We start from the raw sequence: 57,671 nt of genomic DNA, 5'->3' as shown, positions 1-57,671 counted from the left end.
GTAGCACCCAAAATCCACATAGTCCCAAGAGGACAGTGATTATAACAGCCGCATTTGTTATCCCCTTGATCACTTTTTGGTCAGATTGTCCTTCTTCTTCCTGATCATCAACTTGTATAGTTTTCTTTTTGAGAATATCGGGAACTAAAATCCAAAGAAATAGTGATAGTAAAGATCCGATATAAATAATAGGCATTGCGTTCTGGTATAAAATCGTAAAAGAATCTTTTACTTCGAAATAATCAAAATAATCGAATTTAAATCTATTCAGGTATTCCCAAATATAAAATAGCCCGAGCAGGGTCGCAATAAAGGTTAGGCTGACAATTTCCAATAATGGTTTGCTAATGCTCGGTTTGTAAGTACTATTCAAGTCACTGTCAACCTTACGAATTTTCTCTCTTAAATTCTCTGAAATCATAGTATAGTTTAAATTTTTAGTTGTTTGTAAGACAAATATCAGATTTGGGAGCGCAATCTATCGACGCAGTTTCATTAACTGTATAAAACTAATGCTCCGAATTATTTAACTTAAGCTATACGAGTCACTTTACATATTTGCTTCCTTTTAAGGATCAATTTTGAGATAAATCTTTAACAGTATAAATATTAGCAGTAGCAAAAATATCTGTAGCTCCAATTAGTTTTTTAGCGGCATCGACATCTGCATTAAAATATATTACCACAAGATCCTTTCTCGCTCGTGAACAAGAAACATAAAAAAGTCTTCTGGTTCTAGCTATCACATTATCTTTTCCATCTTCAATATTTTTTTCATCTGTATCTGAAAGAGGAATAATACCAAAATATTTATCATATGAAAAAAGATTATGAGAACTTTCATCATCATCTAAAATTGTAATGACTTTTTCGAATTCAGCTCCTTTAATACCTTGCTGTGTCGCAAATGGAGATTCATCATCACAGTATTTTTTATAACCTAAGAATTCGTTTGCTTTGCATGCAAAGTATCTTTGCATTGCATCTATCTCAATAGCTAAAGAATCATCATCACCATCATTTTGTTCAATAAACTCGCTTGCTATTGTTCCGCTTAAGTGGGCAACTATTCTTTCATCCAAAACGATCAGATTATTATCTTGAATAATTTTAAATACATCTAGTACAGTAGAGTTTGATGAAATATCCATCATCTCTATTAATTTGTCAGTGGCTATTTTTAGATCAACCAAAGCCTTTCGTAGTTCGGTCCCTTTTAAAGTCCCATTTGATAATTTTGGACATTGATTACGAAGAATATTTAAAATATCGAAATTTGATCCCTTATTATAAAATTCTACGACTGGAAGAACAAAATTCATAAATGGCTTGAGTGGCCAAGCACTACCATCAAGAAGTCCATCTTTAAATGCAGAAGGCGCAGTGTCATTCATTGAAGCATAAAGATTAGGGAATCCTAATCTAATAGCAGCCATTCTATGGACAATAACTAAAATTTTAATATTATCAGACAGCCATGATACATCTTTTTGACTTTCAGCCATCCATTGTTGAACTTTGTTCACATTTTCAGTTCGGAATTCATCGATTGGTAATATAAATATTTGTGAACTTCCTTCTACAGGTTCACCTTCCTCAATACGTCCTCCTATTTGCTCTAATCCATCTGCTGGTTTTCTAATTGCATTTATAGTTTTTAATATTTGTTGTGAGCATCTAAAATTCTCTGGTTTAGTAATCGTCTCCCATTTTTCCTCAACAGGAATTTCTCCGACACCAGTCGGGAAAATTTTCTGCATGGGATCCCCAAAAAAACCCAAACAAAATGTTTCACTATGTAATGAATCAATTTTTTTAAATGAGGTAACTATATGTGGAAAAGTATCCTGACTTTCATCAACGAATATATATGGATATTTTTGACTAACAATTGTACCAAGCATTTTAAAATCCTCAATCATTGAAATGGCCAATTTAATAATATCATCATGTCCAAGAATACCTTTACTATAATTACTACCTGTACCATAACCAAAATAAGGTATACTTTCGATTGTTAATGCTTGAAAATTTAATTTTTCTAATTGTCTATAAAGCTTATCTTTGGATATTCTTGTACGTGGATTATCTATTTTTGATTTTATATCAAACTGTTTTTCACCGATACGCTGGATCACCCACTTCTTAATATCTTTTTGGAAAGGTTTGATTATAGTCCAAAGAAAGCTATGAATAGTAGAAACATGCACAAGAGGATTACTTTCAACATCATTCCAAATTTCTTGTGCAGCTATCTCAGTATAAGTAATACAAGCTACTTGTTGCCCTCTTCTTCTCAAAACATCCCCCTTTGTTGTGATTATATGATTTAATGCTTTAACAAGTGATGTTGTCTTACCTGAACCTGCACCAGCAATCATATTAAAACTTACTCGAGGAAATTTGTCTAAACAGGTTTTTAATTTAACATCAGCTTCAGTATCGGGAGAATTTAATCTTTTAGTCATTGGATTGTTTTTTAGATTCATACTCGGCGCTAGTCATATCACTATGAATATTTTCCTCCAGTATTTCTTTAGGTACAATTGGAATATCTACCTTTACTTGACGGTCTAACCATTTTAGCCCTTCTTCTATATATTTAGGCACAATCCACTCCTCTGAACTTGAAGATAAAACCCCTAACGCAAAGCTTGTTTTGTTAAATGAATTAGATTTTACACGCTTATGTATTTTTTCAGTTAGTTCAGTTATGCTTTTAGGTTTAGTTCTAAGTTTTAGTCCCACATGTTTTCCCTCTGATGACTGACACCATTCTGTGTTTTCTAAACCAAAAGCTTCCTCCAAGGTCCTACCTACTACCATATGTTTTTCCTCACCCCAAATTATTTCTACCATTCTTTGAAATGTAATATATACTGTCGACAAACTAGCTTCTGTTGGGTTCTGAATTAGATTTTCACTATTACAAGCTAAAAGATCAGAAATTAATACTTTCTTAGGCAGCCATTTAACAAGTGTTTGGTTAGAAGTAATTGCATTTTCAAAGTCAGGTAGACATGCTTTTCCTATAAGATATTTTTTTATTATTTCTCCAGATTCAGCAGAATCAGAAATTTCCAATTCAACATCTTCATCGTCTTCATCTTCATCACCCATATTGGCACTACCATCTACTGTTTTTTGTTTTACACTATCAAGATCAGTAATAACTAACGCTGGTATACCTAAAAATTCGATCAAGCTTTTAAACTTATAAGCATAAGCCCCACCGACTTCTAAAATACTCAAATAGGCTTTGGTTAAATTATCCGCAGATTTTTCAATCATCGCAGGTAATAATATTCTTTCGACATTTCCTTCAACCAGAATTGCAGCATCTGCAAAAAAAAGATCACAATGTGTCATTTTCATGTATCTTTCAAAAAAATATTTTTCTGGCTCATCCTTATAAAATGTAGAAAGATTTAAAGCAACAGAATGTTGGTCAGTACCTGCAATCCCCTCTCTTCTAAAATATCTTACAGGTTTAAAACCTCTTTCATACAAAATATGAGGTGAATGTGTTGTTACTGCTAACTGCATTCCATAATAATAAGCATCTTCATCTGTAATCTTCAAAATATTTAATATTTGCCTTATAAAGACTTGTTGTAGTTGTGCATGCAAATGGGCTTCAGGTTCTTCAATTATAATCAGTTGTAATAAGGCTCTATCTTCTTTTTCATCTATCCATTGGGCCTGTAAATCTAATAGTTCTACAACCATGTATATTAAGTTTTTAAAACCTAAGCCATTATAGTTATCCGGCAGCGTAAGTCCGTTTGAAGTCCCATCCATAGAATAATGAACCTTTGTATCTTGGCTCATTATAGTAGTTGGATTCAATGCTGATTTAATAACTAGATGAGGATTGGAAACACCAGGGTATCCCAATTCTCCAAGCCTTTCTAACATGTCATTAAAAACACTTTTTAAGTGTTCATTTAATTGGGTTTCAGAGTCAAATAAAGCACTTAATGCATCATGGTCATCTTCTCTTTTTTCAAGATTTCTTTTATAAAAACGACTCAAGCACTTAGAAAGGTCTTCAGATCGAGCGTTTGAGGCTTGATCTGAAAGATACCTTTGAGCATGTAAAGTATCTACTCTAAGTAGTGATTTTACTAATGGTTTACTCTTATCATTTTGTAATAAAAGCGGTGTATAGTTTTCTTTCTGATTAAATTGTTCGTCAAACTTTGATTGATCTAGGGAATAATATCTAAATTCATACTCCTGACTTAAGTGCTTACTTAAAAAATCAATCAGATTTTTAGGCCAAGGCTTGTATTTTTTATCTTTTTCTTTTGGCACATACTTAGCAACCTTAGCTTTAGATTCCATAAATCTAACTAATGTTTCCCTACTACTTTTAGGCTGAAATACAATTCTAAGTCCAATTATTGAACCTTCCCAAGTTAAGTCTGGCAAAAGATATAAAACTCTGTGCAAATCAGTTTCTCTGATGTTAAACCATAAATCTAAACTTATTTGTGGAAGCTCAATATCATCAATAATACTCTGATTAGGATCATCACCAATGTCATTAATAATTGACCAACAACTTGAATTGAAATCATAAATAGTGAATTTATCCTTTTGATTGTTTACAAACATATCTAAGGCATGAGTAGCTGAGGTTTTACCACTGTTATTAGCTCCAACAAGAATAGAAATATCAGACTCAACATCCACAAGAATATTTTTAAAACGGCGGAAGTTTTGAATCCTAAAACAGTTAATTTTCATGGTTAGTTTTGAGATTTTATTAATCATAATATTAAGAAAAATTCATACGCAATCAAAACTCAGAAAATCATTTTTTAATTATTAAAATTAAGAGAGCTCAAACCATTTTGAAAATAATAAAAGAGGATTACACAATTTGTTTATTCCGGCTTAATTTCAAAATATTTTAAAAAGTCTATTTGAAGTTTTCATTATATAGAACCTTTATTGAACTGTATTATTTCTCAAATCTGTCAGTAAGAAAATTTAAGATATAAACAGACATCTTACGAAGCCTTTGCTTAAATATCTAATTTGACTCGTAGACTTTGTTACTTTACAAAATATGATAATAATCGCATAACCTAACAGAATTCAAATAAAAATACAGCGTATTTAAACGATTTATTTTCAATGCATTAATATTAAAACATTTTCTATATCAGCAAAAAAAGAGTTTGGATAGCGTCCTGTCAAGTTCACAAAAACTGAAAATAGCACCAATAATACTGGTGCTATTTTTATTTAAAACCTCATCAAACCGTCACATTTTAATTAATTATCTATATGAAAAAAATTATTTCACTTTTAACCTTATTACCTTCTGCCCTGTTATTTTCTCAACAACTTACAGGAGTAGGGTTTCAAAAGGGAGAAAATGAAGCTTGGGCTATTAATGTTAATCTGTCTACAAAACAAAATGTTGTAGTTTCTTATCCTGTATTAGGATGCTCCGGTAAATGGACTCTGATAAAAGAGGAAGGAAAAAAAATCTTATTTAAAGAAGTAATTGAAGAGGGTCTTGATAAATGTACACCCACAGGCTTTGTTACTTTAGTGAAAGACGAAATATCTCCATCCGCTTACAGATTTTACATTTTTGAAAAAAAGGAAGACAAAACTCCTTATGCTATTGGAGTTCTTGAAGAACAATAAAAACAGGCTTATCTGAACAGATAAATTATCACAATAAAAAAAGAGCATTGATTATAAAAATCAATGCTCTTTTTTTAACCATTCTGCTAAATCATCCAAAGCAATTATCGTTGAACTCTCTATAACAATTTTTGAAAAAGATGTGAGTATGCCTCAGAGAAAGCCATACCCACAACAATACCTGATCAGACTGCCAGGAAATAATAATTTAAATAATGTTTCTATTCTACATCCCTTATTAAGAAAGTGAATTTCTACCGTCTTTATTTTTTAATGATTTTTATGGTCTCAATACCTTTTTCTGTTTTTACCCTAATCCAATAAGAGGCTGGAATAAGAGATGACAAATTAATTTCTGCTTCCCCACTGCTTATTTCCTGTTTTATAAGAGTTTGTCCTAGAAAGTTAATCACTTCAACATTTACAATAGGTTGTTCGGATCTCAGGAACACCTTGTTTGTAGCAGGATTAGGAAAGAATTTAAATTTCGTTTTTTCTACTGACGATACATTTAAAGAACCAGAACATGTAGTCCCGGTATTTATAATACTATTGCCAACCCAGTTAGAAGAGTTGCCGTTTAAAGCAAAACCAATAAGAGTTCCATTGTAATTATTTCCACTGCTGTCTTGCAAGGTTGTTATGGAAGCATTATTCGCATTAGCAACGCCCTGATTGAATTTATAATACGCCATTAATCCTATTCCCGGACCCGACAGCTCACAATTCATATGGCTTGTTATTTCACCGGGAGATAAAGCTCTATTCCAGATTCTTACTTCATCCATAGTTCCTGTAAAGCTATTGGCAGCATTATTAAAAGCGCCTAATCTAACCATATTTCCTCCTTCAACTGGGTCAATATCATTATTGGTATCAACTAATTCTCCATTTTTATACAATTTCATTGTACTAGTAGCAGCATCATAAGTTACTGCAACGTGATACCAAGTATTAATAGACAATGGCACGGAGTCTTCCACACTAAACCAACCACCATTATGCCCAGCAGAAAGTTTACCGGAACTATTGGGGATCCAGAAAGCGTGCAGCCCATCCGAATCACCACCAGAGATAATGTTGTTCTGGGTGCTTAAACTTTTCACATAAATCCAAGCTTCTTTGGTATAACTTGTAGGTAAAATGCTTCCACAGTTTACATAATCGTTTGCGCCATCAAAATCCAACGCTGATCCTTGCTGAGAAAATCCAAATTGGAAAATCATTAAAAAATAGGCAACCCAAATTTTTTGAAAATTTAGTTTGAAAGGCATTAAAAGTATTTTTCTTTTCATGATAAGAATTTTTATTAATTACTTCACAAAATTGTATTATTCTTCCGGAGATTCATATAAGGGTAAACCCCTGAATTGAAGATTGTATAATTTTCAATATTAGAAATTGATACATTTGTAAAAAAATATAGGTATGCCTACGATTAAGAAAATCATATTCTTATTCATTACTTTTTTCACATTATCATGCAGAGAAAAAAAGGAAAATTTTTATTTTGAAAAAGTAACTCCGCCAAAAGAAGAGCCTACAAAAGTCTGGTTAAGAAAAAATGAAAACTATAACGCAGATAAAGAACGTTACCTGAAAGTTTTTTTAGACTACTATCAAAGTAAAATGGCAAAAGGTGATTATTCAGACGCTTCCAAAATTCTGGATTTAGTGACTACAAAATTTATTTATTTTTATGATTTTGACCCTCGTCTTACCAACGTTGTAAAAGAATTTGATGAAAGGTATAGAAGAGAATTACCACTGATAAAAACAATTTACATTGATAGTTATTATGGCAATTTAGAATTTGACAGAGACCATCTCAACAAGGCTAAGGATTACTTTTTAAAAATTACAGCCTTAGAACCGGATGATTATAAAAGCTGTTACAAAATAGCCCGTGCTTATTATGATTTATCATATACTTATTTTGTTTTAGGGGATTTAAAAAATAGCATAGAAGCGAATGAAAAATCAAGAAACTACTCCATAAGAATCAGAGATCGGGAAAGTATAGCTTCTGTAGAGTCGAATTATGTCAATATCTACAAAGCAAATGGTTCTTTCCAAAAGGCGGTCGCAAGTGCGGATGAAGCGATAAAGATCTCTAAGGAAATCGGGAACACCTATGATTATTTTATGGGCAAATACAACAAATGTTCTGTGTATGGTTTCTTTAATCAGCATCAGTTGAAAAATAAATACATCCACGAAACTTATAAAGAATATTTAGCCAGTCAATATGATAATGATGTACTTCTGCTTGGTATTTCAGATTACGAAATAGAAGCTTTAATTGAAGAAAATAGATTAAACGAGGCCCAAATAGTTTTAGACAGAATAAAGCCTGTTGCAGAAAAAAATACCTCTCAAAATTGGCAAAAGGATTACCAGGCAACATTAGCTTTATATCAAATCGCCAGAGATGTAAAAACGTGTAACACAAAATATATAGAAAATTCACTACCCAATTTGCTTGAACATAAAAACTACGAAAGAGCTAACCTATTTTATAATGTTTTATTAGAAAAAGCAATTCAAAGCAGAGATCCAGACAAGGTTGTTTTTTATAATAATGAAGTGTACCGTACAAAGGACAGCTTATCGAGCGCAAAAAGTAAGCTGATCAATTTAGAACTCGCAGCAAAATATGAAACGAAAGAAAAAGAGCAGGAAATTAAACTCCAACAAGAAACTATTATCAATAAAAATGCTGTTATTGTGGCTTTAATACTCGTTTTTATTGCCTTGTTATTAGCCATTATTATTTATTATTTAAAGCAAAAACAAAAGAAATTGTCTTTAGAAAAAGAAAGATCATTGCAATTTACCAAAAACCTTCTGGATAAAACCGAGGAAGAACGCAAAAGAATCGCCTCTGATCTCCATGACAGTGTGAGCCATGAACTATTGTCGCTTAAGCATTCGTTTGAGGTAAGCCAGCTTCAATTAAACGACAAGGTGGATAGCATTATTAATGACATCAGAGCCATCAGCAGAAATTTACATCCCGTTCTTTTTGAAAAAATAGGACTCGAAGCCAGTTTAGAACAATTCATAGAACGTATCCAAAATACCCATCGTTTTATGATCTCATCCGAAATCCATTACCAGGATGGTCTCACGACTGAAAAAGAATTACAAATCTATAGAATTGTGCAGGAAGCTGTTTCAAATATTATAAAATACGCGGATGCTATCGCCGCAAAAGTAATTTTAACAGAAAACAAAGACAGCGTTATTTTAGAAATTATGGATAATGGAAAAGGGTTTAATGTAAAGGAAACGCTGGAAAAAAAGGATGCTTTTGGTTTACACAATATCATAGAAAGAAGCAAAGCAATTGGTGGACAAGCCACTATCACATCCACTGAGAAAGGCACAAAAATAGTGGTACAAATAAAAAAATAATACAATGAAAATTCTAGTTGCAGACGATCATCCTTTAACCCTGAATGGAACCGTTTCTTACCTTACCAATTTGGGATATAACGTAGTGAGTGCCTGCTCTAATGGAACGGCTGCACTTAATTACATTCAGATTTATTTGCCGGATGTAGCGGTTTTAGATTTAAATATGCCCGGTCTGGACGGATTGGAAGTGGCCAAAAAAGTAATGGAAAATAAATGGCATACCAAAGTGATCATCCTTACGATGCACAATGAAACTGGAGTTCTGAACAAAGCAAAAGAATTTGAAGTAGATGGCTATATTTTAAAAGAAAAAGCTTGCCCCGATTTAGAAAAATGTATGAAAGAAATTGCTTTAGGAAAGAAATATTATTCCGGAGCTTTACTTCAAAATTACACCATAGAACACACGGATGACCTTGGCAAACTCAACCTATTAACACTTTCTGAAAGAAAAATAATAGAATTAATAGCGGGTCAAAAAACCAGTAAGCAAATTGCAGAACTACTTTTCCTGTCTGAAAAAACAGTAGAAGGACACCGTACCAGAATTATAGAAAAACTGGGCATTCCAAAAGAAAAAAATGCATTACTGATTTGGGCTATACAGAATTATAAAAAATGAAAGATCTCTGGTTATTCAGATGGGTGAACTAAATTATGAAATGTATGATAAAGCGAATATGGCAAGGGTAAGAAAACTTTAATACATCATGAAAAAAATAAACTGCTTCAAAATAAAAAACCGTCTCATACCAATAGTGAAACGGTTTTTTTATTACCTATAAGATCGGGAATTCGTTTATCTTCTGCCTCTTCCACCACCACTTCTGTGCATTCCTCCCATTCCCATTTCTCTTCCTCCTCTGTCAAATCCCTGTCCGCCCGGAAAGTTCATGCTGTGGATCATTGGGCCGGAATTATGATGAAATTGTCCCATATTATTCCTCATATTCATTTCATGATCCATTTGTTCTTTGCTTGCGGAAACCCGGTTATCACGCATACCATCCATTTCATCTTTATTCGGATGATACATTACGCCTTTTCCTCCATTAAAGCTCATACGATTGTTATTGACAATATTCACTTTATTGATGTAGGTGTTGTGAATATTATTATTCACTCTCCATACTGAAGTGTTGTACATAAAATGGCCATGATCCCATCTTCCGCCATAGAAACCGCTTCCAAAATATCCGAAACCATAGTTGATTCCTCCATAATACCCTACTCTAGGTCCCCAATATCCAGGATGCCATCCGTAGAAGCTATCGTAGAATCCCCAGTATCCAGGTGTCCACAATAGGCCAACAGAAGGAGGCAAAATCCAGACTCCTGGAACCCAGTAATATCCACTCACATCCCAGGCCCAATATCCCGGGGTCCACAAATAACCATCTCCCGGACACGGAGGCTGTACATAATCCGGTAATGCAGGTGGTGCAAGCTGAGTTTTTACAGTAACAGTCGTTTGATCATCAATATACCCAGTATTCTGTGCAAAAAAAGAAGTTGTTGCAAAGAGAACAATAATGGAAAGCATTATCAATTTTTTCAGAGCCAGGTACAATTTTGCAGCAAGCAATTGAGTACCTTCTGAGATCATATCATCCTTCATTAGAAATACGTCTTCATGATAGGAAATTGTGTTTGTTTTCATAAAAAAGAGATTTAAGGTTTGATTTAAATTATTATATCATACCTCATAGAGGTTATAGTTATCAAAAAATTACAATTGAAAAACTATAATGTATGGGGATTACTCTTAATTATTTTTGGGGATAAAGATATTAATGTTAATAAAATAAAACCATTATTTATTTTCTATTGAATAATATCCTTTTTCCAATCATTTATATCCAAACTACAGACCAATCTCACGAATTAAGCATCAATAAAATTAAAATTATATTAAATATTGAAAACTAAATGAATACAATATTATTGAGAGGACAAAAAACAAATGGTGTAAGCTCAAAAATTTTTATATAATTTCAGTCTTTAAAAATAAAACGGTTATCAAAACGGTCTACTTTAATTAGATTTAGAAACGTAACATTTTTGGTCATACTATTTTTTTTGAGGTAAATTGATCCAGTGAAAACCGTCTTTGGCAATGAGTGCATCTGCATTTTCAGGGCCCCATGAGTTGGCAGGGTAATTCGGGAAACTTGTCATTTTACTATTTTCCCAATGATCAAGAATCGGCATGACAACTTTCCACGCTTCCTCCACTTGATCAGCCCGCATAAATAAGGTCTGATCTCCCGAAATAACATCTAACAATAGTGTTTCATAAGCCTCCGGCGACTCGGTCTTTGTTTTTTCCGAATAATCAAATACCATGTCCACCGTATTCAGCATCATTTCAAGACCCGGCGTTTTGCTTTCAAGCTGAAATTTAATCGACATATCTGGTTGGATACTAATAATGAGCCTGTTCTGTTTTGGAATAGCGTGTTCTTCATTATTGAACATATTATGTGGCACTTCCCGAAATTGCACCACGATATAGGAAGCTGTTTTAGAGAGTCTTTTACCGGTTCGCAAATAAAAAGGAACACCCTGCCAGCGCCAGTTATCGATATTGAATTTCATAGCGGCATAGGTTTCAGTATTTGAATCTGCCTGCACATCAGTTTCTTCAGGATAACCGGGAACCTCTTTCCCCTCAACCCAGCCTGATCCATATTGCCCTCTGACAGCTATGGTATCAATTTTACCCGGAATAATTTTCCGGATAGCCTTCAAAACATCCACCTTCCGGTCACGCACAAGGTCGGCATCGAAGTTGATAGGCGGTTCCATGGCAACAATACATAACAATTGCAGCAAATGGTTTTGGATCATATCCCTCAAGATGCCTGCACGGTCAAAATAACTTCCTCTATTTTCTACACCAATCTGTTCGGTCACCGAGATCTGAACATGTTCGATATGTGTACGGTTCCATAATGGTTCCATAATGGTATTGGCAAAGCGAAAAGCCATCACATTCTGAACTACTTCTTTTCCCAAATAATGATCTATCCTGTAGATTTGCTTTTCATCAAAAATGGTCAGTAAGTTTGCGTTTAAAGCCCTTGCAGATTCCAGATCTCTGCCAAATGGTTTCTCAATGATGATGCGAGCGGTTTTCTGGTCATTCTCCAGTTTGCTTTTGGAAATATTCTCTGCAATGGTACAGAACAAATCCGGTGAAACAGCACAATAATACAGTATTGAAGGATTCTGTTTCCACTCTTCCTTCAGCTTACTTACTTTCAAATAAAATTTATTGTAAGAAGCTACATCATTGATATCAGCTGCCTGATACGAAATATTTGAAGAAAACTCTGCCCACTTCTCTTTTTTAGCCTTCCCTGTTCTGGAAAACTGATTGATCCCTTCCAACAGGGAATCCCGATATTCCTGATCACTCAATTCTGTTCTTGAAGTTCCTATAATAGCGAATTTTTCAGGCAATCTGTTTTCAAGAAAGAGATTATACAATGCAGGAATGATTTTCCGCTGAGTCAAATCTCCGTTTCCTCCGAAAATAATTAAGACTGTAGGGTCTACTTTTGTATCTGAAGTTTTTGACATTTTTTATTTACTTTTTTTAAACTTAAATTAAAACAACAGGTTAGTTTTTAAAATTTTTCATCACCCATTTCATATGAAAAACAGCCCGTCATTCATTGATTGCTTTAGAATACTAAGCTTTTAAAACACTTATCATGATGGACGATCTTCCAGATTCCGAATTTTCCCCAGGCGTCGCAGATGTCTTTCAGCTCCGATGAATTTTGCATTAAGAAAAGCTAAAACCAATTCTTCGGCCATTGCATAACCTGTGACCCGTCCGCCGAGACAGATTAAATTCATATCATCATCTTCAACACCCTGATGTGCCGAGAAATAATCTGTGATCAATGCGGCCCGAATACCGGGAATTTTATTGGCAACAACACAGGCTCCCACCCCACTGCCACAAATTGCAATACCGCGGAAAACTTCTTTCGAAGCCACGGCTTTTGCAAGTGGAATTACAAAATCCGGAAAATCATCTGCACTATTAAGCTCCATTGCGCCATAATCTACCGGTTCGAATTGATTTTCAGCCAAAAAAGATTTTATTTTTTCCTTAAGTTCAAAACCACCGTGATCTGCACAGATTCCAATTTTTATGAATACCGACATTCCAATTTATTATTTAATTCTAAAATATTTTTGTCATCGTAAAGAATACATACTAAGGTCGTAAAAAATTTATATGTTTTTCGAAAATAAAACAACCGCTCTTTGTACTATATTTTCAATGCTAAATCCGTATTCTTTCATGATTTCTTCTCCCGGTGCAGATTCTCCAAATTTGTCGATTCCGATTATATCACCATCGTCAGTTGTATATTTCATCCATCCCATTGATGAACCCGCTTCGACAGCCAATCGCTTACGGATTTTTTTGGGTAAAACCTTTTCTTTATAGGCATCAGCCTGCTGATCAAATAAATTCCAGGAAGGCATGCTTACCACACGGGCGTCAATCTTATTTTTCTTCAGTTCTTCCTGAGCTTTCAAAATTAAATGAACTTCAGATCCACTGGCAATTAAGATCATATCAGGTTCTCCTTCCGAATCTGAAAGAATATAAGCCCCTTTCTCCAGGTTTTTGGCATCCGTATATTTTTTTTGATCGATAACCGGAATTTCCTGCCTGGTCAGTGCAATAGCAACAGGTCCTTCTTTGTGTTCAATCGCAACCCGCCATGCATGTACGGTTTCGTTTGCATCCGCCGGACGAATAACGGTCATATTCGGAACAGTCCGCAATCCGATCAGTTGTTCTACCGGCTGATGCGTTGTCCCATCTTCTCCGAGACCAATACTATCGTGGGTAAAGACCATGATCTGGCGTATTTTCATAATCGCTGCAAGCCGAAGTGGCGGACGCATATAATCTGAAAATATTAAAAATGTTGCGCCGTATGGAATTAAATAATTGCTTAAAGCCATTCCGTTAAGCACAGCTCCCATGGCATGCTCGCGGATTCCAAAATGGAAATTACGACCGTCCCGGTTGGCTGTGGAAAATGATGAATAAGCTTCCAGAACTGTATTTGTAGAAGGCGACAAATCTGCTGAACCGCCTATTAATTGAGGTAAATATTCTGCGATCGCATTTAGTGTTTTACCAGAAGCCTTACGGGTTGCCATATCTTCCCCTTGTTCAAATACCGGCAGCTTTTCTTCCCAGCCCTGAGGTAATTTTCCGGAAGAGATAGACTCGTATTCTTCAGCAAGATCAGGATACTTTTTCTTGTAACGTTCAAACAAGGTATTCCATTCATCCTCATTCTCTGAGGATTTCCTGCCTGCTTCACGATAAAAATCCAATACATCATGAGGCACGATGAAACTTTTTTCAGGATCAAATCCGAAATTTTCTTTTACTAAACGAACTTCTTCTTTTCCCAGAGGTGAGCCATGTGCTGACGCCGAATCATGTTTATTGGGACTTCCATAACCGATATGGCTACGAACTTTTATTAAAGAAGGGCGTCCTGTTTCTTTTTGTGCATTCCTGATGGCAATGGATAATGCTTCAAGGTCATTAATATCCGGTACATTTTGTACATGCCATCCGTACGCTTCAAATCTCCTGGAAACATCTTCATCAAAGGCCAGATCAGTATTCCCTTCAATCGTAATATGGTTGCTGTCGTAGAAATAAATCATATTTCCTAAACCAAGATGTCCGGCAAGCGATGCTGCTTCTGCAGAAACACCTTCCATTATATCACCGTCACTGCATATGGCATAAATTTTATAATCAAAAATATTAAAATCCGGTTGATTGTAACGTTTTGCCATATATTGCTGAGCGATCGCCATTCCTACTCCGTTCGCAAATCCCTGCCCCAATGGGCCGGTCGTCACTTCAATTCCCGGAGTGAGCCCATATTCGGGATGACCCGCAGTAATACTGTGCAGCTGTCTGAAATTTTCTATGTCACTTAATGTAACGTTATACCCTGTCAAATATAAATAGCAGTATTGCAGCATGCAGGCATGACCACAAGAAAGAACAAACCTATCCCGATTGGCCCATCCTGGATTTTGTGGACTGTAATGCATAACTTCAGACCATAACAAATGTCCCAGTGGTGCTAAAGCCATTGGCGTTCCCGGATGTCCTGAATTTGCTTTCTGTACTGCGTCTGCTGAGAGAACCCTTACTGTATCAATACTTTTTTGAGTTAAGTTTTTATTTTCCATTGTTACATTTTTAATTAATAATTTTTGTAAATGGGTAAAAGAAAAAGATCGAAAAACATTTTGAATTTTTTGTTTTCAGTTTCTGAATTCAATGTTCCTTCTTTTTACATCAAAACTGTGACCATTTAAAAATAAAAGATTCTATTCTTCAAAAAATCTAAACAAGACGGTAACAGGAAAAGCCTGAGGACAATTTATGGAATGGTACAATTAACAAATGAAAGGATCAGAACCGGTATGATTTATTTCTGAATCGGGAAATTCAGTGATCTACGCGAGCGATTATCCAGTAAAGTTATTGTAATCTTTGATACAGTATTAAAATTTTAAACAAAAAAAAATCCCGGATTAACCGGGATTTTAAATTCTTCTATTTACATTTATTTGACCTCTACAGGAACTGAGATTTTATCCCAATCCATTGTGAATCCATTATTGTTTATTTTATACACTAAAGTTTCCTGTGTGGCTGGTAAAGCTTTTGTTTTTACATCAACACGTAAAGCATCTTTTGCTTCTTCATATTTATAAGCACCCCATTGTTTTGGCTCTTTGTTAAAGATGGCAGTCCAGGTTCCGCTTTCTTTAGGAATTAAGAAAAAGCTATATTTACCTTTAGCCAGTTTTTTACCCTGAACAGTAATATCTTTATCCGTTTCGAAAGTTGTGGCTTCATTGGCACCTGCGCGCCACACTTTATTATACGCTTCTAAACCACCCCAGATGGTACGTCCTTTTACAGAAGGACTGCTATAAGCTATTGTAATAGTTGCATCTTTAATTTTTCCGGTTGCCGTAGCCGGAGGGCTAGCTGGTTTTTTAGCCTCCTGAGCAAATGCATTCACTGAAATTGTCATGGCAGCCATAACTACGACCACTGATTTAATCATTGTTTTCATACTATTCTTATTTATTTGTTTTTATTATTGTTTGTTTACGAATTTACTTCTTTCGGCTTATAAAACAATAGCCCGATTGCAGAAAATATTATGACTGCCGCTGCCCCAATTACATTAAGCCAAAGAAACGAAACGATATCAAACTGATAAACGGCAATCACCGTAATTTCTGATAATATCGCCGCTATAAATACATTGGAACCGGTAATCTTTTTGTAGTAAAATGCGACCAGAAAAATCCCTAATATCGGGCCGTAGAAAAGAGAACCTAATACGTTAACCGCTTCAATAAGGGAACCCATCTGCGTTGCAAACATGGCAACACCGATTGAGAAAATACCCCAGGCCAAAGTGTGCAGTCGACTATACTTCAATTCGGTGGCATCATCAGGAATTTCTTTTTTAAATATCAGATGAACATCTTTTAATGAGCAGGCAGCAAGAGAATTCAGTGCTGCCGAAATGGAACCCCAGCTGGCCAGAAAAATGACAGCAAACAGTAACCCGATCATCCCTACAGGCAAGGTATTTTTTACGAAATACAGGAAAATGTAATTGGTATCCGTTTTCTCCGCATTATAGTTTGAATGATTAATTGCTTCCTCTACCCTTCCGTGAAGTGCTTTTACTTCGGTTTGTGTGTTTTTAAAATCCTGAATTGTTTTATTGAGTTCGGGCGAATGAGTCTCTTTCAACTTTAGAATTTCTTTTGATTCTGCATTGAATTTAAGTTGTAAATCCTGATGCTCTTTTTCAAAAACGGCAGCCTGTTCAGGTTTTGTTTCCTTTAAATATTGATAAGAGCGTTCGTTAAAATAAATTGGAGCCGGTTTCAGGGAAAAGAAAGCGAAAAGCAAAGCACCGATCAGGAGAATTGCAAACTGCATCGGAATTTTAACCAATCCATTCAACAACAAACCCATTTTTGCATTGGTATTATCTTTTGCTGTAATATACCTCCCTACCTGACTCTGGTCAGTACCAAAATAAGAAAGTGCCAGAAAAAAACCACCAATCAGCCCGCTCCAGATATTGTATTTATCTTTCCAATCGAATTCTGTGGTGATAACATTGAGCTTTCCTGATTTCCCTGCCAGATAAAGCGCATCGTTAAAACCAATTCCATTTGGCATATTCTGAATAAGCAGATACCCTGCAAAAGCCATGGTTCCCAGAATAATGAGAAACTGTAATTTTTGGGTATGAGCAATTGCTTTTGCTCCACCAACATAGGTATAAATCAGCAGAATACCTCCTGTTAAAACATTGGTTAAGTAAATATTCCAGTTTAAAACGCTTGACAAGATGATACTCGGAGCGTAAATACTGATTCCTGTTGATAAACCTCTCGAAAAAAGAAAAAGCAATGAGGTAAGTACCCTTGTTTTTTTATCAAAACGGTTTTCTAAATATTCATAAGCAGTGTAAACATTTAAACGCTGAAAAATCGGGATAAAAGTGATACAGATCACAATCATCGCCAAAGGCAAACCAAAATAATACTGCACGAAACGCATCCCGTCTGTATACGCCTGGCCCGGTGCTGAAAGAAAGGTAATGGCACTTGCCTGGGTAGCCATAATCCCTAAAAGCACAATATACCAAGGCATTTTATTATCTGCTTTCAGGTAAGATTCGTTGCTTTTTTGGCCACGACCGATCAATACGCCGTAAACCACCACTACAACAAGTGTAAAAATAAGAACTGTCCAATCTATAGTACTCATGCCCAGAATTTAGTAAACCAATAATAAAATGCGATCTGCAATACTAATGCAACAGCTAATAGTATGTACCAGATATTCCAATTTTTAAGTTGCTTGTTCATCAGTTTTTCTGTGCAGATAAAAAGTTTAAAAATAAACGTGCCGCACCCACATTTCCTGCAGGCAGCTGTCTGAAAAATGCCAACGGGGTATAAATAAAATTACCCTTCCCATATTTAGCATATAAAGTTGATCCTTTCAAAGGTTCTTCATCTGTATCGTGCATTTCAAAAAGCGGTTCATATGCTGCATCCCATTGGGCAGGGAAATAGGCACCACGCTCCTGCACCCAGCCTTTAAAATCATCTGTAGTAATTTTGTTCGGAAAGTTCAGTAACTTATGATTGGGATTTAACAACGTAACCGCAGCATTTTCTTCGGTAACCCTCTTATTGGCAATGCTGAAATTGTACATTCCCAATTGGTCAACGGATGTATCCTGGTTGGTATTGTACTGCATCACCAAATTACCTCCCGCTTTTGCATAAGACCATAAAAAAGGCATCCAGCGACCCAGCTTTTTCTCTGTGTTATTGGCACGGACACCCAATACAATGGCATCATATTGCGATAGCTTGTTTTGACTACCATTTCCGCCAGATCCATCTATGTTGCCATAAAAATCTTCGTCTTTCAGGACCTCTACCTGAATCCCTGCAATGCGTAGGAATTCGGGAATGAAATCGCCCGCACCTTCTATATACCCTACTTTCTTAACCTTTGCCTTAATATCGCCCTTCATTACAGTGGCTGTTGCAGGCTCAAAATATTGCAAGGAAGGTAAATGCGGGTACTGAATTACTATTTGTTTTTTATGATAGGTAACTCCATCTGCAACAAAATTGGCATCCAATTGCAGACGAGATGAGTGTATTGCGGCAAGCTTAGCTTTTGGAATAACGTAATCGATGGTAGTATTTTTCCCATTGATCGAATTAACATCAGCACTGCCTAATTGTTCTCCGTTATACATCAGGTTTAGAACCCCCTTACTATACGGTTTATTAGAATTAGCCTTAAGATTTAAACTCAAATGTACATCTTCATTGTCTTTGGCCACATACAATGGCTGTGTAAATTTCAGTTCTATTGCAGGAACAATGCGCAAGGCTTCAACGACATCTCCACGCACCGGGTCTAATTTCTTGAAAGATAAAGGAAGTTTAACCTGAAAATTTTCAGAACCGATTTTTAAACCAACCCAAACATTCAATGGTGATTCTGCTTCAGGCAAACCGACTAAAGTCTCATTCGGAACAGAGAAAGTTGCTGCGTTCGTAGGAGGTTTTGCTAACCAGTAAGGTTCCGTGAGTGCTGCATCAGCAGGAATCTGAATGTCATGCTGAATGGTAATTAAAGAATCTTTTGAAAGTTTTTTATTGAAGCTTTCTGACTGACCTAGCCACTTTACATGGTCTAAAACAACAGGATTTGTAGCTCTTGATATCAGATTTAACCTGAAATTGTAATGGTCTCCGGCAACAGCTTCAGCCTGATTGGTCACTACCTCGCCCATAAATCCGGCACAGCTTAAAATGATTTGGTCAAGAGATTGAAGTTTATCCCTTTTCAGATCTGTATCTTTTAACGCCATCACCTTTTTTCGCAAGGCAAGCAAAGCAGGTAAACTAAGGTCCGGATTATTGAAATTGAAAGCGGAAATAATTGTATCTAGTGTCTGGTCAATGTCAGCATTTCCTTGTGAAGTCCAGGTTTTAGAGATTCCGTCAAAAAGTGTTGTTTTTGCAGGTTCACCCATAACATGGGCAAAATATTCAGTTCTGATACCGGCTACAGACTGTGTTCCTGCCCCCTGGCTTTTATGTAAACTTCTGCTCAATCCTGCCAATTCACCATAGCCCATTCCCAGTTGCGCATCATATTGTCCAACGGTAACTTTCAGTTGGTTTTCAGCTGTTGTATTAACCCCACCAAATCGGAAAGTATTCCACAATACGCGTTTAGGCTGCCATACATTGACATATTTTAATTGATCTGGAAAAGCATTTTTATCCCCTGCCAGCTTAAAAGCCTTTTCTGCCACTACAGCCGAAGCCGCATGTTGTCCGTGGCCTGCCGCAGCAGTAGGAGGAAAACGACAAATAATAACATCAGGACGGAATTTACGGATGACCCAAACCACATCCGCTGTAATGCTGTCTGCATCCCATTGTTTAAAAGTATCGGTGGTATTTTTAGAGAACCCGAAATCAATCGCACGGGTAAAAAACTGTTGGGCACCGTCTAACTTTCTCGCTTCCAAAAGCTCATGCGTTCTGATTAAACCCAATGCAGCCCCTTGCTCTGTCCCTAATAAATTCTGACCACCATCGCCTCTCGTTAAAGACAAATAGCCCGTTTCTACATTTTGGTCGTTGATTAACCAGGAAAGTAATCCTGTGTTTTCATCGTCGGGATGCGCTGCAAGGTATAAAACTTTAGGCAGCTTTTTAAGCGTTTTGAGATCGCGGTAAATTTCAGATGATTTGGAGGGCCGAACCTGTTGGGCCGAACAAAAACCCGTATAAAAGCTAAGGATAAATACAGTGATTACTTTTTTGAACATTTAGATTTGCTTTGCAGGGCAAATATAAGTAAATCATCTTTCTTTCAATAGTAAAAGAATCAGACTCTGAATTTCACAAAATAAAACAAACTTTATTGCTAATTATCTATAAAGCTGTTTAAACTTTTTTATTAAACCCCAAAGGAGACACAAAAGCTTTTTAAACACTTAAGCGATTTAAGTTATATACTTTGTATATAAGAATCTTAAAAAATCAAAGATTTCTATTATTATCACAGATTGAGCAGATTTTTCACCCATAAGAATTCTGAGATCTTTTGGAAATTATCGAATCAAACCTTATAGGTTTTAAAACTTATGCATATTAAAAACCTATAAGGTTTAGTCCCTTTATAAAATAAAATCTGCGAGAGAAAATGTTCACAAACATCTGTGAAATTTGTGGAATCTGCGGGAAACTCTTTTAATCACAAACTCAGAGTTCGATGAAATTAAAAAGAACCAAAATATTGATAATCACGTATGAATTAAAGTTTCAAAGAAAATTAAAGCCACTTATTTTTTTCTCATTATATCTCGTGTAAGGTAGAGATAATTAAACATGCAAAATGTGGCTACCGCCCCAAAAGTATGCCATAAAAAGTGGGTTCCGAAACTCAACCATTCCCATTTATCAATGATCCGGAAAGTGAGTGCAAGAGCAAACGACAATAAAGCAAAACCTACCCATTTACCGGCTTTCCATTGGGTATAGATTAAATATCGTAATACCGAAAAAAGCACAAATGAAGCCATGATTGCATAATTTACGTTGATAAAAAGAGAAGTCTTGTCTACCAAAATCCAATTTCTCAAACCCAACATCAATACCAGATATACAAGAACCATTACAACAGCATAGTACCATTTGAGGCTCTGAGCTAAAAAATAAAACCCGGCAGAAAAGCACAATACCATAATAGGTAACCAATCCATCATGATAAATACCGGCCATTGCCTGAATGTATGATAGACAGTTCCTCCTATGGCACCTATGTATAATAAAACCAGGCAGTACGTTAAAAAAGGATATTCTTTAAAATGTCCTTTCATTTTAAGGGTCCAAAAAATGGCTAAGGCTAAAAAGAATGCAGCTGTTATTGCATTTAGCGGCTCAGGGAAAAACTGAGCCATATCTGTTTCTTTATATAACATACCTCCGTCCAGAGGGAATTGATGTATTGGCATTGTCCTTTTTATATTTGTTTATCAGCATGCTGTAGACCACAAATTGCAGACACAGGCCATTTTTATATAGATCGTCTAAATATAGAGAAAATTATGGCATTCTATACCTGAATCTGCCCGATTATATTTTATAAAATTGTTAATTCCAGCAACTTCAGTTATTTCTGTTGTTTGAAAATGATATTCAGCGTTTCAATACTTTTAGATGAGTGAAAATGCATAGATGTTCAGTTTTTAGATTAACGAAAACTTAATACAAACGGTATTGACTCCATTTTAACTGGTTCAAAAGGGTGGTTGGGGTTTTATTTTAATACATTTTTAAGCTCCACCACCTCAAAATTATCATTGTTTTCTAAAAAATGTTTTAAGATAGGAATGTGTCCCTGTCCAAAAATTAAAACAACATAGTTGTCGGAAGGTTCAATTTGATCAAGAATATTTGAATAAATGGCAAGATTTCTTAAATACCAATCTGATACATATTGTGCTCCTGCAAAATTTTTACCTGCTCCAACCTTTGCTATATAATTCAGATAGATTGATAAGTTCCTTTTTAATTCTTCAGGTCTGTTGATGTATTTTAAAACATCAGTTATGGTACCATTTTTCAGTTTATTATCAAAATCACTGATCATTGTTTTTGCATGGACCTGTAAGTCATTCAGTAAATAAAGTTGATTGTTTTCTTTTGCAGTTGCAGCCATTAAACTATCGTGTGTCATTCCATAAAATTTGTCTATACACTTGACATGATTTAATTTTAATTTTTTAGCTAACCTGAAACCAATTTGTTCTCTTTCTGAAACTGTCATTTTATAACGATCTGCTACATATAAACTGTACAAACTGTCGGTTGAGCGTTGTTTGTCAATTGGTCTTTCAATCATTACTTTAGTAGCTTTTGTCTGAGACAGAACATTCGTTAAGTTTTCTAATTCACTCTGTCGCTTTGCACTTAAAAAATCGTCTACCTTTAATTCAAACTGATCGGTATGCGGGGTTTCAAAATGAATCGTTCCGATTAATAAAATCTTCGTTTTCTGAGTCTGTCCGGATACTATAATCCCCAAAGCTAAAGCAAAAAATAGCGTTATCTTTTTCATGTTTTTTATTTTGTTTTCACAGTTAAATAGTTTCTGCGGTATAATAGCCGCCAACATCTTGCCGCTGCATGATGTTACGGGCTAAAGATGCGAGTTTTTTCCATGAGCCACAAATTTTTTAAATCCAGTTTACAAATAATTAAAAAGCACTGCTTTAAAAAAGTAGTGCTTTCTTAGTATCAATACCTGATTCCGATTTTTTTAAAGTTTACAGTTTTCTTTTATTGAGGTCCGTTTAATTCAATTTACTTATTAAATTTGTTTAACTAATGATTAATTTGCATCAATGGATCTACAACAGCTCAAATATTTTCTGGCATTGGCAAAAGAACTTCATTTCTGGAATACGTCTGCGAAAATGAATATTACACAATCTGCTTTGAGCCGGAACATTCAGTCTTTAGAGAGTGAACTGGGTGTTCAGCTGTTTTATCGTGATAAGCGAAATGTGAAACTTACCCCGGCAGGAAAATTTTTGCAGGAAAAATGGAGCGAAGAGCTTAGTCAAATGGAATCTTTTCATCAGTTGGCCCGGCAAATTCATTTAGGTGAATATGGAACGATAAGAATTGCGCATCCCGATTCTATCTCCTCTTCGGTTTTACCCGATTTTATAAAAAAGGTTTCGGCTGCTTTTCCAACCCTTCATCTGGAATTGTTTCAGCTGACTAATGAAATTCAGGAAGATTATCTTAAAAATTATAAGATAGATCTGGCATTTTCCCGTGATATCAATACGTATTCTGGAATTAATGAAAAGAAATTAAACCAGGAAAACCTGTCTTTAGTGGTTCCTGAAAATCATCATTTTACAACTTTATCTGATATTTCTGCAGAAACATTGAAAGATCAGAAATTTCTTTTAACCACAGGAGATGATGGCAGCAGTTACAATGTGCTGGTTCAGGAAGTTCTCGATTTTTACAACATCAATCTTGATTCTTATATTCGATGTGAGTTTGGATCTACCATTATTTCACTGATTAAAAACGGATTAGGCATTTCGATTCTGCCGCATTCTTATCATCTTCACCAAAATACCGGAATCCGTTTTATTCCCCTTCCCTTTGTTACGGATTTGTATATCCAATGGCGGAAAGACGACCCTAACCCGATTCTTAAAAATATTCTGGAATTAGTTTAAAACCATTTCTATATGCGGAATTCCGTCTTCATCGTAAGGACTTCCTACTTCTTTAAAGCCTAGAGCATTGTAAAATTTCAGCAGGTACAATTGTGCGCTGATCCGGATTTTTGATTCTTTAAGAATATCCTGACACCCTTTGATAGAATTTTCCATCAGCTGTTTTCCCAATCCCAATCCTCTATAATCTGAACCAATTACCACCCGGCCAATTGAAGCGTCTTCGTAGGTCAAACCAGGCGGAACAATTCTGGTATATCCTGCCAGATTTCCATCCACTAAACACATCAGGTGATGGCATTTTAAATCTTTATCATCTATATCCTGATACACACAATTTTGTTCTATAATAAATATTTCGCTTCTTAATTTTAATATGTTGTAGAGTTCGATAGTGGATAATTCTTCGAATGATTTTATAAAAAATTCAGTTTTCATTTTGTTGCTTTTTAAATCCAGTTTCATCATAATATCGGTCTGTTCTTCATTTCCGAGTCTGAAAATATGTTTATCAAACGCTTTAAATCCGTGTTTGCTGTAAAAATTAATAGCCCTCAAATTGTTTTCCCAAACGCCCAGCCAAACGTAATACGCATTTTTTTCTGTGGCAATGGCAATCGCTTTGTCATAAAGAGCCTGTCCTACTTTCTTTCCGTGAAAATCTTTAGAAACATATATCCTTTCAATTTCAAGCGCATGATCCCCTTTCATTTCAGTTTGTGACAAACCTGTGTTGAGCTTTAAATATCCTATGACTTTCTGATCCACCCTGGCAAAGTAGAATTCGGAGTTTCTGTCGTTGAGCTCGGCATGAAGCTTTTCTGCCGCAAAACTTGTTTCAAGATATTGCGTCATGCTTTCTGCTGTATTATCCTCGGAGAATGTTTCGGAGAAAGTTTTTTTACTGATCTCCTGTAATTCTGCTATATCGTTTTCTGTAATTTTTGTTATCGTCATTTCCATTTTCTATACTGTCCATTCGTAATTCAACCAATCTTTATTTTCTTTTGCTCCAAGGCGTTCATAGAATTTTTGCCCGGATTTGTTCCAAGGGGCAACGGTCCATTTTATTTGAGAGCAATTGTTTTTTACAGCCTCCATTTTCAAAGCATTCATCAGCTGTTCCCCAATTTTCTGACCGCGATACTTTTCTTCTACATAAAGCTCTTTCATATATATGGCAGGTTTGTTTTGCGCCGTGTAAGGAAGAAAATAATACACCAGCATTCCTGCCATCTGATCTTCATTCTCTGCAACCAAACAATAAAAGTCCGGCGGAGTTTTTTGAAAACCGGATTCTTTCACAATTTCAGGGGTAATTTCAAAGCTGTCCATATAATTTTCGAAAACCGCCAATTGCTCCATCAAAACCCAAAGTTTTTCACTGTCTGATGCTACTGCTTTTCTGATAATAATATTTGTATTCAAACCAATCCGTTTATTGCAGCAAAATTAGCGTGTAGAATAATGCAGAAAAATGCTATTTTTTAATTATTTGATCTGATTTTTGCATTAAAAGAAAGAACGTAAAACTCAATCGTCAATATCAGATTTACTTATCACCATTTATATTTAACGATAACACAACCTATGGAAATAAAGAATGAGTACTAATATCTATACATTTAAAAACCATCTTATTTTAGAGAAATAGAATTTGATATCAATAATTTTCATCAAACATAAAAATATTGAAATTAAAAACATTACAAGTCCATTCAAAATCCCTATATTTTAATAGAATATTACGAATTAATTAATTTTATTTAATTATAAAGGTGTTTTTTTATTTTATCATTAAAAAAAAAGCTATATTTAACCTACCTAAATAACACCTTAATATGAAAACAAAATTTACACAATTCAGTGCCATTCTTATTGCTGGATTCTCATTCGCCCAAGTAGGTATCAATACCGCTTTACCAAAAACAACCATGGATGTATCTGCTAAAAGAGACGGTTCAGGAGTGATTACGGATAACACACAAATATTCGGATTGCAGGCTCCGAGGCTTACAAGAGCTGAGCTTACCGCCAATACGGGTACCTACAGCAGCGATCAGAGAGGAGCATTAATTTATATTACGGATGTTACTGGTGGAGATAATGCCGGACAACGTATCAATGTTACTGCTATGGGTTATTATTATTTTGACGGAGCGGTATGGCAAAGACTTACACAGGCAACCAATACCATCTCTCCGGCGATTTCCGCATTACAATGTACTACCGCTTACTTAAATCCTTCTACGTATGCTCCCGGTACTCCTTTCAATGGAAACCTGAGAGTTACCTATAACCAGGGAAACGGAGGCTCATATAATTCAGGAGCTCCTTTTACAGTAAACGGATTAACTTTCCAGCTAAGACCCGGAACTTTAGAGTTTGGTGATGGCGAATTGGTATTTTCAGTGAGTGGAACGCCTACCACTGCTAATGATATGACTATTCCTATGACCAGCACTACCGTTCCTTTCTTAACAGCAGCACAAAACTGTAATGCTACTGTGGGAAATACGAGCCGTGCAGACATTTCATCTGTCGCTGTGATGGGATATTCTACCCTAACAACCGACGCCAATGGGAAACAGGCTTATACTTTCCCTCTTACTACCCCGGATGGTAAGTATTCGATCAGGGTAATATTTGATACCACAAGTGGTACCACCCTTGCCAATCCTAATGTACAATTGTACAATAATACAGGGACTACCGTTAATCTGTATTGGAATTATAATACGGAATATGGTGGTTATATTGGTTCAGCGGTAACAACAACCAATATTACTTCAGGAGTATGGGGCGGTATGGCAGATTCATCAGCCACTTGGTATCCTCAAGGCACAGGAGCAATGGGTAACGCTTACTGGGGGAATATAGGAATTATAGATGGGTCCAGTGGCGGACCTGAGCATAGAAGATATACCTGGATAGACAGTAATCCTTCTTCAAAAACAGCTTATACCGCAACCATTATGGCAGGAGCTCCCACTTCAGGCAATTCCCAACCCAATCTTACTAAAATATTCATCAAGATAGAACAAGTAAAAGCACCATAATATAATGCCCCTGAAAAAGGGGCATTTTTATTTATATATAAAGTGTATGGTACATTCATGGATCTCGCTCTCCGAAGTCTCCTGACTTTGGAGCAAGTTTAAAAGAAATAACCTGGTGACTTTATAAGCTCAAATTCAGGAAACTTTGCTCAGCTGGAGATCATACTTGGAATTATTTTTTGATTAAAAGATTAAACGCAAAGTATATGAGTAATTTCGCCTTATTGTAAGGAGGTAAAGTGGTGCGACTTTGTCGCTGATGAAGTTGTATGTTTATCAGCACACTTCGACGAATCAACAAAGTTGATTCTGTTCTTTGCTCCCTTACCATCAACAGTTTCAAAAATAAAAACGTTGCGTCAGAAAAAATACCATCAGCCATTATTATAATTATAGATCATACTTGGAATTATTTTTTGATTAAAAGATTAAACGCAAAGTATATGAGTAATTCCGCCTTATTGTAAGGAGGCAAAGTGGTGCGACTTTGTCGCTGATGAAACGGTATGTATATCAGCACACTTCGACGAATCAACAAAGTTGATCCTATCCTTTGCTCCCTTACCATCAACAGTTTCAAAAATAAAAACTTTGCGTCAGAAAAAATACCATCAGCACATTATTATAATTATAGATCATACTTGGAATTATTTTTTGATGAAAAGATTAAACGCAAAGTATATGAGTAATTTCGCCTTATTGTAAGGAGGCAAAGTGGTGCGACTTTGTCGCTGATGAAGTTGTATGGCTATCCGCACACTTCGACGAATCAACAAAGTTGATTCTGTTCTTTGCTCCCTTACCATCAACAGTTTCAAAAATGAAAACTTTGCGTCAGAAAAAATACCATCAGCACATTATTATAATTATAGATCATACTTGGAATTATTTTTTGATGAAAAGATTAAACGCAAAGTATATGAGTAATTCCGCCTTATTGTAAGGAGGCAAAGTGGTGCAACTTTGTCGCTGATGAAGTTGTATGTTTATCCGCACACTTCGACGAATCAACAAAGTTGATTCTGTTCTTTGCTCCCTTACCATCAACAGTTTCAAAAATGAAAACTTTGCGTCAGAAAAAACACCATCAGCACATTATTATAATTATAGATCATACTTGGAATTATTTTTTGATGAAAAGATTAAACGCAAAGTATATGAGTAATTTCGCCTTATTGTAAGGAGGCAAAGTGGTGCAACTTTGTCGCTGATGAAGCGGTATGGTTATCCGCACACTTCGACGAATCAACAAAGTTGATGCTATCCTTTGCTCCCTTACCATCAACAGTTTCAAAAATGAAAACTTTGCGTCAGAAAAAATACCATCAGCATATTATTATAATTATAGATCATACTTGGAATTATTTTTTGATTAAAAGATTAAACGCAAAGTATATGAGTAATTTCGCCTTATTGTAAGGAGACAAAGTGGTGCGACTTTGTCGCTGATGAAGCGGTATGGTTATCCGCACACTTCGACGAATCAACAAAGTTGATGCTATCCTTTGCTCCCTTACCATCAACAGTTTCAAAAATGAAAACTTTGCGTCAGAAAAAATACCATCAGCACATTATTATAATTATAGATCATACTTGGAATTATTTTTTGATGAAAAGATTAAACGCAAAGTCTATGGATAATTCCGCCTTATTGTAAGGAGGCAAAGTGGTGCAACTTTGTCGCTGATGAAGTTGTATGATTATCCGCACACTTCGACGAATCAACAAAGTTGATTCTGTTCTTTGCTTCCTTACCATCAACAGTTTCAAAAATAAAAACTTTGCGTCAGAAAAAACACCATCAGCACATTATTATAATTATAGATCATACTTGGAATTATTTTTTGATGAAAAGATTAAGCGCAAAGTATATGAGTAATTCCGCCTTATTGTAAGGAGGCAAAGTGATGCGACTTTGTCGCTGATGAAGCGGTATGTATATCAGCACACTTCGACGAATCAACAAAGTTGATTCTGTTCTTTGCTCCCTGAAAATATGCATAATAAAACTAAATCTTTGCGTCTAAAAAACATCATCAATACATTAACAATCTGAATCAATAATTTACACACAACCCTCTTATCCTGAATGAGTGTCAGCCATTCTCTTTTCTCTTTTTCTTTGAACAATAAGGTGTGCAGCATCCAGCATTTTAACGGTATGAATGTAGGGCATCACGATATTCCTTTCCGGTAGATTTTCATAGACACCCATGGAGAAATAGACGATTCCGGACATAAAATAATCAAATTCTTTGAGGGTGTATGCTCTGAATGCTTTTTTGAAAACCAGCAGCGGATTCCGGTATTCCTTCTCCGAAAGCAAGCCAAGAAGCCACGGGGAAATCTTTTCTGGTTGAGTATCTACAATCCATTTTCTTTCCTTTAGCATCATGAGATATCCTGCCCGGATCAACGACCTCATCGACTGATGAAACCGGAAGATCACCGCCGGATCTTCATGGATCCAGCTATTTCTCTTTACCGCATAATTTACTAAGTTGCTGAGCATTTCTTTGGAATCATCCAGCTCATTGAAGTGGAAGAAAGTTTCTATCAGCTGTAGCCCGGAGTGCTTGTTATCTGCCCGAAAGTGGGTATCGAAATGTGTTTTTATCTTTTTCATGAAGTTGTATTTTTTTATAAATGTAATAAAAGAAATTCAATTACGGTCGATCGACCGTAATTTTTTATTATTTAATTATTTCATTTGTTTTATGACAGATATAAACGAGAAAATTTGTTCATACATTACAAAAAAATGGTTGATACCTTGGCTTCAAGAAGGCAAGTCACAAAATTCTTTTGCCAAAAATCATGGTGTAGAAGAAAGTACAATTAGAAAAATTAAAAGTGAAGAAACTTACAGAATACCAGTTGAAACACTTTTTAAAATATGTGAAGCAAGAAAAATTAGTTTATCTGATTTCTTTAAACTTATAAATGAATAATCCTGACGAGAGTTGGGATTTTTTTGTGACAAAATTTTCGAAATCTTTAAGAAATTCCATAAAAATACTGATTCAAGATTTTAAAATGGTGTTTATTTTTGGTATTTACGGGAAGCCGTAAAACTTTATTTCAATATATTCTATATATTTGATAATAAGTGATAATTTTTATATTATATGGCAAAAAAAAGATATACTATTGAGGAACTTGACTTTAAAGATGATTCACCTGAAGAACAAGTTAGAACCAGAAAAATATTTGAAGACTTAAAAAATAGAGCAGAAAAAGGAGAGAACTTACTAGAGAGGGAAAAAGAATTTTTATGTTTATCAATAAAATTATCATATAACCCTGATGACGGTGAGCCTGAAAATTTTAAATTTTGTAATGATTTTATCTTCCATGAGCTTTATTTAACATATTTCCACAATGATTTGGCAGGCCCTTTTTTTAAAGCCAAAAGAGGAAAAATTGTAAAAGTTGAAATGGACGAACAGCTTAAAGATATGAAAAAGTTACAAAATATATCTGATAATTGGCTTAAAGAAATTCAAATTACGAATCATAAAGATCAAATTTTACAAGAACTTTCAACAGAAACAAGACAAGATTTGAAAACTCTTGAAATAAAAATACCTAATTGGGTAAGAAAAATTAAGGCTAATCAAGATCGTTATAGATTACAGAAAGATAAAATCATCCTTCAATCAAAATTTATTTATCATTTGGCTAAGTCAGTAATGGAAAATTATAATCCAGAAGACTTTGAAATAAATTTTTCTGGTTCAATAATCGAATTTACTTCTTATTCTTTAATTCACATTACAAGTAGGCATTATGCAGAACCAATAAAAGGCAATAAAGCAAAAACGTATCATTATAAAAACTTTTTACCTAAAGAATTACACTTAGATCTAAAAAATATATTGACTAAAATAGATAATGAACATTTAATTGATATAAATAAAACAGACAATATTATTTTTGAATATGAGGGTATTACATATCAATTATGGGTTCAAAAAAGATATAAACAAATAAAAGGAAAAGGAAATGTTCAAATAAATAGAATTCAATCATTTTACCCAATTTATGATACAGCACAATTAACCAAAATTAAAAATGATTTACAAAGAATAAAGATTGAACATAATCTTTATTTATGGTATAAACCAAATTAATTTTTTTTACAAGAAAACCTAGACAATTGCGCAAATACATTGCATATATAATAATTATTTTTGATAAAAATTAAATATCATGAATGAAAATATATTTGAAGAATTAAGGAATAAAGCTTGGGGTTTTTATGATAATAATGATTACAAAAAAGTTGAAAAAATCTGCAATGAAATAATTGAAAAATTTCCTAATAAATTTACTGGATATTATATTCTAGGCATAATAAGACATACTGGGAAGCAATATAAAGAAGCCGTGAATTGCTTTGAAAACGTTTTAGAAAAAGACACAGAAAAAAAGGTGCTTGGTTTAGTCTATTATTGGCTTGGGGAAATATATGGAACTGAATATGATTGGGACTGGGATACTAAGACAAAAAAAAATAATCAAATTTATGATTATGAAAAATCAATTTATAATTATGAGAGATCTTTTGAATATGAAAATTATCCTCGAGAAACTGTTCAAAAATTGATTTATCTCTCTAGAAAAGATTATTATAGGAAATGTCATATTCTTAAAAAATCTATAGAGAAATTTGAAAATGATGCGGAGTTTCTTATTGAATATTCTAAAAGTTTAATTCAAATAAATAAAAGAAAAGAAGCATATATTTTTTTGCAGAAAAACTGTGAAGTTTACAAGTATCCTATTCTTCATTACCAACTCTCAAAAATGTACTATGAAGATTCTGAATTCAATAACTCTCTTACAAATTGTGAAATTGCATTAAAAAATTACGAAGGAGATGCAAATTATGTTTTAATTGGTTTAAATTATAGTTTGGGTAAAATATATTATAAGAAAAAAGATTGGTTATCTGCTTATAATTATTTAAAAAAATCTTTTGATATAATTATTGATAATAATCTTAACACCGAATATACCAATCACAACTTCTGGGTATGTGCATTTGGTATTATTGCAAGTTTAGGATATTTAAAAAGAAATTCAGAAATAATAAATTTCATTAATTCTCTTACATTTTTACCTGAAAATTTAAACTATCTTGAGTTTGAGTTTATATTCACTTTAGATAATACTTATACTGACACCGAAGTAGAATTGTATGAAAGAAAAAATATATCTCTTCTAACACAATTAAAAACCAAGAGTAAAAATTTAGACTTTAAAACTAAAGTTTCTTGGTTGCAGTACATCTTGCAACTCCATAATCAAGATTCTGATAGCCAGCATAATTTATTACGAGAAATTTTATCTAATGATAATTATACATTTGATATTTTATACGAAAAACTAGGAGAAACCTATATTGAGCAAATTATATTCAATGATGAAAACCTTCAATTACTTTTATATGATTTAGAAGAATACCAAAAATTTAAAACAAGTTTTGATCCTTCTTATTTATCATCTATTATTGATACATTGTTTACTAACAAAAGATACTCACAAATAATTAGTTTGAAAGATAATTTCAATTATCACCAATTAAATGAAGCGGATAAATGGTTTGAAATTGCATATTCTTATAATGAAATTAATAAAATACAAGAAGCTCAGGAAATATATGAATATCTTTATAAGAGTAAAAAAACAGGAGCTATATTAAATAACTTAGCTAACATTTATAGTAATAAGACAGATATTTTGTATGTTGAAAAAGCTGTCCAAATGTATGAAGAAGCAATAAAAATAGCTGGGAATAAAGAGTTATATGAACGAAATTTAAAAAACACTAAAAAAGTTTTTGAAAAACTTTCAAAAGAAAAGAGCAATGAAGATTACACCAATAATTCATTCAAAAAGTCGTTGTTATTAATTAAAAATGAAGATTATTTCAGTTTAGACTCATTAAATAATTTTCTAAATAACATAAAAAAAGAAGAAGATTTTAGAGATGGAAAAATTCCTATACAAAATGAATATTTTCCATCTCTAATAAAAACTAACATTGTAAATGCTTTAAAGCTAAAAGAAATTTGGATTTCCAAAAATTATATTTTACCTACTAATAATTTTGATAATTATAATATTCCTATTTATAGAATAAATCCTTATATACAAGAAGAATTAATCAAACAAAGACAATTGATTTATGAAAAAGATATTCCAATAAAATGGATTGATGGCTTTGCCAAATTAAACATGTCAAGGTTAGATGAAATTGAGTATTTTATTTTAAAAGATAAAATATCTAAATTCAATAAAAAATATAAGGAATTAGTTTTTAGAGATTTTGATGAACTAGTTTTAAACTATCTAGTAGGAAATATAAAATCTACAGTTGTATTATCTGGATCTTTTGTTGAGTTAATATTAACCTTTTATTTAGAAAGAAAAAAAATAAGAAATGTTACGTATTCTCAAAGTGGAAGAACAATCAATAGAAATATTTATGATTGTACTCTCCATGATTTAATTTCTTTTATTGAGGAAAACAATTATTTTGGGAAAGATTTCTTTCATTTGACAAACTTATCAAGAGTTTATAGAAACTTTATTCATCCTGGACGAGAACTAAAAGATGAACTTAATAAAGGAAAATCTGATATATGTTTTTTCAGTACTCTAGAAGTTTTAAAAAAAGTTTAAATAACTAACTAATCTACTATACCAATAAAAACTCTTGTTGTCTAAGTTTACAATAAATACATAACCATAATTTAATGATAGATATTAATAATTTAAACAATGATATTAAACACACCAGTGAACATTTGCAATTAATGAATAAAATATTAACTTCATATGATATTGTACATGGAATATTACATAAAAACAAAATTGAATTAGCTAAAGATTTTGAAATAGAATTTGCTAACTTTCAGTATATACTAGTATTATCTCAATTTGAACTTTCTTTAGTATTTAAATCAATTTATTCTCTGAATGATCTTGAAAAGATTCATAATATTAAAAGAGGTCTATTAATTCTTTATGAAACCAAAATTGCACTAGATAAGCTAAATCTAACTTTAAAAAGAATAAGTCTAGATTTTCCCCAACTTGAAGATGAGTTTAAACTAATAAGAGATCTTATAAGAAATTCAAAAAAAACAATTTTGTCACATGATAGAATTGAAGATATCAGAAATAATGTTTCAGCTCATATTAATCCAAACTTTTTAGAATATTATAAATATTTTGAAAAAGTTGATCTTTCTGAAGACCTTAATTTATTAACGAATATGAAAAAAACATTTTATACTATAGAAAATTTCATTAGTAAGGTTAGGTCTTTAAAACGCTAGACATAAATCTAAATATTTTATGTTCCCCTGCTCTCCGAAGTCTACTAACTTTGGAGTAAGTTTAAAGGTAATAATCTTATTTACTAGCTCAAAGTCGAGAAAGTTTACGCAACATAAATTAAAACAAAAAAATCCCAGCTTTCGTTGAGATTTTTAAGTAAAGAATATCTAATTCTATATTCTTATAAGCTTTACATTATTTTTTTATCAGCTCTACCCTACGGTTTTGTGCCCTCCTTATTCAGAACTGTTATCTGCTATCTGATTTTTGCTGCTAAAGCCTTTTGACTTGAAGTACGTTTAAAGGAAATAATCTTATTGACTACCCCAAACTTGTAATATTTTGCGCAACATAGAACTCCTGTCAACCCGCTCTTCGAAGTATACTGACTTCGGAGCAAGTATAGCGGGAGTCATCTTATTTACCAGCTCAAAGTCAGGAGACTTTGCGCAGCCGAGATCAAAAAATGTAATGAATCCAATAAGTTTATCGATGAAATAAGCAACCTTATTTTTTCCGGTTCCATATAGCTTTGCATGATTGTTTGAAACAACATAAATCGCTAGATACAGAACTATGAAAAAAACACTAAGGCCGGTTAAAATTGCACTGTCATTTTTATTATTTACTGTCGCCAATAACCTGTACGGCCAGGTAGGAGTAAACACAACCACGCCACAGGCTACGCTAGATGTAACAGGTTATGCAGAAGATGCTGCCAAAACAGATGGCATTATTGCACCACGAGTAACCGGTAACCAATTGAAAGCAAAAGACAACCTCTACAACAGCACACAGGATGGAGCTATTGTATATGTTACAGAGCCGTTGGCAGTGAATGAAACAACAAACCGGACCATCAATGTCAGGGCTAAAGGCTATTATGAATTTAATGCCAGCCTGGGAACAAACGGACAGTGGGTTTCTATGTTTCAGAGAGATCCGGCTATAGTTGCGGGTGGTAATATTTTGAACCGGACCATGATCCCCGAAACTGTTCTTAGTACCAGCGGTACCACTCAGGCCACCTTGTTTTCCCAGCAATTTACGCTGAGCAGGAAATCTATCGTTGAAGTTTATTTTTCTGTTCCGGTCACCAATCTTTTAAGAGCAAACGGGCAGACCCTTGTGGATGGTGCTTCTAAATTATTTGGACTGAATGTTTACCTGTCCAAAACAGATTCACCTACGTTCAGTAACCAAAATATAGTACGTGACACTGAAACTTTTACCAATTCAGGAAATAATTATGTTGTAGGAATATTTCAACTGAACGGCAGCCGGAAATTTGTTTTGGATGCCGGCACCTATACCATGAATTTCAGTGGTTTTGTATACGCGAATCCTTCTGACCCGGTAGGAGTACGCGCTACTTTCGGAACCAACAGTACAGCCAATTCAGATTTAAGATCAGTCATAGATATTGTAGCCTCCCCGGTTGATCAGTAAAGCTCTTCGCACAAAGATTCTAAAAACACTAAATATCAATCCTTTCAGATCAATGTAGGCTTCTTATATTCACAGCGTTCTCCAAAGTATCTCAACTTTGAGGCAAGTGTAAAGAAAATAATCTTATTTACAGCTTAAAATTTCCTCATTTTTCACATCTGAAATTAAAACAAAAAAATCCCAGCTTTCGTTGGGATTTTTAAGTAAAGAATATCTAATGCTATATTCTTATAAGCTTGACATTATTTTCTCACCAGCTCTACTCTACGGTTCTGCACCTTTCCTTGTTCAGAACTGTTATCTGCTATCGGGTTTTTGCTGCTGAAGTCTTTTGACCTGAAGTACGTTTAAAGGAAATAATCTTATTGGCTACCCCAAACCTGTAATATTTTGCGCAGCATAGAACTCCTGTCAATCTGTAATCTATAATATAACAAATACTCAACTTAATCGTTTTTTTGACTATAATTGTATCATTAAAAAATGATTATCCCTGTGAAAACTGCAATACCGTTTCGCTTTAGTTTATTGACCATCCTTACTACATCTGCTTTTACCATAATCCCGGCACAATCAACTGCTGTTCTTCCGATAAAGAAAATAGATAACGATACGCTTTTAGTGGCTTATAAGAAATCTATTGATGATGTTTCACATGGGTTGTATCTGGAGGCTTCATTCGGTATGCTCAAAAGATTGAATGTGGAAAGTGTGGATCAGCTTGATGATCCCGATGTGGTAGATCAATGGGCACAGGTGATGTCTACAATGACAGGAATACCCACATTCAACAAGGCTAAAAGTTCGGACTTCCATGTACCCAAAGAACAGATTGCGAACCTGCGTTTATCTAGAGGAGCTAATGCCATCGATGAAATAGTAAAGCGTGCGCGTCATACCCGTATCGTTATTCTGAATGAGAATCACCTGGATCCTCGTGGACGTGCTTTCGGACTTGAAGTGGCCCAAGCTTTACAACCGCTTGGCTATACCATTCTTGCTATGGAAGCTTTGAGACCGTATGCAGATGATCAGGAAGAACGCCGCAAAATGGATCAGCTGTCGGCAGATGGAGTTGTGAGAGGAGCAGGTGATTTCTATAGTGGTTATTATTTTGATGATCCCATTTTCGCTGATTTCGTAAGACAATCGCTAGCAATGGGTTATCACCCGGTATCTTACGAGACAGCCGGTCGGGGATATACAGCTCAGGAGCGTGAAGAGAAACAGACAGACAATCTTATTCGTCGTGCTGTGCAGGCTTTTCCGGAAGCCAAAATTCTTATGTATGTCGGCGAGCGCCACGCCGCTGAAGGGCCTATTCTCAACGAAGAAAAACCTTATCTGAAAATGGCCGCTATTCTTAAAGCTAAAACCGGCATAGACCCTCTCACGATTGATCAAGCCGGACTATCCCCTATCCCAATGAACAGACCTGACGTTGACCTATACAAAATTGCCTCATTAAAAGCTCCGAAAACATCAGTCGTTTTATTGAATCAGGGTAAACCTTTAACTACAGGTCTTTTATCCGGTGCTGTAGATTTACAGGTAGTTCATCCGCCAGTTAAACTTATCAATGGACGCCCAGAATGGCTATTAAAGATGAACAGACATTCCATGTCCGTTCCTAAGAACCTCCTGCCAGCATCAGGTATAAGACTCATTCAGGCTTTCGTTGCAGATTCACCGGCAGATGCCCGTCCCATCGATCAGGTATTAATCATGCCCGGTAAAAAACCACCCGTTTTAATGCTGCCTGACCTCAAGGTTCGTTATGCCACTCAGGATTTTCCGAATCAGATAAAAATTTCGGATCAATAGGTGTCAATCTGTATCTAGCTCTTCGGCTTCCACCATTTTTGTTAATCGTAGTCAACCAGCATTTGTAACTCTCCTTATCATTCATTTAAATAAGGTCTGCAGGCTTCGCTTTTAACAATAAACTTTTGCATTCGGTGGTTTGGAAAAGCTCCAGCCCTTCCTGCCACCATTTCGTCATCTCCTCTTTATCAAATATAAATGAATGGGTGGTAAGTATCCTGTTGATAAAAAAGAAATTGATATGTACATTGGTGGTTGCCGCTTCCAACTGTGAAATAATAAGATCGTCACTGGCAATCTGATTCAGCATAAAATCTGTGGTACGAGCAAAAACATCCAATACATTCTGGAGAGGTGGATTATTGTATGACGTTTTTTCCAGCCGCAATACAATGGTATCTATGGATGATGCTCCTTTTTCCAGGGCGTGCTGTAAAGGGATAAGGTTTCCAAAGCCTCCGTCAGCATACTCATTTCCGTTTTTCTGGCATAAGCTCATCAAAGGAACCATATTGGATGAAGCCCAGATCCAGTCGCAGAAATCCTCATAACGGTGTTCATTAGAAGACTTATACTCTATTTGCTGCGTTGTAAGGTTGGCTACTGTGACTACAATTTCTTTTTTCAATTCTTTTATTTTTTCAAAATCCTGCTTTGTAAAGCTACTGCGGATAAGATTTCTGAGGTTGGTACTGTCTCCTAATGTCTTTTGTTTTTTTATAAACTGCCTGATAATCCCCAGATGGTTGATCCCTACTTTTACTTTACCGTTCTTCTTCGTTATTTTAAACGGACAAACCGTAAAAATATCGGACTGCTCGATGGTGGTATACAACTTTTTAATTCTTTGGATATCTCCAAGAGCCAGAAAAGGAATCAGAAGACTTCCGGTTGAAGTTCCTACAAAGAGTTCATAGTCGTTTTTATTATGTTCTATAAGATGTTCAGCTACCCCGCCTGCAAAAGCCCCTTTGCTCCCTCCTCCTGAAATGACCAATGCTTTCATAATTGATTTAAAATTAACGCAGTACTAATGTAATAATAAATCAAATATGTTATTCATAATACATTCAACCCACTACAAGATTGAACACAGCAAAGCATACATTCACCTGACTGTTCCATGTATGGAAATTAAATCGTCCGCTCTCCGAAGTCTCCTGACTTCGGAGCAAGTATAAAGTATAAAGTATAAAGGGATCTATTTAACAGCTCAAAGTCAGGAGACTTTGCGCAGCGGACTTCTAGTGCGGGGTTCTAGTATTGAGGCATAAGTAGAGATAATTAACATAAAAATAAATACTTAAAAGTTTTCAATGAAATAAAAATAGTTGACTTTTTCAACAATAATAGTTGTCAAAATCAACTATTTCTATATATTTGTACTATGAATTCTCAGCAAATAGGCGATATAAGATTTTTCAACAGATTCTATACCAACATCATAGGACTTTTGAATGGTCACATACTGAACAGTAAATACTCTCTTCCTGAAGTACGAATTTTATTCGAACTGCATCATCATCCAAACCAACCTGCTTCTGACATAGCAGCTTATCTGGGTATTGATAAAGGATACCTCAGTAAAATTTTGAAAAACTTCGAGAAGCAGGGTCTCATCCGAAGAATAGTCTCCGGAAAAGATAAAAGAAGTACAAATCTTGAACTTACAGAGGAAGGCAAGGCCGAGTTTCAGCTTTTAAACGAAGCTTCATCTCAACAGATAAGGGAGATTTTTGGACATTGCACTCCGGACGAACTTAATAAAGTCATCAAGAAAATGAATGAAATACAAAATATACTAAATAAAAGAATTTTATGATGGAAGAGCCCCTAATTACAGCAAATGGAATATCAATCAGAACCACTATCAATCCTGGGGACTTAGGATATATCATGTATCGTCACGGTAAATTGTATGGCAAAGAATACAACTATGGAGTATCTTTCGAAACCTATGTAGGCTATGGATTATATGAATTTTATAAAAACTACGACCCATTATTAGACAGGGTCTGGATTTGTGAAAAAAATGATAAGATCGTAGGTTTTCTACTATTAATGCACCGGGAAAATCAGACTGCTCAACTTAGATACTTCTATCTTGATGAAGAAACCAGAGGTTTAGGATTGGGCAATCAGCTTATGTTGGCTTTGGTAGAGTTCGCCAAAGAAAAGAAATATAAATCTGTATATCTATGGACAACAGATGATTTACTGGCAGCCCATCATCTTTATAAAAAATACGGTTTTAGACTGACAGAGGAGAAACCTTCTACCGAGTTTGGTAAATCTTTAAAAGAACAACGCTACGATTTGATGTTGATCTGATCACATTGAAGCAAAAATAAAAGCAAGAACACGGAAAAATTTAAAAACAAAGAAAAATGATAAAAGTATTTATTGCCGGGGCTACCGGCTGGGCAGGATCTGCATTAAGTAAAGGGGTATGCAAAAATCAAGGAATGAAATTGGTTGGAGCCCTTTCCAGAAAACACAATGGAGAAAATCTTTCAGAAGTCCTTGGAATTGAAGGTGGTGACATCCCCATATTTGATGATATCGAGACCGCCCTTGACAAGACTGAGTTTGATGTTCTGGTGGATTATACCAAACCTGAAGTAGGTAAGAAGAATATCACTGCAGCCTTAAAGAGAGGAAAAAAAGTAGTGATTGGCACTTCCGGATTAACGAATGATGATTTAAAGGAAATTGAAGACGTGGCTAACGATAACGACACCTCCGTACTTGCTGTCGGGAATTTTGCCATATCGGTCGTACTTCTTCAGAAGTTTTCGGAAATGGCTGCGAAATACATGCCTAATTATGAAATTATAGATTATGCCCATGAAGACAAAATAGACAGCCCCAGCGGCACGGCAAGAGAACTCGCCTATAGGCTTTCTCAGATTAAAAAGCCCAATGTACATATTTCACAAGATGAACTCGTTGGCGACAAAGCCACCCGCGGTGCAACGTTGGACGACGTTCAGGTACATTCTGTACGATTGCCGGGTTTTGTCATTTCCGTGGAGGCTATCTTTGGACTAAAAGATGAAAAGCTTACCATACGTCATGATTCCGGTTCCGGAGCAGAACCTTATGTAAAAGGAGCATTGCTCGCTATCGAAAAAGTAGGTTCTTTTAAAGGACTCAAACGTGGGCTGGATACGGTAATGGATTTTTAAATCCTATGGTCTATTTATATTGGAAAATAGAAATAAATAATCCTTACTCCAAAGTCAGGAGACTTTGCGCAAAAAAAATCAAAATAAAAAAATCCCAGCTTTCGTTGGGATTTTTTAAGCAAAAGAATATCTAATGCTGTATTCTTATGGGTTTTACATTATTTTTTGACCAGCTCTACTCTACGGTTTTGCGCCTTGCCTTGTTCAGAACTATTATCTGCAATTGGATTTTTACTGCCGAAGCCCTCTGCTGAAAGTCTTGATTTATCAATACCTGAAGTGGTGATCGCATTCAATACTGCGGTAGCACGGTCTTTTGAGAGTTGGAGATTGTGCGCATCATTTCCGCTGTTATCGGTATATCCGTTGATAGCCAGTTTTAGATTACTGTCGTTTTTCAGGACTTTTGTGATTTCATCTACGGCTGTTTTGCCATCAGGTTGTAAGCTTGCTTTGTCGGTATCAAAATTAATATGCAATACAGCTTTGCCTTTTGTATCTAATTCTTTTTTAATTTCATCAGATTTTAGGATCGAAATGGTTTGTTCAAACGGCGCTTTCTGTAGAATTTGTATTCCTCCGGTTGAAGTATTTCCATACAGCTGAATATAAATATCATCGCCACTGCTCCTTCTGATGACATACACTTTTACAGGTTCATTCCAATAATCTATAGAGCCTTCTTCGCCAAAGTATTTGGCGTCTTCTTTTATTCTGTCAAGCTGCTGCTGAGAAACTTTACCGTCAAATATTTTTACACCACCCACTTTTGTAATCGCATCATCATAGCTTTTCAAAAAATAAGGCAATGACCATTCTTCTGTATTACTTTTCTCGTTGACAACATACGTTTTCCATACCTTTCCTTCTATAGGTGTCATTACACCTTTAAGTGGGAAAAACAACATATCATAGCTTCTTTGTACCGGTTTGTTTTGGGATTCCAGTCCTTTGGGAAAACTGAAAAAAGGAAGATCACCTACTTCAGCCGTAGAAACCGGTATGGAGTTGATATCAAAATTATTTGTTCCTCCCGAAGATTTTTCTGCTGCCTTAGAATTTTCTATGGCGACAGTATCCTTCGCATTATCTGTTTTTTGCTCAGTTTTTTTGTTACAGGCAGCAAGTAAAGCGCCTATGGACAGAATAATCAGGGTCTTCTTCATATTAATAAATTTTAGGTTTATGGTGTATTATTTCTTTTAAATAGTGAGGGATAAAGCAACTTGAATCCTTCTGCATCAAAATCGTTCGGTATATTTTATACTGTACTGCTTTTTGGCCGCACTAACTTACAAATAAAATGCGAATGAGGAAGTACCTAGATTTAAGGATTTTAGTGATTAAAAAGATAATGTGTGGATGATGTTTTCTAACGCAAAGATTTTATTTTTGAAGCCGCTTTATTTTAAGTGGGCAAAGATAGAATCAACTTTGTTGATTCGCCGAAGCGGATGGATAGGTATACTGCTTTATCAGTGACAAAGTCGCATCGCTTTACTTAAAATAAGGTGGAAGCATTCATAAACTTTGCGTTTAATCAAAAATAATTCTAAGCAGAATTTATGATCATGTGCGGATGATATTTTTTCTGACGCAAAGATTTTATTTTTGAAACTGCTGATTGTAAGTGAGCAAAGATAAAATCAACAAGGTTGATTTCTCGAAGCGGATGGATAGGTATACTGCTTTATCAGTGACAAAGTCGCATCGCTTTACTCACTTAAAATAAGGTGGAAGCATTCATAAACTTTGCGTTTAATCAAAAATAATTCTAAGCAGAATTTATGATCATGTGCGGATGATATTTTTTCTGACGCAAAGATTTTATTTTTGAAACTGCTGATTGTAAGTGAGCAAAGATAAAATCAACAAGGTTGATTTCTCGAAGCGGATGGATAAGCATATCGCTTCATCAGCGACGAAGTCGCATTACTTTGCTCACTTAAAATAAGGAGGAAGCATTCATGAACTTTGCGTTTAATCAAAAAATAATTCTAAGCAGAATTTATGATAATGTGCAGATGATATTTTCTGACGCAAAGCTTTTATTTTTGAAACTACTGATTGTAAGTGAGCAAAGATAAAATCAACAAGGTTGATTTCTCGAAGCGGATGGATAAGCATATCGCTTCATCAGCGATGAAGTCGCATCACTTTGCTCACTTAAAATAAGGAGGAAGCATTCATGAACTTTGCGTTTAATCAAAAAATAATTCTAAGCAGAATTTATGATAATGTGCAGATGATATTTTTTGACGCAAAGCTTTTATTTTTGAAACCGCTGATTGTAAGGGAGCAAAGGTAGAATCAACTTTGTTGATTTCTCAAAGCGAATGGATAAGCGTATCGCTTCATCAGCGGCGAAATCGCATCGCTTTGCCCACTTAAAATAGGCTATCCATCAACTTCGCTCTCCGAAGCCTCCTGACTTTGGAGCAAGTATAAAGGGTATCCTTTTATGTACACGCTCAAAGTCGGGAGACTTTGCGCAGCAGAGACTTTGCGCAGCGGAGCAGCAGAGGAATGTTAAATCTATCTGATGATCGTGTTACTATACTGCTCCTGTAAAGAGATAAGATTTAATTCTAAGTCATAAACAGCGTTAAAAGCAAAAATTTCACCTTTAGCCACATAGTCGTAGATGTATAAATCCGTTAAAGGAGTTGGAATATCTGCCAGATCTTTAGCATCTATCCATTGCAGTTCTCCTTCGTTACAGTAGGGTGGTTCAACAAATTCTATATCAGATATATAAACATAGCTTATCCAATTGTATTTAACAGGGGAAGTTTCCGTTAAAATTCCACAAAACTTTTTCGAAGTAATATGAATGCCTGTTTCTTCCATTACTTCACGTACCACTGCATCATCGGGGTTTTCAAAGGGATCAATTTTGCCTCCAACGGGAACATACATATCTTTATTGGGCTCCTTCAGTCGTTTCAGCAATAAAAATTTATCGTTGTTCCTTAATATACATAATGTCGCTACCCTCTTCAATCCAATCACATCTTGATTCATATTATTTTCTTTTCAGACAAAAATAATAAATCCAAAAAGAGTTTTCAATCCTATTTATCAACTTAATGATTAAAAAAATATCCTGATGAATACACCACAAAGCTAAAAGCATCAGATCTCTGAATGGAAAGCACCCATTAAATTTTCAAGCATAAAGCTTCTGTTGGATGATTATATTAGGCCTGTTTACTATTTATTATTGCAACAAAGTTTCATTTTATGAAATTTAATCCTTATTTTTGACGCTTCTTATGCAAAAAACATTGAAAACCTTTTTTGTCTTTTCTCTGTTACTGATCTTTCTATCGAACGTCAGTGGAATAAGCATATGTCTTGAGCATGCGAAACATGCCACCGCCAAAACCCTTCATAAAAAAGATTCTAAAAAGGAAAAAGTACCTACTGTTTCTCAAAATGACGATTGCCAATGTGCACTCCATTTGCAGATGAATACAAGTATCCTTCCGGAAAATCAAAATCAGGATTTCACTTTTAACATCACCAATAATAACGAGATGCCTCAACCGAAGGCCAAAACCTATCGTTGTTTACTGGATTATTTCTCTTCAAGAGCTCCTCCCCGTCTTTCATAATTTTAGTTTTTGATACTAAACTCTTTTACCTGCAGGTCTAATGATCTTTAGCAGCAGTCTTTTGGGATATTTTATTTTAAAGCTTAAGTAAGATATTCTTTATTCACTTGGTATTTAAGCATACCTCTTACTCAATATTTATGTCATTTAATTCTTATCAAGCCGGAATCATACATGGTATATCCGGTAAAACTTTTCATTTAACAGGTTTAGGTTTTATATTATTTTCAACGGCAATCAGTGCTCAGAAAGTGGAAAAAGATTCGATTCCTGCAACCATTCAAACTGTAGAAATCATAGGGAGAAAATCTAAAGGTTACATTTCCGATTATTCATTTGCCGCTACTAAGGTTGCGATGAAAAACAAAGATCTTCCGCTTACGCTCAATACTGTTACCAAGGAACTTATCAATGATAGGCAGGCATTCAGACTGGGTGATGTTCTGAAAAATGTGGCAGGGGTTTCCAATGTAAGTTTCTACAATCAGTACAGTATCAGAGGAATCAGCCAAAATGAGGAAGGCCAGATCATCAATGGTATGCGTACCAGACAATATTATTTTCTTCAGCCGATGACCTCACATATCGAGCGTGTAGAAGTTTTTAAAGGTCCGGCAAGTATTACTATGTCCAGTGTAGATCCGGGAGGAACCATCAACATGGTGACTAAAAAACCATTGTTAACGCCTCATTATGAAGTAAGTTTATCCGGAGGAAGCTTTGACACGTATCGTCTTTCAGCCGATATTACCGGACCTTTGAATAAATCCAAAACACTCTTATACCGTTTCAACGGAGCCCATCAGTATGCCAAATCATTTCGTGATCATGTAAAAAATAACGGCATTTTGATAGCACCCTCTATTTCTTTTATCCCTAATGCTAAAACTTCGGTGAATGTAGAAATGATCTACAACGAAATGAACGGAAACCTAGACAGGGGGCAGCCTATCTTTGGAGCAGTTGCCGGAAAAACCGACCTCAACAGTACACCTATCAGTTTAAATCTCGGTGCACCGGGAGATTATTTCAAAACAAAAGACCTGACCCTGATGGGAAGCCTTGCTCATCATTTCAATAAAAATATAAGTTTTAATGCGTCTTATATGAAGCAGTTCTGGGACGAAGACATTCATGAGACCAGAACCACAAACTCATTTGTGCCGGACATCAATAATCAGCAGATTTCGAGTCTGGCAATGATGCAGTACATGGAAAGAATTCAGCATTGGTCGATAGATAATATAAATGCTTATTTTAATTTCACTTACAGAACAGGTGCTGTTGAACATCAGACTTTAGTAGGATATGACAGCCATATCTGGGAGAAAAAAAGCGGTGGGAAACAAGATGCTGCAAGAGGTTTTATGATGAAAGACGGAACGGTAAGCTCCTCTTACAATCCCGCCAATGCCGCTTTATATCAGACAATGATGTATAATGGAATTACACTTCCCAAACCCAATGTGAGCCCATTTGATCTTACATCAGGTGCAGTAAACCATCAAGGAAAAAGCTATACCGTTTTAAATATCATCAATCCTTTACCAACGGCATTAACAACTACTCACGCAGCCTATGTACAGCATTTACTGACATGGAAAAAGTTTAAACTTTTGACCGGGCTCAGACAGGAATGGTTTCAGGATATTACCCACTATAAAAAAGCGGAAGAAAACTCTTTCAGGAATCAGAAGATGCTCTACCGGGTCGGTTTAACCTACAGCGTTACCGAAAACATTAATATCTACGGAACCTATCTTACAGGGTACCAGCCACAATCAAATACAATTTCTCTGATGCCACAGACGGCAGGTTTTACGGGGGCAATTTCCGCATCCTTATACAAGCCTTTGCTTTCGGATTTAAAAGAATTAGGAGTCAAAACCAGACTTTTCAAAAAGATTGATGCGAGTTTTTCCTTTTATGAAATTAATCAGAAAAATATCCTGGTGAATGCCAATAATCCAGCAGAACCGGATCAGTTGATTCAGCGGGGGGCAGACAGAAGCCGCGGTTTTGAAGCCGAATTGGCAGGCTACGTTCTTCCGCAATGGCACATATATGCAGGCTACAGCTATATTGACGCAAAAGTTTTGGATGATTCCAATCCTGCTTTAATTGGTTTGGCTAAAGAAAATACTTCCAAAAATTCAGTGACTATCTGGACGAGGTATAATTTCTCCCATATTCAGGCTTTAAAGGACTTCGGAATAGGTGCGGGAATGTTATACCAAAGTAAAAAGATCCCTTGGTTCACCAGAAGTTTTGAGCTTCCGGCGTATGCTACTTTGGATGCCGCAATTTATTATTCTGTGCCGCAAACCAAACTCCAATTAGCTCTGAATGTGAACAATATCAGCAATACAACCTACTGGATAGGAGCCCAGAATTATCTGAGACTCTTCCCCGGAGCACCAAGAAATTATTTATTTACAGCAACTTATAAATTTTAAACTATGCCTTTTTCAAACTTGAAACTCATTGTAAGAAAAACCCGGCAGGATTTATTTAAAAGTAAACAAAACCTGCTCATTGCCGTTACGGTTCTCCTGTTCTGCTTTTTAAGCCTCGGAATCGGGTTTACCAAATACGGCGAAACCTATTCGAAAGTAAAAGAATATCGTAAAGAAACCCGTGAGAACTGGGAACACCGGCCGGATAAACATCCCCACAGAATGGCGCATTATGGATATCTCGTTTTCAGGATCGGACATCCTCTAAGCATTTTTGATAACGGATTGGACGATTACCTTGGAAATGTCATTTTCCTTGAGGCTCACAAACAGAACACCGCCAATCTTTCGGAAGCAGGAAGTTCAGGAATTCTGGTGCGTTTCGGAACATTCAGTGCCGCATTTATTCTGCAGGCTATTGTTCCTTTGATTATTTTATTTCTCGGTTTTGGACTTATTGTCCGGGAAAGAGAAGAGGCCACATTGAAAATCCTAACTGTTCAGGGAGCCTCGCCAAGAGCTATTTTATGGGGTAAAATCCTTGGGCTTTGGCAATTTTCCTTAGTGTTTCTTATTCCTGTGATTCCTTTTGTTTTAGTCATTGGAATCATGGCAGAATCAAGCCGTATTGATGATATTGTCTCCCGAATACTGCTCCTGTTTCCGGCGTATATGGTGTATTATTTTTTCTTCTGTACTTTAACGGTTTTAGTTTCTGCAAGAAGCAAAGCTTCATCATCCGCTTTAATCGGTTTAATTGGTTCATGGCTAATGCTGGTGATTTTTTTACCCAAAGGAGTTCAGTTTGTGGCGCAGAATCTCTATCCCACTCCATCAAGAATTGCCTTTGAAACTCAGGTAGAGGAAGATGTGATGAAAGTGGGTGACAGTCACAATCCTGAAGATCCGCATTTTAAACACATTAAAGATTCTCTGCTGACAAAATACAATGTGAAAACCACCGACGAGCTTCCTGTTAATTATGGAGGAATTGTGATGAAAGAAGGAGAAAGAATCAGTGCAAAACTGTATGTCGATCATTTGAAAAAACTTCAGGACCAATACCATCAACAGCAAAAACTGAGTGAAATCTTTGGTTTCATCAATCCTGTGATGGCGATTAAAAATCTTTCGATGACCGCCTCGGGAACAGATTATTTTGCCTATCAGCAGTTTCAGAATCAAGCGGAAGAATACCGTTATAAACTCGCTCAGCGAATGAATGACCTTCAGATTGAACACATCAGCAACATCAAGCCCAAGGAGAACGAAAAACCCGCTATGGTAGGCAAAGAAAACTGGCATAAGTTTCCGGATTTCCAGTATGAATTTACCTCAATCAAAGAAAGTCTGAGTCATCAGATTCTTCCATTAGCGGCTATTATTTTCTGGCTTCTTGTCTGTATTCTGATGGTTGAATTAAGTGTAAAAAATTTAAAATTAATCTAATGAATTACTATCTATACCAACAGTTTTACCGCAACAAAGCCTATATTATTTCTTTATTAATTCTGATTTTTGCCGGTTTGAGCTCTTTGTACACTGGTAAAAAATTTCTGGACAGAAACGAAGAAATTATTGCTAAAAGTTCAACCTATCAAAAAAACAGTCTCGATAAAAATGTGGCATTACACAGCGAAGACGTTGGCCTTTTGCTGTATTATGTAAAATTCAATCTTGTGAATGAAATGCCAAAACTGGCGGCTTTAAATATCGGCTTGAGAGATTTGAATCCTTCTATTCAAGGGGTTACAATCAGAAATCTGGAAGAACAGAAAAACAATTCCGATTTTTTCAATCCTGCGAATGCAGCTGTTGGAAATTTCGATTTCTCTTTTGTCCTGGTATTTCTTTTTCCATTAGTAATTATTGCTTTTTGTTACAATATTATTTCCGAAGATCAGGAAAAAGGAACCTGGAAGTTGCTTTCCGTGCAAAGTCAAAACTTAAGAAAGCTGATTGATACTAAACTAATGATTCGCCTACTTGCCGTAAGTTCGGTTTACTTTTTATTACTAATTGCTGCCGTTTTATACATTAAGATTCCACTGGATTCTGCTTTCATCATTTTCACTTTGTCAGGTTTACTTTATCTGATTTTCTGGTTTGCATTATGCCGATGGATTATTGGATATCAGAAATCTTCTTCGTGGAATGCTTTGACCTTGGTGATTTTCTGGATGGGTATGAATTTCATAATTCCGATGACGGGAAACATGGTCATTCAGCAATTGATTCCTGTAAAAGAAGGTTTGCAGGCCCAAATTGAACAACGAGAAGGATATCACAATAAATGGGATGAAGCGAAAATTCCTACCATGCAAAAATTTCATAAAATCTATCCGCAATTCAGCCAATACACCGTTGCGGAAAACAGCGGCTATTCTTACACCTGGTATTATGCGATGCAGCACATGGCAGATGTGGAATCAGCTGCATCTTCAAAGCAATATCATGAAAAAATGCAGAACCGAAATAACGCATCCATTTACCTTGGATATATTTTACCGAATATCCATACGCAACTGGTTCAAAGTAAAGCAGCCAAAACAGGAATGGAAAATCAGCTGAATTATGCGGAAGGGTTGAAAAATTTCCACGAGAAACAAAGACTGTATTTTTATCCTTATATTTTTGAAAATGCAAACGGAAAACTTATAGACTGGACGAAACAGACCGTAAAGGTTTTCATCAGTGCTGAGAAACCTAATCTTTTCAGCGTGTTCCTTCCCTACTTCATTCTCATTTCTTTATTGTTAATCCTTTCACAAAATAAATTCAGAAAGCTATGTTAAAAACCATCAATCTTCATAAAAAATACAATGATTTCACTGCTTTACAATCTCTTAATCTCGAAATTCAGAAAGGAGAGATTTTTGCCCTTCTCGGACAAAACGGTGCAGGAAAAAGTACAACCATCAATATCCTTTTAGGTTTAATTAAAGCGACTTCCGGTGATGCCTTCATCCATGATATTTCAGTGAAAGACCATCCTGAAAAAATCAAAAAACATCTGGCATACATTCCTGAGACAGTGTTGCTTTATCCAAATCTTACCGGAATTGAAAATCTTGATTTCTTCTCAAAAATTGCAGGCTTTCATTATAATAAAGAAGAACTTTCCGCGCTTTTGCAGCGTACCGGGTTGCAGGAAATTGCCCATGACAAGCCATTGGGCGGTTATTCAAAGGGAATGCGACAGAAAGTTGGAATTGCTATCGCTCTTGCCAAAGATGCTAAAGTATTACTCCTTGATGAACCCACTAGCGGACTTGACCCGATTGCCACTTCTGAATTTACAGAAATTGTAAGACAGCTGGGCCACGAAGGAAGAACTATTTTAATGGCAACCCATGATATCTTCAATGCTGTAAGTGTTGCTACGAATATCGGAATTATGAAACAGGGCGAACTGGTACAAAATCTTCCGTCCAAATCGTTTTCTGCTGAGGAATTGCAGGAATTGTATTTGCAAACCATCTGATGTAATGCATCTGATTCAATAAAAAAATCGAAATCAAATCATTTCTAAAAGCGTTTGAATATACACTCATCTGGTCGCAAATAGCAAAATGGCATCATTTTAATGTAAATGGTGCCACTTTTTTATATCATTCATTAATATACTTGCCGGGTTTTTAAAATAGTTCTTTGTTTTATTGTTGAGTGGGCTTTTTGTTCAATAAATTATTGACAATCTGCACTATCCACTCATTTTATCATTTAATCGTATGCTTTTAAATGAGCTTAAAAATTTTGATAAAATTCCCATCCTCTGTTAAAACATTTTTAGATTAGGGAATTTATCCTGAGAAATTTTTACAAATTTTTCACCCACTACCTGATATTTCACTCTTGTTTCCAATTGCTTTCTTAAATTGAGCATATCTTCCGGATCCACTCTATAATTAAGTCTATCATGAATTTCAAGGGGTAATGAACTTCCGTCAATATCAAAGGTGATAATATATGTTTTTGGCAAATATTCTTCTGATGATTTTGAATAAACGCCCAATTGCGATTTCAAAAGTCCTCCATATTGAAGGCTAGCTTTTTCAACTTTAAAATGATCAAATACAATGTGCTCATCTAATCCGCCAACTGTATCGGTACTGAAAAAATGCAGATCGTTTCCACTTAACACCCAAAAACAATCTGTTTCAATTCGTTTAAGCTTTACACCAATCGTAGATAATGCTACATTTTTTATCCCGTCAGTTACAAGTTCCTGCACTTTATTGGCTGTTGACTGGGGAACAGAGGCAGAAGTAAATGCATCAATTGGTTTATCTTCCATCCATTCTTGTAATTTTGAAAAATCCTGAGCCAGAAGCTCTTGTTTGTATTGGTCATATTGAGTTCTTTCAGAATCCAAATCAATTTCCGATTTTGCAACTTTGTGTTTATTATTTATGATTATCATGAAGACCATACCTGCAATTATTATGACGACTGGAATTAAAAATAATGGGTTCATTCTTGTTGGGTTTAAGTTTTGTTTTTTACTATTTGTCAGATCTATTTTTTAATAATTTGAACTTCCGTTTTCAGAGAATCTCTTGTTAAGATGACAGAGTTTACCTTTCCATTGCTGAAATCGAATTTTAATAGGTTGGGATAATCTACAATTGTAAAGGTCCCATTTCCCATATACAGCAATTCATTAGCATTTTTTCCTTTAAAATATCCCAAAAATGGAGACTCAACATAGAGATGGTTATCCTTTTCTACAATTTTCGTTTCTGCTCCCTGTCCATAAAGAAAATCGTTATACGTTCCGATAAGTTGTTTTTTTAAACCCAAAGGAAGTTCCTGAATATTTTTATTGGATATTTTCTTATTCCAGTTCATTAAAGTCAGAAGTTTTATGCGGGCTTCGTTGATCACCGGAATACGATTAGGTTTTTCACCATTCGCAAGAATTACAAAACCATTTCCGTCTTCCATAGTAGCCAAAATACTTCCCCCAACTCCCGTATTGGAGCCATTACACATAAACCAATCATAGTGATTATAAGCAACAGACTTTTGCCAGCCATACCCCCAACCTCCAACGGCATCTTTCAACGCTGTTACTTCCGTTACTCTTTTGGCAACCTGATGAGAAATGACTTTATTATTTTTATTGCGTAAAGCATTTTGTATCTCAATAGAAAGCTTCGCTAGATCTGTAGGCGTAGACCATACTCCTGATGCTCCAATCTGTGGCGTAATTGGTAAGCCTGTTTTTATCACTTTTCCATCTTTATCGTGAACAGAAGCTACATCTGTTAGAAACCCCTTTTCATTAGGCTGTATCATGGTGGTATTCATCAAACCAAGAGGGGTAAAAAGATGTTCCTGTGCCAGTTCTGCAATAGACTTATTGAAAGTATCTTCTAATGCCATTTGGACAATTACATATCCTCCCCCGCTATATTCAAAACCGGTTCCCGGCGTAAACAGGAATTCAATTTCTTTATCATATCTTGGTATTTGTCCTAAAAGACTTTGTTTTATAGTTGGAATAACATCTCCGTTATAATAATCTGAGAATCCACCTTGATTTGTACCCGAAGTATGATTAAAAAATAGTCTCCAGGTTGGACTCTTGTTTTCAGTAAACTTACTTTTGGGTAAATGCCAGCGTTTTAAAGATTTATCAATGGGCTCATCCAGGTTAATTAATCCTTTTTCTTCAAGGATATGGCAAAGAAGTGCGGTGATTGGTTTTGTGATTGACGCTGTGGAAAAAGCAGTGTTTACATCTAATTTTTCTTTAGAATCCATTGACTTCACTCCTACCTGATTTGAATAAACAATCTTATAATTTTCAAAAACCACAAGGCTAAATCCAGGAAGCTTGTACTTTTCTAATTGTGATTCAATGCTTAAACTATCCGTAAGAAAACGGTAATCTCTATTTTCCGAAAAAACTTTTTTACTTGTTTGGCAGCTTGAAACCAGTGCTATAAGAATCAGTAAATAAAAGGGGCTTTTCATGGTATCGTTTTTTATGTTAAAAATTATTTCGATACAAATATGCGGAAGGCATTAAAGCAATGCGACCGAGTAAAAGCAATCGGTCGAATTTGTATAAAAAATGAGTAGGAATCTTTATAAAAAAGAGTTCGAATAATTACAAAACACTGTTTTACACACCCTTACGATAAGCCGTTGGGGTATTGCCTGTGTGTTTTTTAAAAGCAGTATTAAAAGAAGATTTTGAATTAAAACCGACTTCGTATAGAATTTCTAAAACCGTCACTTTACTTTTTGAAGTATCTTTTAAAATACCCATAGCACTTTCTATTCGATAGGCATTCACAAAATCATAAAAATGTTGCCCTAATTGATGATTGATTAAAAGAGATAAATCGCGAACAGGAATTTCAATATCATTGGAAACATCCTGAATGGTGAGCGAAGAGTTAAGATATGGTCTTTTCTCAACCATATATTTTTTTAGCTTCAAAAGTTCCTCATTATATTCTCTTTCATCTACTATTGATTCCTTACGGCTTTTTTCTTCTGAAACAATCTCAGAAACAAGCTTTAGTTTCGAATCAATATTTCTAAAAAGGCCAGGGTTATTTAACGCTTTGAATAAATACCAACAAAAAACCAAAAGAGAAGACGATAAAAGTCCGATCTTGATCCATTCCGAAATATGTTGATAGTCAGAAAATTTTAAAATATTTTTTAAAAAAGCTACCGCATATAAAATAGTCAGTACAACGGTAAACTGGAATAACCAATTATAGGAGCTGATGTTTTTACCGGCATAGTTTTCAAGATATAGTTTCTTTGTTTTTGTTAGTACTCTAAAAACAGTAATGATATATAGAACCATCTGAAGATGTATTAAAATATGAATGAACTGGAACTCTATCATATTTTGACGATTCTGAATAAAACTCATTTTAGATGCTGCATCCACTGTATAAAAACGGGGCAGTAACACCAAATTAACCATTAAAAATGGGATCAGATGTAGCAAATACTTTGGCTTTAGCTTAAAATCAGAGTAGCAGACTGATATTATATAAAGATAAAAAACAGGAATTTGGAGGAATGCGAAGGTGGTTCTAAACATTCCCAGATTAGACGGGCCATCAACCACCATGTTAAACAAGGGCTCACTAATATCTATTGCATTTAATATTAGAAAAAAAGCGAACAAACAATTACTGATTTTGTACTTTGTTTTAAGGGTAATCAGAAAAAAGGCTAAAAACAATGAAATGAATAAAGAAACGATGTTTACAATAACTAATAAATTAATATTATCCATTCTTTACTCTTATTTGTTTATTGCTGTTTTATTTTTAAATTTTCATTGGAATCCTGAAGGTTTATCAGAGTTAAAAATCCAACAGATGCAAATATAAAAATTAGATTGACTTTGTTTGATTTTTTTTCATCAAAAGTGCATTAAATAGCTCGTTAACGAACGAATAAATCCCAAATCAATGATTTTCAATAGCATAAATGTAAAATATTTTCGAAATCGGCAATAAAATACTTGAAAGAGCGTCTTGTGGAGTTCATACAGAGCAAAACAGCGCTACTTATTTTTAAAGTAACCCTGTTTTTTAAATTGCCCGAGTTGTTATTTTATTTCTTTTTTACAAATTACTAAATCATTTTATTTGAACTCATTTCTCAATCTTATTCAAAAAATCCTCAGAGTAATATAAATTTGTTGTGTCAACGTGCATGCAGGAACTATCTTTAAAACAACTTTTACAGTAAAAAATCATTTATACAACTCTTTTGAAGTCTTCTCCTCAAAACCGAATTAGTCTTTCACCTCTTTTATAAATGTACCTGACTTATCAAAAATAATATCCATTCCCTCTATTTCCGCTTCGTAAGTCAGTACACCTTTAGCATCCGTAATTTTTGCAGCTTCTTTTATTCTCTTACCTGGATAATGTTTAGTGATGTAGTCTTTTATGGGAGCTGAAAGTTCACTCCTGTTTATTGTTACCTCACTCTCTACAATATTACCGTAAGCATCCAGCAAAACGGAATGTTCTACTTTTTGGACTTTGAATCCGGCTTCATAATTGCCTTCTTCTTTTTCCCATTTTACGTTTTTGGCCTCGGGAAAATGCTTCTGAAATCCAGCTTTTACGTTTGAAGGAACATCTTTTTCCTGAATTCGCTGTGCACAGACAAACGAAATACCAGCCAAGGCAGCCACTAGAAATGTTAACTTTTTCATTGTACTATTTTATTAATTTATAGTACAAATAACCATCATGATTTTGTAGAAATTTTGAATTTTAGATTTGAAATTGAAAGAAGCTGATAGATTTGTATCTGATTGGGCCAGCTGGTAAACCTCAGGATCATTGTGGCTATTTACTCCTTCTGATAACCTCTTTCACCCCACCTTTTGTCAGAATTATAGCGTTGTAAATCCCCGCACTATCGGGAATAAATTCTACTGTCCTGTCATTATTATCTTTTCTAAAAAATTTGGTTTTAGACTCTGGAATAAGTTCCATTTCCACATCGTTAAAATAAAGTTTATCATCAATTTTCAATACGGTAATTTTATCATATTTCCCTGCATATTGATTGTATAAATTTGGATCTATTTCAATTCGGTGGTGTTTATAAGGAAGCTCCACCTCTTTTCCCAATGCAATGGCAGAAAGCCCATAACTTATAATATAGGAAAATGATTCGTTATTAGAAAGTACGGTCACAAAAAGATTGTCATCTGTAAACCGGTTAAAGGAAGTCATTGTTCCAAAAAAGCCTCCATCATGGGCTATTAATTGATGTCCGTGATTGTAGAACGGATTGATGATAAATCCATATCCCCAATTTTCATCACCATAAGGTTTAAACATTAATTTTTTCATCTGCGCGGAAAGAATATCTGTTCCATATAAGGCTTTATCCCATAAGGCCAGATCTTCAACAGTAGAATAAACGCCATCATGACCTACATTAATTTGCCAGTTGATATAAGGATTATGAATAAGCCCACTTTCTGTCCGATAGTAAGCCTTTGCTTTTTTTAAAACTATAGAATCATTATTACTGACTCCTGTATTCTTCATCCCGGCTTTTTCAAATATATTTTTCTTTAAGAAAACTGCATACTTCTCCCCCGAGACTTTTTCAATGATCTTAGCCAATAAATAATAGCCAATATTACTGTATCCGCTTTTAATTCCAGGAGAGAATTCATAAGGTATTTTCTTTATTTCGGCATAGGCAGAATCTTGATCCTTAGTGCTTAAGGCTATTTCTTTAAAGCCCATAGCCAACCCTGAGCTATGCGATAACAACATATGGATCGTCACACTATCACCCTTGGGGTAATCTGGCAGAAATTTACTCAGTTTATCATCAAGGGAGAGTTTCCCTTTTTCAACCAACAGAAGTATAGCGGTTGCAGTAAATTGTTTGGTTACTGAAGCCAACTGAAATTTAGTATCTACAGTATTTTTAATATTCCATTCATAATCTGCCAAACCATATGCTTTTTTTAGTAAAACATGACCGTCTTTTTTCACAAGGACAGTTCCACTAAAGTTGTTGACTTCAACCTGAGCCTGCATATATTTCTCAAGATTAGCTGATACATTTTTCTGTCCAAAAATGAGAAATGGAAATAACAGAATTAGTAGTGTTAGCTTCATAGACGATTTAATGATATTACTAGACTGCAATGTTACTACTTAATAAATCAGCATCATTGTATTTTTGTAAACCCACTAAATAAACATCCATTTTATAACACCTTTTTCAAGTGTTGTTATTTTTGAAAAAAAAAATTTTGGTGTAAAACCTGTTAATTTTTTAAAATCCCTGATCATGTGTGACTGGTCAAAATAATCAACACTATAAGACAATCCTACTCGATTTTGGTCGTCAAGCCGGCTTTGAATAGCTGCCCTGAATCTGATAATTTTTTTGAACTGGGAAGGCGTTTTACAAATATGCTGATCAAAATGCTTGTTGATCGTTGTTCGTGACCGACCCGTAGTATAAGACAATTTCATCATAGATTGATTGATATTATTTGTATGCAACATTTCAGTCAGTACCTCTGCCAACAAAACATTCTCAAACGGACGAAATTTTGAAAGCCAATACAATTCCAGCACTCTGATTTTTTCATCCGGATCTTTTATAGAAAGAATGGCTGCCATGGTTTCTTTATAATCCTCATATGGATTAAAATCAGGAAAGTTTCCTTCCGCATAATCTCTTAAATTATTTGGTATAAAAGCATTGATCCCTAACGGTTTGAAGTACGTAGTAATTTCATTGATTACGCCTTCATAGTTTATCAATACAGGCTCATTAAAATTACATACCAGATTTGTTTCAATGGGATTAGACTGGCAGTATCTAATTGTCATTTTGTTTTCCATGATCAGAGTTTCTGTTTTCTCACTCATCGTGACAATGGTATAGATACTCGGAAAGGTAAAATAAGTTGCAGAAGATTCTTCAGAGGTCTGCTCGAGGGTATAAAAGCATTCGATATACTTTTTTAATATAGGATTTTCAGGTCTATAGATTTTTATTGTCATTTTTTTAGCTTTCATCTCTACATGAATACTGTAAATCTAGCTCAATTTATCCAAGTTGCTGCCAGTTGAGAAAGAACACCTGCTTTTTAAGCAATTCCCAGAGTATTTGGAAAATCTTTGTAATAAACAATACCACTTGCGTCAAATTGAATAAGTGCAATAGAAGA

General features: G+C 35.0%; 45 protein-coding genes and 1 pseudogene (2 of these 46 running past the window's edge). 19 read left to right on the top strand and 27 right to left on the bottom strand.

Translation table 11 applies throughout. The features are described 5' to 3' along the window. The 3 genes from EG344_RS19380 to EG344_RS19370 form a co-directional block, all read right to left on the bottom strand. Positions 1–421, bottom strand: the 5' portion of a protein-coding gene (locus EG344_RS19380) for a hypothetical protein (RefSeq protein ID WP_123911003.1). 356 nt of this gene lie to the left of the window's left edge; 421 of the gene's 777 nt are visible here — the first part of the coding sequence; its start codon is at positions 419–421; the stop codon falls past the left edge of the window. Between the two features lie 154 nt (positions 422–575). Beyond that, complete coding sequence (locus EG344_RS19375; RefSeq protein WP_123911002.1) at positions 576–2,468, bottom strand: UvrD-helicase domain-containing protein; 1,893 nt, start codon at positions 2,466–2,468, stop codon at positions 576–578. Continuing rightward, on the bottom strand, positions 2,461–4,779 hold the full coding sequence (locus EG344_RS19370) for an ATP-dependent nuclease (RefSeq protein WP_228412776.1): 2,319 nt from the start codon (positions 4,777–4,779) through the stop codon (positions 2,461–2,463). Before EG344_RS19370 ends, EG344_RS19375 begins: the two co-directional genes overlap by 8 nt. 519 nt (positions 4,780–5,298) lie before the next feature. Here EG344_RS19370 and EG344_RS19365 point away from each other — a divergent pair. After that, on the top strand, positions 5,299–5,667 hold the full coding sequence (locus tag EG344_RS19365; protein ID WP_123911001.1) for a hypothetical protein: 369 nt from the start codon (positions 5,299–5,301) through the stop codon (positions 5,665–5,667). Between the two features lie 263 nt (positions 5,668–5,930). Here EG344_RS19365 and EG344_RS19360 read toward each other — a convergent pair whose 3' ends face one another. Beyond that, positions 5,931–6,962, bottom strand: coding sequence for a LamG-like jellyroll fold domain-containing protein (locus EG344_RS19360; RefSeq protein ID WP_123911000.1), 1,032 nt, complete (start codon positions 6,960–6,962; stop codon positions 5,931–5,933). 133 nt (positions 6,963–7,095) lie between these two features. Here EG344_RS19360 and EG344_RS19355 point away from each other — a divergent pair, with 133 nt between their 5' ends. Both EG344_RS19355 and EG344_RS19350 read left to right on the top strand, forming a co-directional pair. After that, on the top strand, positions 7,096–9,084 hold the full coding sequence (locus EG344_RS19355) for a sensor histidine kinase (protein ID WP_123910999.1): 1,989 nt from the start codon (positions 7,096–7,098) through the stop codon (positions 9,082–9,084). 4 nt (positions 9,085–9,088) lie between these two features. Continuing rightward, positions 9,089–9,709, top strand: a complete 621-nt coding sequence (locus EG344_RS19350; RefSeq protein ID WP_123910998.1) for a response regulator transcription factor — start codon at positions 9,089–9,091, stop codon at positions 9,707–9,709. Positions 9,710–9,886: 177 nt separating this feature from the next. Here EG344_RS19350 and EG344_RS19345 read toward each other — a convergent pair whose 3' ends face one another. From EG344_RS19345 to EG344_RS19305, 9 genes are all read right to left on the bottom strand, one after another. Continuing rightward, positions 9,887–10,747, bottom strand: a complete 861-nt coding sequence (locus tag EG344_RS19345; protein ID WP_228412775.1) for a YXWGXW repeat-containing protein — start codon at positions 10,745–10,747, stop codon at positions 9,887–9,889. A gap of 410 nt (positions 10,748–11,157) precedes the next feature. Continuing rightward, a complete protein-coding gene (gene zwf / locus EG344_RS19340) occupies positions 11,158–12,672 on the bottom strand; it encodes a glucose-6-phosphate dehydrogenase (protein WP_123910997.1) in 1,515 nt (504 codons plus the stop codon). A 132-nt stretch (positions 12,673–12,804) separates the two neighbouring features. After that, the gene (locus EG344_RS19335; protein WP_228412774.1) at positions 12,805–13,269 is read right to left on the bottom strand and encodes an RpiB/LacA/LacB family sugar-phosphate isomerase; all 465 of its coding nucleotides are present in this window, start codon (positions 13,267–13,269) and stop codon (positions 12,805–12,807) included. A gap of 69 nt (positions 13,270–13,338) precedes the next feature. Continuing rightward, positions 13,339–15,348 carry a transketolase gene (gene tkt / locus EG344_RS19330; protein ID WP_123910996.1) on the bottom strand — a complete coding sequence of 670 codons (2,010 nt, stop codon included), beginning with the start codon at positions 15,346–15,348 and terminating at the stop codon, positions 13,339–13,341. A gap of 380 nt (positions 15,349–15,728) precedes the next feature. Continuing rightward, a complete protein-coding gene (locus EG344_RS19325) occupies positions 15,729–16,247 on the bottom strand; it encodes a DUF2911 domain-containing protein (protein ID WP_123910995.1) in 519 nt (172 codons plus the stop codon). Between the two features lie 35 nt (positions 16,248–16,282). Further along, the gene (locus EG344_RS19320; RefSeq protein ID WP_123910994.1) at positions 16,283–17,974 is read right to left on the bottom strand and encodes a sodium:solute symporter; all 1,692 of its coding nucleotides are present in this window, start codon (positions 17,972–17,974) and stop codon (positions 16,283–16,285) included. Positions 17,975–18,074: 100 nt separating this feature from the next. Next, positions 18,075–20,579, bottom strand: a complete 2,505-nt coding sequence (locus EG344_RS19315) for a PIG-L family deacetylase (protein ID WP_123910993.1) — start codon at positions 20,577–20,579, stop codon at positions 18,075–18,077. A gap of 516 nt (positions 20,580–21,095) precedes the next feature. After that, entirely contained in the window at positions 21,096–21,767 is a 672-nt protein-coding gene (locus EG344_RS19310) for a hypothetical protein (protein WP_123910992.1), read from the bottom strand. A gap of 305 nt (positions 21,768–22,072) precedes the next feature. Continuing rightward, entirely contained in the window at positions 22,073–22,873 is an 801-nt protein-coding gene (locus tag EG344_RS19305) for a DUF5694 domain-containing protein (RefSeq protein WP_123910991.1), read from the bottom strand. A gap of 286 nt (positions 22,874–23,159) precedes the next feature. On the opposite strand from EG344_RS19305, the gene EG344_RS19300 reads away from it, so the two are divergent. Further along, the gene (locus EG344_RS19300) at positions 23,160–24,017 is read left to right on the top strand and encodes a LysR family transcriptional regulator (RefSeq protein ID WP_123910990.1); all 858 of its coding nucleotides are present in this window, start codon (positions 23,160–23,162) and stop codon (positions 24,015–24,017) included. Here the strand turns inward: EG344_RS19300 and EG344_RS24320 are convergent. From EG344_RS24320 to EG344_RS19290, 3 genes and pseudogenes are all read right to left on the bottom strand, one after another. Beyond that, positions 24,009–24,305 (bottom strand): GNAT family N-acetyltransferase, encoded by a 297-nt coding sequence (locus tag EG344_RS24320; protein WP_317126496.1) that lies wholly within the window; start codon positions 24,303–24,305, stop codon positions 24,009–24,011. The two genes, EG344_RS19300 and EG344_RS24320, sit on opposite strands and share 9 nt — an antisense overlap. Before the next feature lie 162 nt (positions 24,306–24,467). Beyond that, positions 24,468–24,974, bottom strand: a pseudogene (locus EG344_RS24315) (GNAT family N-acetyltransferase); the annotation flags it as partial. A gap of 9 nt (positions 24,975–24,983) precedes the next feature. Then, a complete protein-coding gene (locus EG344_RS19290; protein WP_228412773.1) occupies positions 24,984–25,445 on the bottom strand; it encodes a GNAT family N-acetyltransferase in 462 nt (153 codons plus the stop codon). A gap of 413 nt (positions 25,446–25,858) precedes the next feature. Here EG344_RS19290 and EG344_RS19285 point away from each other — a divergent pair, with 413 nt between their 5' ends. Beyond that, positions 25,859–27,076: a hypothetical protein gene (locus EG344_RS19285; RefSeq protein WP_123910988.1), complete on the top strand. Its 1,218-nt coding sequence runs from the start codon at positions 25,859–25,861 to the stop codon at positions 27,074–27,076. Between the two features lie 2,080 nt (positions 27,077–29,156). On the opposite strand, the gene EG344_RS19280 is transcribed toward EG344_RS19285, so the two are convergent. Next, positions 29,157–29,702, bottom strand: coding sequence for a hypothetical protein (locus tag EG344_RS19280; protein ID WP_123910987.1), 546 nt, complete (start codon positions 29,700–29,702; stop codon positions 29,157–29,159). 91 nt (positions 29,703–29,793) lie between these two features. Here EG344_RS19280 and EG344_RS19275 point away from each other — a divergent pair, with 91 nt between their 5' ends. From EG344_RS19275 to EG344_RS19250, 6 genes are all read left to right on the top strand, one after another. Beyond that, positions 29,794–30,027: a helix-turn-helix domain-containing protein gene (locus tag EG344_RS19275; RefSeq protein ID WP_002977873.1), complete on the top strand. Its 234-nt coding sequence runs from the start codon at positions 29,794–29,796 to the stop codon at positions 30,025–30,027. Positions 30,028–30,204: 177 nt separating this feature from the next. Next, entirely contained in the window at positions 30,205–31,209 is a 1,005-nt protein-coding gene (locus tag EG344_RS19270; RefSeq protein WP_123910986.1) for a hypothetical protein, read from the top strand. Positions 31,210–31,288: 79 nt separating this feature from the next. Then, the gene (locus EG344_RS19265) at positions 31,289–33,766 is read left to right on the top strand and encodes a hypothetical protein (RefSeq protein WP_123910985.1); all 2,478 of its coding nucleotides are present in this window, start codon (positions 31,289–31,291) and stop codon (positions 33,764–33,766) included. Between the two features lie 74 nt (positions 33,767–33,840). Beyond that, the gene (locus tag EG344_RS19260) at positions 33,841–34,425 is read left to right on the top strand and encodes a hypothetical protein (protein WP_123910984.1); all 585 of its coding nucleotides are present in this window, start codon (positions 33,841–33,843) and stop codon (positions 34,423–34,425) included. Positions 34,426–35,002: 577 nt separating this feature from the next. Further along, positions 35,003–35,875 (top strand): hypothetical protein, encoded by an 873-nt coding sequence (locus EG344_RS19255; protein WP_123910983.1) that lies wholly within the window; start codon positions 35,003–35,005, stop codon positions 35,873–35,875. A 495-nt stretch (positions 35,876–36,370) separates the two neighbouring features. Beyond that, positions 36,371–37,699 (top strand): hypothetical protein, encoded by a 1,329-nt coding sequence (locus tag EG344_RS19250; protein WP_123910982.1) that lies wholly within the window; start codon positions 36,371–36,373, stop codon positions 37,697–37,699. An 85-nt stretch (positions 37,700–37,784) separates the two neighbouring features. On the opposite strand, the gene EG344_RS19245 is transcribed toward EG344_RS19250, so the two are convergent. Then, positions 37,785–38,705 carry a patatin-like phospholipase family protein gene (locus EG344_RS19245; RefSeq protein WP_123910981.1) on the bottom strand — a complete coding sequence of 307 codons (921 nt, stop codon included), beginning with the start codon at positions 38,703–38,705 and terminating at the stop codon, positions 37,785–37,787. Between the two features lie 381 nt (positions 38,706–39,086). Here EG344_RS19245 and EG344_RS19240 point away from each other — a divergent pair, with 381 nt between their 5' ends. The 3 genes from EG344_RS19240 to dapB are packed head-to-tail and all read left to right on the top strand — an operon-like array spanning position 39,087 to position 40,887. Continuing rightward, entirely contained in the window at positions 39,087–39,521 is a 435-nt protein-coding gene (locus EG344_RS19240) for a MarR family winged helix-turn-helix transcriptional regulator (RefSeq protein ID WP_123910980.1), read from the top strand. Then, entirely contained in the window at positions 39,518–40,030 is a 513-nt protein-coding gene (locus EG344_RS19235; protein WP_228412772.1) for a GNAT family N-acetyltransferase, read from the top strand. The genes EG344_RS19240 and EG344_RS19235 overlap by 4 nt, the downstream gene beginning before the upstream one ends. A 56-nt stretch (positions 40,031–40,086) precedes the next feature. Next, positions 40,087–40,887: a 4-hydroxy-tetrahydrodipicolinate reductase gene (dapB, locus tag EG344_RS19230; RefSeq protein ID WP_123910979.1), complete on the top strand. Its 801-nt coding sequence runs from the start codon at positions 40,087–40,089 to the stop codon at positions 40,885–40,887. A 158-nt stretch (positions 40,888–41,045) separates the two neighbouring features. Here the strand turns inward: dapB and EG344_RS19225 are convergent, their stop codons facing one another. After that, complete coding sequence (locus EG344_RS19225; RefSeq protein ID WP_123910978.1) at positions 41,046–42,053, bottom strand: OmpA family protein; 1,008 nt, start codon at positions 42,051–42,053, stop codon at positions 41,046–41,048. A gap of 1,369 nt (positions 42,054–43,422) precedes the next feature. Beyond that, positions 43,423–43,911 carry an NUDIX hydrolase gene (locus EG344_RS19220; RefSeq protein WP_123910977.1) on the bottom strand — a complete coding sequence of 163 codons (489 nt, stop codon included), beginning with the start codon at positions 43,909–43,911 and terminating at the stop codon, positions 43,423–43,425. A gap of 263 nt (positions 43,912–44,174) precedes the next feature. Here EG344_RS19220 and EG344_RS19215 point away from each other — a divergent pair, with 263 nt between their 5' ends. From EG344_RS19215 to EG344_RS19195, 5 genes are all read left to right on the top strand, one after another. Continuing rightward, positions 44,175–44,504 (top strand): hypothetical protein, encoded by a 330-nt coding sequence (locus EG344_RS19215; RefSeq protein ID WP_123910976.1) that lies wholly within the window; start codon positions 44,175–44,177, stop codon positions 44,502–44,504. A 140-nt stretch (positions 44,505–44,644) separates the two neighbouring features. After that, positions 44,645–46,960, top strand: a complete 2,316-nt coding sequence (locus EG344_RS19210) for a TonB-dependent siderophore receptor (protein WP_123910975.1) — start codon at positions 44,645–44,647, stop codon at positions 46,958–46,960. Positions 46,961–46,963: 3 nt separating this feature from the next. Further along, entirely contained in the window at positions 46,964–48,409 is a 1,446-nt protein-coding gene (locus tag EG344_RS19205) for an ABC transporter permease (protein WP_123910974.1), read from the top strand. Further along, the gene (locus tag EG344_RS19200) at positions 48,409–49,755 is read left to right on the top strand and encodes a DUF3526 domain-containing protein (RefSeq protein ID WP_123910973.1); all 1,347 of its coding nucleotides are present in this window, start codon (positions 48,409–48,411) and stop codon (positions 49,753–49,755) included. Before EG344_RS19205 ends, EG344_RS19200 begins: the two co-directional genes overlap by 1 nt. Then, complete coding sequence (locus tag EG344_RS19195; protein WP_123910972.1) at positions 49,749–50,444, top strand: ABC transporter ATP-binding protein; 696 nt, start codon at positions 49,749–49,751, stop codon at positions 50,442–50,444. The genes EG344_RS19200 and EG344_RS19195 overlap by 7 nt, the downstream gene beginning before the upstream one ends. Positions 50,445–50,738: 294 nt before the next feature. Here EG344_RS19195 and EG344_RS19190 read toward each other — a convergent pair whose 3' ends face one another. The 7 genes from EG344_RS19190 to EG344_RS19160 all read right to left on the bottom strand — a co-directional run. Then, positions 50,739–51,437: a hypothetical protein gene (locus EG344_RS19190; RefSeq protein WP_123910971.1), complete on the bottom strand. Its 699-nt coding sequence runs from the start codon at positions 51,435–51,437 to the stop codon at positions 50,739–50,741. Positions 51,438–51,478: 41 nt separating this feature from the next. Continuing rightward, on the bottom strand, positions 51,479–52,942 hold the full coding sequence (locus EG344_RS19185) for a serine hydrolase domain-containing protein (protein WP_123910970.1): 1,464 nt from the start codon (positions 52,940–52,942) through the stop codon (positions 51,479–51,481). A gap of 151 nt (positions 52,943–53,093) precedes the next feature. Then, complete coding sequence (locus EG344_RS19180; protein ID WP_228412771.1) at positions 53,094–53,834, bottom strand: helix-turn-helix domain-containing protein; 741 nt, start codon at positions 53,832–53,834, stop codon at positions 53,094–53,096. Between the two features lie 906 nt (positions 53,835–54,740). After that, a complete protein-coding gene (locus tag EG344_RS19175; RefSeq protein WP_123910968.1) occupies positions 54,741–55,169 on the bottom strand; it encodes a PepSY-like domain-containing protein in 429 nt (142 codons plus the stop codon). A 136-nt stretch (positions 55,170–55,305) separates the two neighbouring features. Further along, the gene (locus tag EG344_RS19170) at positions 55,306–56,604 is read right to left on the bottom strand and encodes a serine hydrolase domain-containing protein (protein ID WP_123910967.1); all 1,299 of its coding nucleotides are present in this window, start codon (positions 56,602–56,604) and stop codon (positions 55,306–55,308) included. Positions 56,605–56,679: 75 nt separating this feature from the next. Continuing rightward, complete coding sequence (locus EG344_RS19165; RefSeq protein ID WP_164464474.1) at positions 56,680–57,504, bottom strand: helix-turn-helix domain-containing protein; 825 nt, start codon at positions 57,502–57,504, stop codon at positions 56,680–56,682. An 86-nt stretch (positions 57,505–57,590) separates the two neighbouring features. Beyond that, on the bottom strand, positions 57,591–57,671 hold the end of the coding sequence (locus EG344_RS19160) for a nuclear transport factor 2 family protein (protein ID WP_123910965.1). The gene runs 321 nt beyond the window's last position; only the last 81 of its 402 coding nucleotides appear in the window; its start codon lies off the right edge, out of view; it ends in the stop codon at positions 57,591–57,593.

Origin of the sequence: Chryseobacterium sp. G0162 (genome assembly GCF_003815715.1) — a bacterium.
Taxonomy (GTDB): Bacteria; Bacteroidota; Bacteroidia; order Flavobacteriales; family Weeksellaceae; genus Chryseobacterium.
Note: the sequence above shows the minus strand (reverse complement) of the source record. Positions and strands in the feature narration are given on the sequence as shown.

What these genes read in the sequence shown, in the direction of transcription:
- EG344_RS19245 (WP_123910981.1), bottom strand. Translation starts at nt 38,705, where the DNA reads ATGAAAGCATTGGTCATTTCAGGAGGAGGGAGCAAAGGGGCTTTTGCA.
- EG344_RS19280 (WP_123910987.1), bottom strand. Translation starts at nt 29,702, where the DNA reads ATGAAAAAGATAAAAACACATTTCGATACCCACTTTCGGGCAGATAAC.
- EG344_RS19170 (WP_123910967.1), bottom strand. Translation starts at nt 56,604, where the DNA reads ATGAAGCTAACACTACTAATTCTGTTATTTCCATTTCTCATTTTTGGA.
- EG344_RS19210 (WP_123910975.1), top strand. Translation starts at nt 44,645, where the DNA reads ATGTCATTTAATTCTTATCAAGCCGGAATCATACATGGTATATCCGGT.
- EG344_RS19225 (WP_123910978.1), bottom strand. Translation starts at nt 42,053, where the DNA reads ATGAAGAAGACCCTGATTATTCTGTCCATAGGCGCTTTACTTGCTGCC.
- EG344_RS19180 (WP_228412771.1), bottom strand. Translation starts at nt 53,834, where the DNA reads ATGATAGAGTTCCAGTTCATTCATATTTTAATACATCTTCAGATGGTT.
- tkt (WP_123910996.1), bottom strand. Translation starts at nt 15,348, where the DNA reads ATGGAAAATAAAAACTTAACTCAAAAAAGTATTGATACAGTAAGGGTT.
- EG344_RS19255 (WP_123910983.1), top strand. Translation starts at nt 35,003, where the DNA reads ATGAAAAAAACACTAAGGCCGGTTAAAATTGCACTGTCATTTTTATTA.
- EG344_RS19305 (WP_123910991.1), bottom strand. Translation starts at nt 22,873, where the DNA reads ATGAAAAAGATAACGCTATTTTTTGCTTTAGCTTTGGGGATTATAGTA.
- EG344_RS24320 (WP_317126496.1), bottom strand. Translation starts at nt 24,305, where the DNA reads ATGTGTTTAGTGGATGGAAATCTGGCAGGATATACCAGAATTGTTCCG.
- EG344_RS19335 (WP_228412774.1), bottom strand. Translation starts at nt 13,269, where the DNA reads ATGTCGGTATTCATAAAAATTGGAATCTGTGCAGATCACGGTGGTTTT.
- EG344_RS19275 (WP_002977873.1), top strand. Translation starts at nt 29,794, where the DNA reads ATGACAGATATAAACGAGAAAATTTGTTCATACATTACAAAAAAATGG.
- EG344_RS19185 (WP_123910970.1), bottom strand. Translation starts at nt 52,942, where the DNA reads ATGAAAAGCCCCTTTTATTTACTGATTCTTATAGCACTGGTTTCAAGC.
- EG344_RS19190 (WP_123910971.1), bottom strand. Translation starts at nt 51,437, where the DNA reads ATGAACCCATTATTTTTAATTCCAGTCGTCATAATAATTGCAGGTATG.
- EG344_RS19240 (WP_123910980.1), top strand. Translation starts at nt 39,087, where the DNA reads ATGAATTCTCAGCAAATAGGCGATATAAGATTTTTCAACAGATTCTAT.
- EG344_RS19300 (WP_123910990.1), top strand. Translation starts at nt 23,160, where the DNA reads ATGGATCTACAACAGCTCAAATATTTTCTGGCATTGGCAAAAGAACTT.
- EG344_RS19315 (WP_123910993.1), bottom strand. Translation starts at nt 20,579, where the DNA reads ATGTTCAAAAAAGTAATCACTGTATTTATCCTTAGCTTTTATACGGGT.
- EG344_RS19235 (WP_228412772.1), top strand. Translation starts at nt 39,518, where the DNA reads ATGATGGAAGAGCCCCTAATTACAGCAAATGGAATATCAATCAGAACC.
- EG344_RS19200 (WP_123910973.1), top strand. Translation starts at nt 48,409, where the DNA reads ATGAATTACTATCTATACCAACAGTTTTACCGCAACAAAGCCTATATT.
- EG344_RS19195 (WP_123910972.1), top strand. Translation starts at nt 49,749, where the DNA reads ATGTTAAAAACCATCAATCTTCATAAAAAATACAATGATTTCACTGCT.
- EG344_RS19175 (WP_123910968.1), bottom strand. Translation starts at nt 55,169, where the DNA reads ATGAAAAAGTTAACATTTCTAGTGGCTGCCTTGGCTGGTATTTCGTTT.
- EG344_RS19355 (WP_123910999.1), top strand. Translation starts at nt 7,096, where the DNA reads ATGCCTACGATTAAGAAAATCATATTCTTATTCATTACTTTTTTCACA.
- EG344_RS19375 (WP_123911002.1), bottom strand. Translation starts at nt 2,468, where the DNA reads ATGACTAAAAGATTAAATTCTCCCGATACTGAAGCTGATGTTAAATTA.
- EG344_RS19360 (WP_123911000.1), bottom strand. Translation starts at nt 6,962, where the DNA reads ATGAAAAGAAAAATACTTTTAATGCCTTTCAAACTAAATTTTCAAAAA.
- EG344_RS19320 (WP_123910994.1), bottom strand. Translation starts at nt 17,974, where the DNA reads ATGAGTACTATAGATTGGACAGTTCTTATTTTTACACTTGTTGTAGTG.
- EG344_RS19350 (WP_123910998.1), top strand. Translation starts at nt 9,089, where the DNA reads ATGAAAATTCTAGTTGCAGACGATCATCCTTTAACCCTGAATGGAACC.
- EG344_RS19345 (WP_228412775.1), bottom strand. Translation starts at nt 10,747, where the DNA reads ATGAAAACAAACACAATTTCCTATCATGAAGACGTATTTCTAATGAAG.
- EG344_RS19270 (WP_123910986.1), top strand. Translation starts at nt 30,205, where the DNA reads ATGGCAAAAAAAAGATATACTATTGAGGAACTTGACTTTAAAGATGAT.
- EG344_RS19365 (WP_123911001.1), top strand. Translation starts at nt 5,299, where the DNA reads ATGAAAAAAATTATTTCACTTTTAACCTTATTACCTTCTGCCCTGTTA.
- EG344_RS19370 (WP_228412776.1), bottom strand. Translation starts at nt 4,779, where the DNA reads ATGATTAATAAAATCTCAAAACTAACCATGAAAATTAACTGTTTTAGG.
- dapB (WP_123910979.1), top strand. Translation starts at nt 40,087, where the DNA reads ATGATAAAAGTATTTATTGCCGGGGCTACCGGCTGGGCAGGATCTGCA.
- EG344_RS19165 (WP_164464474.1), bottom strand. Translation starts at nt 57,504, where the DNA reads ATGACAATAAAAATCTATAGACCTGAAAATCCTATATTAAAAAAGTAT.
- zwf (WP_123910997.1), bottom strand. Translation starts at nt 12,672, where the DNA reads ATGTCAAAAACTTCAGATACAAAAGTAGACCCTACAGTCTTAATTATT.
- EG344_RS19310 (WP_123910992.1), bottom strand. Translation starts at nt 21,767, where the DNA reads ATGCCAATACATCAATTCCCTCTGGACGGAGGTATGTTATATAAAGAA.
- EG344_RS19285 (WP_123910988.1), top strand. Translation starts at nt 25,859, where the DNA reads ATGAAAACAAAATTTACACAATTCAGTGCCATTCTTATTGCTGGATTC.
- EG344_RS19265 (WP_123910985.1), top strand. Translation starts at nt 31,289, where the DNA reads ATGAATGAAAATATATTTGAAGAATTAAGGAATAAAGCTTGGGGTTTT.
- EG344_RS19205 (WP_123910974.1), top strand. Translation starts at nt 46,964, where the DNA reads ATGCCTTTTTCAAACTTGAAACTCATTGTAAGAAAAACCCGGCAGGAT.
- EG344_RS19260 (WP_123910984.1), top strand. Translation starts at nt 33,841, where the DNA reads ATGATAGATATTAATAATTTAAACAATGATATTAAACACACCAGTGAA.
- EG344_RS19220 (WP_123910977.1), bottom strand. Translation starts at nt 43,911, where the DNA reads ATGAATCAAGATGTGATTGGATTGAAGAGGGTAGCGACATTATGTATA.
- EG344_RS19325 (WP_123910995.1), bottom strand. Translation starts at nt 16,247, where the DNA reads ATGAAAACAATGATTAAATCAGTGGTCGTAGTTATGGCTGCCATGACA.